General features: G+C 68.0%; 51 protein-coding genes (1 of these 51 running past the window's edge). 32 read left to right on the top strand and 19 right to left on the bottom strand.

All coding sequences use genetic code 11. The annotated features are described in order from the left end of the window. On the bottom strand, positions 1-134 hold the beginning of the coding sequence (rnd, locus tag CQ393_RS10330; protein WP_343199926.1) for a ribonuclease D. It extends 961 nt beyond the left edge of the window; only the first 134 of its 1,095 coding nucleotides appear in the window; its start codon is at positions 132-134; the stop codon falls past the left edge of the window. Positions 135-255: 121 nt separating this feature from the next. On the opposite strand from rnd, the gene CQ393_RS10325 reads away from it, so the two are divergent. Together CQ393_RS10325 and CQ393_RS10320 are read left to right on the top strand one after the other, a co-directional pair. Beyond that, positions 256-2,085 carry an SUMF1/EgtB/PvdO family nonheme iron enzyme gene (locus CQ393_RS10325; RefSeq protein WP_343199925.1) on the top strand — a complete coding sequence of 610 codons (1,830 nt, stop codon included), beginning with the start codon at positions 256-258 and terminating at the stop codon, positions 2,083-2,085. A gap of 43 nt (positions 2,086-2,128) precedes the next feature. After that, on the top strand, positions 2,129-3,028 hold the full coding sequence (locus CQ393_RS10320; protein ID WP_153191475.1) for a M48 family metallopeptidase: 900 nt from the start codon (positions 2,129-2,131) through the stop codon (positions 3,026-3,028). 81 nt (positions 3,029-3,109) lie between these two features. Here CQ393_RS10320 and xseA read toward each other — a convergent pair whose 3' ends face one another. Both xseA and queG read right to left on the bottom strand, forming a co-directional pair. Further along, positions 3,110-4,459: an exodeoxyribonuclease VII large subunit gene (xseA, locus tag CQ393_RS10315; RefSeq protein WP_228114446.1), complete on the bottom strand. Its 1,350-nt coding sequence runs from the start codon at positions 4,457-4,459 to the stop codon at positions 3,110-3,112. Between the two features lie 181 nt (positions 4,460-4,640). Continuing rightward, positions 4,641-5,723, bottom strand: coding sequence for a tRNA epoxyqueuosine(34) reductase QueG (queG, locus tag CQ393_RS10310; RefSeq protein WP_153191473.1), 1,083 nt, complete (start codon positions 5,721-5,723; stop codon positions 4,641-4,643). 23 nt (positions 5,724-5,746) lie between these two features. On the opposite strand from queG, the gene CQ393_RS10305 reads away from it, so the two are divergent. The 7 genes from CQ393_RS10305 to CQ393_RS10275 all read left to right on the top strand — a co-directional run bounded on the left by CQ393_RS10305 (position 5,747) and on the right by CQ393_RS10275 (position 13,926). Further along, on the top strand, positions 5,747-7,219 hold the full coding sequence (locus CQ393_RS10305) for an NAD(P)H-hydrate dehydratase (RefSeq protein WP_153191472.1): 1,473 nt from the start codon (positions 5,747-5,749) through the stop codon (positions 7,217-7,219). 8 nt (positions 7,220-7,227) lie between these two features. Next, the gene (tsaE, locus tag CQ393_RS10300) at positions 7,228-7,707 is read left to right on the top strand and encodes a tRNA (adenosine(37)-N6)-threonylcarbamoyltransferase complex ATPase subunit type 1 TsaE (RefSeq protein WP_153191471.1); all 480 of its coding nucleotides are present in this window, start codon (positions 7,228-7,230) and stop codon (positions 7,705-7,707) included. 81 nt (positions 7,708-7,788) lie between these two features. Further along, complete coding sequence (locus tag CQ393_RS10295; RefSeq protein ID WP_153191470.1) at positions 7,789-9,342, top strand: N-acetylmuramoyl-L-alanine amidase; 1,554 nt, start codon at positions 7,789-7,791, stop codon at positions 9,340-9,342. A gap of 261 nt (positions 9,343-9,603) precedes the next feature. Beyond that, positions 9,604-11,454, top strand: a complete 1,851-nt coding sequence (mutL, locus tag CQ393_RS10290; RefSeq protein WP_153191469.1) for a DNA mismatch repair endonuclease MutL — start codon at positions 9,604-9,606, stop codon at positions 11,452-11,454. Between the two features lie 47 nt (positions 11,455-11,501). Next, a complete protein-coding gene (locus tag CQ393_RS10285) occupies positions 11,502-12,404 on the top strand; it encodes a DUF1684 domain-containing protein (RefSeq protein WP_228114456.1) in 903 nt (300 codons plus the stop codon). A 5-nt stretch (positions 12,405-12,409) separates the two neighbouring features. Then, complete coding sequence (locus tag CQ393_RS10280) at positions 12,410-13,375, top strand: TraB/GumN family protein (RefSeq protein WP_228114454.1); 966 nt, start codon at positions 12,410-12,412, stop codon at positions 13,373-13,375. A gap of 8 nt (positions 13,376-13,383) precedes the next feature. Beyond that, positions 13,384-13,926 (top strand): demethoxyubiquinone hydroxylase family protein, encoded by a 543-nt coding sequence (locus CQ393_RS10275; protein ID WP_153191466.1) that lies wholly within the window; start codon positions 13,384-13,386, stop codon positions 13,924-13,926. Between the two features lie 92 nt (positions 13,927-14,018). On the opposite strand, the gene phaR is transcribed toward CQ393_RS10275, so the two are convergent. The 3 genes from phaR to gluQRS form a co-directional block, all read right to left on the bottom strand. Further along, on the bottom strand, positions 14,019-14,540 hold the full coding sequence (gene phaR / locus CQ393_RS10270) for a polyhydroxyalkanoate synthesis repressor PhaR (protein WP_153191465.1): 522 nt from the start codon (positions 14,538-14,540) through the stop codon (positions 14,019-14,021). 191 nt (positions 14,541-14,731) lie between these two features. Further along, a complete protein-coding gene (locus CQ393_RS10265; RefSeq protein ID WP_153191464.1) occupies positions 14,732-15,475 on the bottom strand; it encodes a beta-ketoacyl-ACP reductase in 744 nt (247 codons plus the stop codon). A gap of 59 nt (positions 15,476-15,534) precedes the next feature. Beyond that, positions 15,535-16,419, bottom strand: coding sequence for a tRNA glutamyl-Q(34) synthetase GluQRS (gene gluQRS, locus CQ393_RS10260; RefSeq protein WP_153191463.1), 885 nt, complete (start codon positions 16,417-16,419; stop codon positions 15,535-15,537). Between the two features lie 93 nt (positions 16,420-16,512). On the opposite strand from gluQRS, the gene htpX reads away from it, so the two are divergent. Beyond that, positions 16,513-17,376, top strand: a complete 864-nt coding sequence (htpX, locus tag CQ393_RS10255; protein ID WP_153191462.1) for a protease HtpX — start codon at positions 16,513-16,515, stop codon at positions 17,374-17,376. Positions 17,377-18,263: 887 nt separating this feature from the next. Here htpX and CQ393_RS10250 read toward each other — a convergent pair. After that, on the bottom strand, positions 18,264-19,091 hold the full coding sequence (locus CQ393_RS10250; RefSeq protein ID WP_153191461.1) for an inositol monophosphatase family protein: 828 nt from the start codon (positions 19,089-19,091) through the stop codon (positions 18,264-18,266). Between the two features lie 120 nt (positions 19,092-19,211). Between CQ393_RS10250 and CQ393_RS10245 the strand changes: the two genes are divergently transcribed. The 3 genes from CQ393_RS10245 to CQ393_RS10235 all read left to right on the top strand — a co-directional run bounded on the left by CQ393_RS10245 (position 19,212) and on the right by CQ393_RS10235 (position 23,087). Next, complete coding sequence (locus CQ393_RS10245) at positions 19,212-19,967, top strand: RNA methyltransferase (RefSeq protein ID WP_153191460.1); 756 nt, start codon at positions 19,212-19,214, stop codon at positions 19,965-19,967. A gap of 118 nt (positions 19,968-20,085) precedes the next feature. Then, the gene (locus CQ393_RS10240) at positions 20,086-20,946 is read left to right on the top strand and encodes a phosphate/phosphite/phosphonate ABC transporter substrate-binding protein (protein ID WP_153191459.1); all 861 of its coding nucleotides are present in this window, start codon (positions 20,086-20,088) and stop codon (positions 20,944-20,946) included. Continuing rightward, a complete protein-coding gene (locus tag CQ393_RS10235; RefSeq protein ID WP_153191458.1) occupies positions 20,943-23,087 on the top strand; it encodes an EAL domain-containing protein in 2,145 nt (714 codons plus the stop codon). The genes CQ393_RS10240 and CQ393_RS10235 overlap by 4 nt, the downstream gene beginning before the upstream one ends. Before the next feature lie 31 nt (positions 23,088-23,118). Here CQ393_RS10235 and epmB read toward each other — a convergent pair whose 3' ends face one another. After that, complete coding sequence (epmB, locus tag CQ393_RS10230; protein WP_153191457.1) at positions 23,119-24,147, bottom strand: EF-P beta-lysylation protein EpmB; 1,029 nt, start codon at positions 24,145-24,147, stop codon at positions 23,119-23,121. A gap of 101 nt (positions 24,148-24,248) precedes the next feature. Here epmB and efp point away from each other — a divergent pair, with 101 nt between their 5' ends. The 5 genes from efp to CQ393_RS10205 are packed head-to-tail and all read left to right on the top strand — an operon-like array spanning position 24,249 to position 28,268. Continuing rightward, a complete protein-coding gene (efp, locus tag CQ393_RS10225; protein WP_054665025.1) occupies positions 24,249-24,815 on the top strand; it encodes an elongation factor P in 567 nt (188 codons plus the stop codon). 4 nt (positions 24,816-24,819) lie between these two features. Beyond that, entirely contained in the window at positions 24,820-25,458 is a 639-nt protein-coding gene (locus tag CQ393_RS10220; protein ID WP_153191456.1) for a TMEM175 family protein, read from the top strand. Between the two features lie 39 nt (positions 25,459-25,497). Then, positions 25,498-26,841 (top strand): TRZ/ATZ family hydrolase, encoded by a 1,344-nt coding sequence (locus tag CQ393_RS10215; protein ID WP_153191455.1) that lies wholly within the window; start codon positions 25,498-25,500, stop codon positions 26,839-26,841. Positions 26,842-26,868: 27 nt separating this feature from the next. Continuing rightward, positions 26,869-27,591: a bifunctional 2-polyprenyl-6-hydroxyphenol methylase/3-demethylubiquinol 3-O-methyltransferase UbiG gene (gene ubiG / locus CQ393_RS10210; protein ID WP_153191454.1), complete on the top strand. Its 723-nt coding sequence runs from the start codon at positions 26,869-26,871 to the stop codon at positions 27,589-27,591. Next, positions 27,588-28,268 (top strand): phosphoglycolate phosphatase, encoded by a 681-nt coding sequence (locus CQ393_RS10205; protein WP_343199924.1) that lies wholly within the window; start codon positions 27,588-27,590, stop codon positions 28,266-28,268. The genes ubiG and CQ393_RS10205 overlap by 4 nt, the downstream gene beginning before the upstream one ends. A 396-nt stretch (positions 28,269-28,664) precedes the next feature. On the opposite strand, the gene CQ393_RS10200 is transcribed toward CQ393_RS10205, so the two are convergent. Then, the gene (locus tag CQ393_RS10200; RefSeq protein WP_153191453.1) at positions 28,665-29,123 is read right to left on the bottom strand and encodes a DUF6265 family protein; all 459 of its coding nucleotides are present in this window, start codon (positions 29,121-29,123) and stop codon (positions 28,665-28,667) included. An 87-nt stretch (positions 29,124-29,210) separates the two neighbouring features. Between CQ393_RS10200 and CQ393_RS10195 the strand changes: the two genes are divergently transcribed. Together CQ393_RS10195 and CQ393_RS10190 are read left to right on the top strand one after the other, a co-directional pair. Further along, complete coding sequence (locus CQ393_RS10195; RefSeq protein ID WP_153191452.1) at positions 29,211-30,101, top strand: helix-turn-helix domain-containing protein; 891 nt, start codon at positions 29,211-29,213, stop codon at positions 30,099-30,101. Between the two features lie 69 nt (positions 30,102-30,170). Then, positions 30,171-30,860 (top strand): phytoene/squalene synthase family protein, encoded by a 690-nt coding sequence (locus tag CQ393_RS10190; RefSeq protein WP_153191451.1) that lies wholly within the window; start codon positions 30,171-30,173, stop codon positions 30,858-30,860. A gap of 500 nt (positions 30,861-31,360) precedes the next feature. Here the strand turns inward: CQ393_RS10190 and CQ393_RS10185 are convergent, their stop codons facing one another. The 3 genes from CQ393_RS10185 to yidD are packed head-to-tail and all read right to left on the bottom strand — an operon-like array spanning position 31,361 to position 33,832. Beyond that, on the bottom strand, positions 31,361-32,212 hold the full coding sequence (locus CQ393_RS10185; RefSeq protein ID WP_153191450.1) for a M23 family metallopeptidase: 852 nt from the start codon (positions 32,210-32,212) through the stop codon (positions 31,361-31,363). Further along, on the bottom strand, positions 32,212-33,558 hold the full coding sequence (locus CQ393_RS10180) for a dihydroorotase (RefSeq protein WP_153191449.1): 1,347 nt from the start codon (positions 33,556-33,558) through the stop codon (positions 32,212-32,214). Before CQ393_RS10180 ends, CQ393_RS10185 begins: the two co-directional genes overlap by 1 nt. 1 nt (position 33,559) lies before the next feature. After that, positions 33,560-33,832 carry a membrane protein insertion efficiency factor YidD gene (yidD, locus tag CQ393_RS10175; protein WP_153191511.1) on the bottom strand — a complete coding sequence of 91 codons (273 nt, stop codon included), beginning with the start codon at positions 33,830-33,832 and terminating at the stop codon, positions 33,560-33,562. Positions 33,833-34,093: 261 nt separating this feature from the next. Here yidD and dksA point away from each other — a divergent pair, with 261 nt between their 5' ends. The 7 genes from dksA to CQ393_RS10140 all read left to right on the top strand — a co-directional run bounded on the left by dksA (position 34,094) and on the right by CQ393_RS10140 (position 44,258). Further along, positions 34,094-35,191, top strand: a complete 1,098-nt coding sequence (gene dksA, locus CQ393_RS10170) for an RNA polymerase-binding protein DksA (RefSeq protein ID WP_343199923.1) — start codon at positions 34,094-34,096, stop codon at positions 35,189-35,191. 184 nt (positions 35,192-35,375) lie between these two features. Continuing rightward, positions 35,376-36,644, top strand: coding sequence for an integrase arm-type DNA-binding domain-containing protein (locus tag CQ393_RS10165; RefSeq protein ID WP_153191448.1), 1,269 nt, complete (start codon positions 35,376-35,378; stop codon positions 36,642-36,644). A 172-nt stretch (positions 36,645-36,816) separates the two neighbouring features. After that, on the top strand, positions 36,817-38,370 hold the full coding sequence (locus tag CQ393_RS10160; protein WP_153191447.1) for a Fic family protein: 1,554 nt from the start codon (positions 36,817-36,819) through the stop codon (positions 38,368-38,370). Positions 38,371-38,735: 365 nt separating this feature from the next. Then, positions 38,736-38,888 carry a hypothetical protein gene (locus CQ393_RS10155; protein WP_153191446.1) on the top strand — a complete coding sequence of 51 codons (153 nt, stop codon included), beginning with the start codon at positions 38,736-38,738 and terminating at the stop codon, positions 38,886-38,888. Then, positions 38,885-41,941: a RelA/SpoT domain-containing protein gene (locus CQ393_RS10150; RefSeq protein ID WP_153191445.1), complete on the top strand. Its 3,057-nt coding sequence runs from the start codon at positions 38,885-38,887 to the stop codon at positions 41,939-41,941. Before CQ393_RS10155 ends, CQ393_RS10150 begins: the two co-directional genes overlap by 4 nt. A gap of 100 nt (positions 41,942-42,041) precedes the next feature. Then, positions 42,042-43,430 (top strand): RES domain-containing protein, encoded by a 1,389-nt coding sequence (locus tag CQ393_RS10145; protein WP_153191444.1) that lies wholly within the window; start codon positions 42,042-42,044, stop codon positions 43,428-43,430. A gap of 48 nt (positions 43,431-43,478) precedes the next feature. After that, positions 43,479-44,258, top strand: a complete 780-nt coding sequence (locus CQ393_RS10140; RefSeq protein WP_153191443.1) for a hypothetical protein — start codon at positions 43,479-43,481, stop codon at positions 44,256-44,258. A gap of 11 nt (positions 44,259-44,269) precedes the next feature. Here CQ393_RS10140 and CQ393_RS10135 read toward each other — a convergent pair whose 3' ends face one another. Both CQ393_RS10135 and CQ393_RS10130 read right to left on the bottom strand, forming a co-directional pair. Further along, the gene (locus tag CQ393_RS10135; protein ID WP_153191442.1) at positions 44,270-44,740 is read right to left on the bottom strand and encodes a hypothetical protein; all 471 of its coding nucleotides are present in this window, start codon (positions 44,738-44,740) and stop codon (positions 44,270-44,272) included. A gap of 32 nt (positions 44,741-44,772) precedes the next feature. Then, complete coding sequence (locus CQ393_RS10130; protein ID WP_153191441.1) at positions 44,773-45,279, bottom strand: hypothetical protein; 507 nt, start codon at positions 45,277-45,279, stop codon at positions 44,773-44,775. A 456-nt stretch (positions 45,280-45,735) separates the two neighbouring features. On the opposite strand from CQ393_RS10130, the gene CQ393_RS10125 reads away from it, so the two are divergent. Together CQ393_RS10125 and CQ393_RS10120 are read left to right on the top strand one after the other, a co-directional pair. Then, a complete protein-coding gene (locus CQ393_RS10125) occupies positions 45,736-46,419 on the top strand; it encodes a hypothetical protein (protein WP_153191440.1) in 684 nt (227 codons plus the stop codon). Positions 46,420-46,631: 212 nt separating this feature from the next. Continuing rightward, positions 46,632-46,964: a hypothetical protein gene (locus CQ393_RS10120; RefSeq protein ID WP_153191439.1), complete on the top strand. Its 333-nt coding sequence runs from the start codon at positions 46,632-46,634 to the stop codon at positions 46,962-46,964. 125 nt (positions 46,965-47,089) lie between these two features. Here CQ393_RS10120 and CQ393_RS10115 read toward each other — a convergent pair whose 3' ends face one another. Beyond that, entirely contained in the window at positions 47,090-48,295 is a 1,206-nt protein-coding gene (locus tag CQ393_RS10115; protein ID WP_153191438.1) for a toll/interleukin-1 receptor domain-containing protein, read from the bottom strand. Between the two features lie 958 nt (positions 48,296-49,253). Here CQ393_RS10115 and CQ393_RS10110 point away from each other — a divergent pair. Beyond that, positions 49,254-49,940 (top strand): type 1 glutamine amidotransferase domain-containing protein, encoded by a 687-nt coding sequence (locus CQ393_RS10110; protein WP_153191437.1) that lies wholly within the window; start codon positions 49,254-49,256, stop codon positions 49,938-49,940. Positions 49,941-49,946: 6 nt separating this feature from the next. Here CQ393_RS10110 and CQ393_RS10105 read toward each other — a convergent pair whose 3' ends face one another. Continuing rightward, complete coding sequence (locus tag CQ393_RS10105) at positions 49,947-50,420, bottom strand: MerR family transcriptional regulator (protein ID WP_153191436.1); 474 nt, start codon at positions 50,418-50,420, stop codon at positions 49,947-49,949. A gap of 92 nt (positions 50,421-50,512) precedes the next feature. Here CQ393_RS10105 and CQ393_RS10100 point away from each other — a divergent pair, with 92 nt between their 5' ends. Beyond that, on the top strand, positions 50,513-51,445 hold the full coding sequence (locus CQ393_RS10100) for an NAD-dependent epimerase/dehydratase family protein (RefSeq protein WP_153191435.1): 933 nt from the start codon (positions 50,513-50,515) through the stop codon (positions 51,443-51,445). 157 nt (positions 51,446-51,602) lie between these two features. Then, the gene (locus CQ393_RS10095; RefSeq protein ID WP_153191510.1) at positions 51,603-52,466 is read left to right on the top strand and encodes a DUF72 domain-containing protein; all 864 of its coding nucleotides are present in this window, start codon (positions 51,603-51,605) and stop codon (positions 52,464-52,466) included. 1 nt (position 52,467) lies between these two features. On the opposite strand, the gene CQ393_RS10090 is transcribed toward CQ393_RS10095, so the two are convergent. The 3 genes from CQ393_RS10090 to cysS form a co-directional block, all read right to left on the bottom strand. Continuing rightward, entirely contained in the window at positions 52,468-53,685 is a 1,218-nt protein-coding gene (locus CQ393_RS10090) for an MFS transporter (protein ID WP_153191509.1), read from the bottom strand. A gap of 23 nt (positions 53,686-53,708) precedes the next feature. Continuing rightward, positions 53,709-54,149 (bottom strand): SufE family protein, encoded by a 441-nt coding sequence (locus tag CQ393_RS10085; RefSeq protein WP_153191434.1) that lies wholly within the window; start codon positions 54,147-54,149, stop codon positions 53,709-53,711. A gap of 220 nt (positions 54,150-54,369) precedes the next feature. Then, complete coding sequence (gene cysS / locus CQ393_RS10080; protein WP_153191433.1) at positions 54,370-55,737, bottom strand: cysteine--tRNA ligase; 1,368 nt, start codon at positions 55,735-55,737, stop codon at positions 54,370-54,372. Between the last annotated feature and the right edge of the window lie 35 nt (positions 55,738-55,772).

Raw genomic sequence — 55,772 nt, 5'->3', positions numbered from 1 at the left:
ACCGCCATCTGCACCAGCGCCAGCTGCGGCCAGTAGGTGCGTTCGCGGATGAACTCGGTGTCCAGCCCGATGCGGTCCGGGCGCTGGCGGTAGCGCTCTTCCAGTTCCGCCGGGTGTTTGATCCAGTGAGCCACGTCTATTCCATCAACTGCAGGGTTTGCCCAGGCAGGCGAGAATAGCCTAACGTCGCAGCGCACCCGAACGCGCAGCGCCTGTAACGGAGGAAGTTTGCGTACAACCGGCCCCTTGGCATGCGTGGTCCTGTCCGTCGCGCTGGCGTGCGCCGCCTGCCGGCAGGAAGCGCCGCCGGCGTCCGCGCCGCAGCCCGTCGTGGCCGAGGCGGTGCCGGCCGTCGCCGCGCAGGCGCCGCACGCGGCGGTGGCGCCTGAAACCGGCATCGTGGCGCTTCCTTCCTGGACGCCGCCGGCGGTCGAGCTGCAGGACGACGAGGTACGCGCCGCGCTGCGCCGCGCCGAAGCGGCGATGGCCGAAGGGCGGCTGTACCGGACGGCGGACGATGCCGTGCCCCTGTACCTGGCCGTGCTGTCGCTGCGGCCACAGGAGCGCGAAGCCAGGCGCGGGCTGGAAAAGGCGCGCGTGCGCCTGCTGGCGTCGGCGCGCGCGCTGCTGGAGCGGCCGGACGAACAGCGCAGGGCCTTGGCCGAGGCCGCTGAGCAGGTGGCCGTGCTCGTCCACCTGGCGCCGGAAGGGCGCGCGGAACGGGAACTGCAGCAGCGCGTGGAGGCGGCGCGGCGGCTGCTGGCGCTGAACCTTTCGGGCGAGGAGGCGCTGCGCGGCGGCGACCTGGACGGCGCGGCAGATGCCTTCGCGCGGGTGCTGGAACTGGATCCGGACAACAGCCGCGCCCGGCAGGGCCGCGCGGCGCTGGAAAGCGCGCTGATCCGGCAGGCGGAAAGCGCGGCCGGCCACGCCGATTTCCATGCGGCGCTGGACGGGGTGCGCCGGGCCGCACGCATTCGCGGGGACACACCCACGGTGGCCGATGCGCGGATACGCATCGAGGCCATGCGCGAGGCGCAGCTCGCCGCGCTGCGCGATGGCGGGCTGCGCGACCTGACCTCGCCCAAGGGACTCAAGGACGCGCGAGAGAAACTCGAGCAGGCGCTGCGCATCGCCGTGCCCGGCGACGCGGCGGTGGCGGTGCTGCGGCAGCGCATCGACCTGGTCGCGCACTACGGCAGCTTCCGCCCCGGCCAGGTGTTCACCGACGCCCTGCAGGACGGTGGGCGCGGGCCGCAGATGGTCGTCGTCCCGCACGGCGGTTTCCAGATGGGCGCCGGCAACGGCGAGCCCGGCGCCGGCGACGCCGAGCGCCCGCAGCATTACGTGCGCTTCGACCGCGGTTTCGCCATGTCGATCACCGAGGTCACCGTGGCCGAGTTCGGCCGCTTCGTGGCGGCCACCAATGCGCGTCCGCGCGCGACCCGGCGCGGGCACTCCATCGTCTACGACGAACGCAGCGGCAACTTCGTGCGCCGCAACGGCGCCGACTGGCGGGCCGGCTACAACGGCGCCAAGGCGCCGCCGGACAACCCGGTCATGCATGTGAGCGTGCGCGACGCCGAGGCGTACGCGGCCTGGCTGTCCGCGCAGACCGGCCGCTACTACCGGCTGCCCAGCGAGGCGGAGTTCGAGTACGCGCTGCGCGCCGGCACGGTCGGCCGCTACCCGTGGGGCAACGCGGGCGTGCCGCCGGAAGGCAGCGGCAACTTCACCGGCGGCAAGGATGTCTCGCCCAGCGGCCGGCACTGGAAGAACGCGTTCATCGGCTACGGCGACGGCTACTGGGGCGCCGCGCCGGTGGCCCGTTTCCGCGCCAACGCCTGGGGCCTGCACGACATGGCCGGCAACCTCAGCGAATGGGTGGCCGACTGCTGGCATGCCAGCTACCGCCGCGCGCCCGCCGACGGCGCGGCCTGGTACAACCCGGGCTGCCGGCAACGGGTGGTCCGCGGCGGCAACTGGGCCAACGCCCCCGAGCAGACCCGCGCCGCCTGGCGGCTGTCGCAGGACTCGGACGTGACCAGCGCGCGCATCGGCTTCCGGCTGGTGCGCGGTATCTGAGCCGGCACGCTACCATCGGTCCGTCCAACCGGCGGAGCCCACCATGCGACAAGATCCTCTCGGCAACCCACGCGGTACCCGGCGCCGCGGCGTGGGCGGCGGCCTGCGCTGGCTGATCCTGATCGGCTTCGCGATCTATGGCGGCTGCTATTACTTCGGCAACCGCACCGTTGACCCGTATACCGGCGAGAAGGTGCTGATCGACAAGACGCTCGATGCCGACGGCGAAAAGGCGCTGGGCCTGCAGGCCTACCAGCAGATCATGGCGCAGGAGCGCCCGGTCGATCCCAACACGCAGGTGGCGCGGCAGATCCGCGAGATCGCCCAGCGCCTGATCGCCAAGGTCGATGTGGTGGAGACCGCGCTGGCAACCGAACATGGCCAGCCGCCTAACCATTTCTCGCGCACCTTCGACTGGGAAGTGAACGTGCTGCAGTCCGACCAGGCCAATGCGTTCTGCCTGCCGGGCGGCAAGATGGCGGTCTATACCGGGCTGGTGCCGGTGGCGCGCAACGCCGATGCGATGGCGGTGGTGATGGGCCACGAGATCGCCCACGCGCTGCTGCGCCATGGCGCGCAGCGCATGGCCCAGCAGAAGCTGACCGAGATCGGGCAGATGGCCGGTGCCGCCGGCGGCATGGATGCGCAGCAGCAACAGATGCTGATGTCGGCCTTCGGCTACGGCTACCTGCTGCCGTACGCGCGCAGCCATGAAACCCAGGCCGACGAGGTGGGGCTGATGCTGGCCGCCGCGGCCTGCTTCAACCCGGAGGAGGCGGTGCCGCTGTGGGAGCGCATGGGCGCGGCCAGTGGCGGCCAGGCACCGCCGGAGTTCGCCTCGACCCATCCCAATCCCGGTACCCGCATCCAGAACCTGCAGGCGCTGATGCCCAAGGCCATGGAATACCGGCAGCGGTACTGCGAGACCGCAAAGGCGAACTGAGGGGTGTCGATGCGGCCGTAGGAGCGGCTTCAGCCGCGATGGGGCTTTCCCGGTAATGCCCCATCGCGGTTGAAGCCGCTCCTACGGTTGTTCCTGTGGTGTGGTTTCCGAGGCGAGGACCTGCACCTCCACCACGCCGTCGCCCACCCGCGCCTGCAGCGCGTCGCCGGGCCGGACCTGCGTGGTGGAGCGGACCAGCGCGCCGTCGTCGCTGCGGGTGAGGATCGCGTAGCCGCGCGCCACGGTGGCCAGCGGGCTTACCGCTTCCAGCGAACGGGCGATGCCGCGCAAGCGCAGGGCATCGCGCTGCAGCTGGCGCGCCATGGCCGCCTGCACGCGTGGCGCCAGCGTGCGCAGGCGCCCGCGCAGCAGTTCCAGCCGGCGTGCCGGCTGCACCGAGCGCAATACCGAATGGCCGTGGGCCAGCCGCGCGCGGCGCTGTTCCAGCTGCCGCTGCCAGCTGGAGCGCAGGCGCGCGAACGCCGCTTCCTGGCGCTGCCGCAGCAGCGCCAGCCGCGCCTGCGGCCCCTGCGCCTGCAGGCGCAGCGCGGCGCGGTCGGCGCGCTGCATCGCCTGGCCCAGCGCATGCGCCTGCAGCTGCGCCAGCCGCTGGTGCAGGCGGCGTACGCGCGCGTCGAGGTCGCGCCGGTCCGGCACCAGCAGCTCGGCCGCCACCGAGGGCGTGGGCGCGCGCAGGTCGGCGGCGAAATCGGACAGGCTAAAGTCGGTCTCGTGGCCGACCGCCGAGACGACCGGCGTGGCGCTGGCGGCGATGGCGCGCGCCAGCTGCTCGTCGTTGAACGCCCACAGGTCTTCCAGCGAACCGCCGCCGCGGGTGAGCAGGATGGCGTCGTAGCGGCCGCTGGCGTCGGCGCGGCGCAGCAGCGCGGTGATCTGCGCGGCCGCGGTGTCGCCCTGCACCAGGGTCGGCAGCAGTTCCACGTCCAGCAGCGGGAAGCGCCGCGCCAGCACGCTGAGCACGTCGCGCACCGCCGCGCCGCCGGGCGAGGTGATCACCGCCAGCCGGCGCACGTGGGCCGGCAGCGGGCGCTTGCGTTCCGGGTCGAACAGGCCCTCGGCCTGCAGCCGCGCCTTGAGTTCCTCGAAGGCGCGGCGCAGCGCGCCTTCGCCGGCTTCCTCCATGTGGTCCAGCACCAGCTGGTACTCGCCGCGCGCCTCGTACAGGGTCAGGCGGCCGCGCGCCAGCACGCGCACGCCTTCGCGCGGGACGAACTTCAGCCACTGGCTCTTGGGCCGGAACATCGCCGCGCGCACCTGCGCGCGCGCGTCCTTGAGGGTGAAGTACAGATGCCCCGACGACGGGCGGCTGACATTGCCCAGTTCGCCTTCCACCCACACCAGCGGGAACGCGCCTTCGATCAGGTCGCGGGCGAGCGTGTTGAGCTGGCTGGGGGTGAGGACGTGGTCCATGGAACGCGAAGGGAAAACGGGAGGGCTATTGTTCCCGCGTACGGGCGTTAATGCCATGGCCGCACATGAATCGCCGTAGGAGCGGCTTCAGCCGCGATAGGGCCTTGCACGTTGGATTTCCGGGGCGAAGGGACGGATATGCGGGCAATGCGGGAGAGCCACATCGCGGCTGAAGCCGCTCCTACGTGGGGTCGCGCTTCTGGTCGTGGCGCTGCAGCGCCCATGCCACGTGCTCGCGCACCAGTTCGGAGGGGTGGTCCAGACGGCTTTCCAGCGCCTGCCGCGCGCTGGGCGAGGGCGCCGCGTTGCCCAGCGCCACGGCGATGTTGCGCAGCCAGCGCTCGTGGCCGCTGCGGCGGATCGGGCTGCCCTCTGTGCGGCGCAGGAATTCGTCCTCCTCCCAGGCGAACAGCTGCGGCAGCGTGGCCGTGTCCAGGTCGTTGCGCGCGCGGAAATCCGGCTCGTCGGTGCGGCGCGCGAACTTGTTCCAGGGGCACACCAGCTGGCAGTCGTCGCAGCCGTAGATGCGGTTGCCCATCAGCGGGCGCATCTCCAGCGGGATGGCGCCCTCGTGCTCGATGGTCAGGTAGGAAATGCAGCGGCGCGCGTCGAGCCGGTGCGGAGCGATGATCGCCGCGGTCGGGCAGACGTCGATGCAGCGCGTGCAGGTGCCGCAGTGCGCGCTGGCCGGTGCGTCCACCGGCAACGGCAGGTCCACATAGATCTCGCCGAGGAAGAACCACGAACCGCCGTCCCTGTCGATCAGGCAGGTGTGCTTGCCGATCCAGCCCAGGCCCGCGTTGCGTGCCAGCGCGCGTTCGAGCACCGGCGCCGAATCGACGAACACGCGGTGCCCGAACGGACCGACTTCGGCGGCGACGCGCTCGGCCAGCTTCTGCAGGCGGTTGCGCATCAGCTTGTGGTAATCGCGGCCCAGCGCGTACCGCGCGACGTAGGCGCGTTCGGCATCGTTCAAGGTGGCCCATGCGCCGGCATCGTCCTTGTGGCCGTAGTCCAGCCCCACCGAGATCACCCGCACCGTACCCGGCAGCAGTTCCTGCGGCCGCGCGCGCATCGCGCCGTGGCGCGCCATCCATTCCATCGTCCCGTACAGGCCTTTGCCCAGCCAGTCGGCCAGGTGCGCCTCGTCCTTGTGCAGTTCGATGCCGCTGATGCCGCAGCGCTGGAAGCCGGCTTCGCGCGCGAGCTGGCGGATGCGCAGCGACAGCTGCGCCATGTCGGCGGTGGGAGCGGTTCCGGGCATGGCGCAAGTATAGAATCGCAGGCATGAACCAGCCTGCCGGACTGTTCGATACCGCCGCCGCGCGCCGCATCGACGCGCAGGCCACCGCCACGCTGGGCGGCGATGGTTACGTGCTGATGCAGCGTGCCGGGCACGCCGCGTGGCAGTGCGCCCTGCAGTACTGGCCGCAGGCGTGGCGCGTCGTCGTGGTCTGCGGGCCGGGCAACAACGGCGGCGACGGTTATGTGCTGGCGCGGCTGGCGCGCCAGTCGGGACGCCAGGTATGGGTGCTGCACCTGCCCGGGCACGCACCGCGCACGCCGCTGGCGCAGCGCGCCTGCACCGACTACCTGGCCATCGGCGGGCAGGTCGAGCTTTCGCGCGAGTGCCTGCGCGAAGCCGACCTGGTTGTCGATGCCCTGTTCGGCATCGGCCTGGAGCGCGCGCCGGATGCCGCGGCGGCAGACCTGATCGCGGCGGTAGACGCCGCCGGCGCGCCGGTGCTGGCGCTGGACGTGCCCAGCGGCGTGGACGCGGCGAGCGGCGCGGTGCCGGGCGCGGCGGTCCATGCCGCGCGCGTGCTGCAGTTCATCGTGCCGCACCGCGGGCTGCATACCGGCGCCGCGCTGGAACATGCCGGGCAGCGCCTGCTGGCCGGGCTCGACGTTCCCGCCGCGGCCTTCGACGGCGTCGGACCTGCCGCATCGCGCTGGAGCGATGCGCTGCTGCCGGCCCAGCTGCCGCCGCGGCGCATCGATACGCACAAGGGCGAGTCCGGGCACGTGCTGTGCGTGGGCGGCAACCATGGCAGCGGCGGCGCCGCGATGCTGTGCGCGGAAGCGGCGCTGCGCAGCGGCGCGGGGCTGGCCAGCGTGGCCACGCGTGCGGCGCACGTGTCGCCGCTGCTGGCGCGATGCCCCGAGGCGATGGTGCATGCGGTCGAGGATGCCTTCGACCTGGCGCCGCTGCTGGCGCGCGCCAGCGTCGTCGCATTGGGCCCGGGGCTGGGCCAGGACGACTGGGCGCGACGGCTGTGGGCGGCCGCGCTGGAATGCGGCAAGCCGCTGGTGGTCGATGCCGATGCGCTGAACCTGCTGGCCCAGCAGCCGCGTCCGCTGGCGCAGGCGGTGCTCACGCCGCATCCGGGCGAGGCGGCGCGCCTGCTCGATGTCGACACCGCAACAATCCAGCGCGACCGCTTCGCCGCGGCGCAGGCGATGGCCGAGCGTTTTTCCGCCGTGGTCGTGCTCAAGGGCGCGGGCACGGTGGTCGCCGCGCCCGGGCAGCTGCCTCGTGTCATCGCCGCGGGCAATCCGGGCATGGCGGTGGGCGGCATGGGCGACCTGCTGACCGGCGTGATCGCCGCGCTGCTGGCGCAGGGGCTGGCGCCGTTCGATGCGGCCGCCACCGGCGCGCTGCTGCACGGGCTGGCCGGCGACGCCGCCGCCGCCGCGGGCCAGCGCGGCCTGCTTCCGCGCGACCTGCTGCCGCACCTGCGTGCGCTGGCCAATCCATAATGGCGGCCATGATCGAACTGTTCCTTCCCGACGCCGCGGCCACCGACCAGTTGGGGCGGGCGCTGGCTGCGACCCGGCCGACGCCGGCCATGATCCACCTGCAGGGCGACCTGGGCGCCGGCAAGTCCACCCTGGCGCGGGCGCTGCTGCGCGCGCTGGGCGTGCAGGGCGCGATCCGCAGCCCCACCTACACCCTGGTCGAGCGCTATCCGTTGCCGGTTGGCGAGGCCTGGCACTTGGACCTGTACCGCATCGGCGATGCCGGCGAGCTGGATTTCCTGGGGCTGGACGAGGCTACGGCCGACCTGTGGCTGGTCGAATGGCCCGAGCGCGGCAGCGGCGCGTTGCCGCCGGTGGACCTGCAGGTGGCGCTGGACATGCAAGGGCAGGGCCGCCGTGCCCGCCTGCAGGCGGGCTCCCCGACGGGGCAGGAATGGCTGGCGCATCTGGCGCAATCGGGCCACTTGCAGGGGCTTCCTGCTGCCTGATGGAAGGAAAGCGTGGCAGGTTGCGGATTATTAAGGGAAAAGGTGTTGCAATTACGCAATTCCGGTGATTGAATCCGCCCCATGCCCACGGGAAGCCGCCTGACCGCCCTGTCTGCCCTCGTCGCCGGACTCTGTCTGGCCAGCGCCTCGGCGTGGGCGGGCGAAATCCGCAGCGTCGCCCTGCAGACCGGCGCCACCGGTACGCGCGCCGAGATCCAGCTGGCCGGTGGCGGCAGCTACAAGACCCTCTCGCTGGCCGGGCCGAACCGCCTGGTCGTGGATTTCCCCGATTCGACCGCCGTGCGCGGGCTCAAACTGCCCGCCGCCGCCGGTGTCGTCACCGCGGTGCGCACCGGCACGCCGTCCCCGGGCACCTTCCGCGTCGTGTTCGACCTGGCCGAATCGGTGGCGGCGTTCCGGCCGCAGCTGCAGGGGCAGGGCGCCGAATCGCGGCTGCTGATCGAGTGGCCCGGCGAGGCAAAGGTGGCGGGTACGTCGCCGGCCGCGCCTGCGGCGACCGCACCAGCCCCACAGCCCCAGGCCACCAGCGCCGAGGCGCGGCAGGAAGCGGCCCGTGCCACGGCGGCGTTGACCGCGGCCGTGGTCCAGCAGGCGACGGCCACGCCGCCGCCTTCCACTGTTTCCCCGGCGCCGGTCGCGGTGGTCGCGACCGGCAATGCGCCGTCGCCGGCCGCCATCCTCAATGGCCAGCCCGCGACCCCGGTGGTCCCGGCCAGCGTGCCCGCGAACTCGCCGGCCAGCGCCGTGGCGGCGACGCCGTCGCCGGTCGCGCAGGCACCGGCCGTCGAGCAGCCTGCGCCGCGTCCGGCCATGCCCAGCGATGCGTCGCGCATCCGCATGCAGCCGGGCATGCGCCCGCTGGTGGTGGCGATCGACGCCGGCCATGGCGGCCAGGATCCGGGCGCCATCGGCCCGACCGGCAAGCGCGAGAAGGACGTCACCCTGGCGGTGGCGCGTGAACTGGCGCGACAGGTCAACGCCACGCCCGGCCTGCGCGCCTACCTGACCCGCGACACCGACGTGTTCATCCCGCTGCCGATGCGCGCCCAGCGCGCGCGCGCGGCCAAGGCCGACATCTTCATCTCGATCCATGCCGACGCCGCCGAGAACCGCGCGGCCACCGGCTCGTCGGTGTACGTGCTGTCCACCAAGGGCGCGTCCTCGCAGCGCGCGCGCTGGCTGGCGGACAAGGAAAACGCGGCCGACCTGATCGGCGGCGTCAGCCTGGGCAAGACCGAAGGCACCCTGGCCAACGTGCTGCTGGACCTGGCCCAGAGCGGCAACATGAAAGCCTCCGAGGACGCGGCCAGCCACGTGCTGGGCGGGCTGAAGCGGATCGGCAACAACCACAAGCCGAACCTGGAACGCGCCAACTTCGCGGTGCTGCGCACCTCGGACATGCCGGCGATGCTGGTGGAAACGGCCTTCATCTCCAATCCGGACGAAGAGCGCCGCCTGACCGATCCGGGCTACCAGCGCCGCATTGCCGGTGCGGTGCTCGATGGCGTGCACACCTATTTCAGCCGGCAGCCGCCGCCGGGCACGCTGTTCGCCGCCCGCGCGCAGGCCGAGATGGAAGCGGCCGCGGGCACCGTGGCCGGCGGCAGCAAGTAAGTCTCGCAGTGCCCGGCTGCCGGCCGGCATCTCGCGTTACCCGTCTTTTTTTCCGATGCCGGCCAGTGGCCGGCATGGCTGGATGCGTCTGCGCAAAGCCCCCGACGTCAGGGCGCCGACGCCGCGGCGGCGCGGCGGACGTGGGGCGACGGCGCGTAGCGATGGCGCGTCCAGCGGCTATCATCTGCCGATGCCAGATTTCCGCCTGATTTCCCTGCGTTCCCCCGCCTGTTTCCCGCATTCCGCCACGGGCGGTGCGGCATGAGCGCCATCCGCCCGCTGCCGGAGATCCTGATCAACCAGATCGCCGCCGGCGAGGTGGTCGAACGCCCCGCGTCGGTGGTCAAGGAACTGGTCGAGAACGCGCTCGACGCCGGCGCCACCCGTGTCGACATCGACCTGGAAGAGGGCGGCGTGCGCCTGATCCGCATCCGCGACAACGGCGGCGGCATCGCCGCCGAGCAGCTGCCGCTGGCGGTGTCGCGCCATGCCACCAGCAAGATCGCCTCGCTCGACGACCTGGAATCGGTCGCCACGCTCGGCTTCCGCGGCGAGGCGCTGCCGTCGATCGCCTCGGTCAGCCGCTTCACCCTGGCCTCGCGCCAGCCGCAGGACGAGCACGGCGCCGCGCTGCAGATCGAGGGCGGCAAGATCGGCGACGTGGCGCCGCGCGCGCATGCGCCGGGCACCACCGTGGAAGTGCGCGAGCTGTTCTACAACGTGCCGGCGCGGCGCAAGTTCCTGCGCGCCGAGCGCACCGAGCTGGGCCACATCGAGGAGTGGCTGCGTTCGCTGGCCTTGGCGCGCCCGGACGTGGAGCTGCGCGTATCGCACAACGGCAAGCCGTCGCGCCGCTACAAGCCCGGCGACCTGTATTCGGACGCGCGCCTGGGCGAGACCCTGGGCGAGGATTTCGCGCGGCAGTCGCTGCGCGTGGACCACAGCGCGGCCGGGCTGCGCCTGCACGGCTGGATCGCGCAGCCGCAGTACTCGCGCGCCAGCGCCGACCAGCAGTACCTGTACGTCAACGGCCGCCCGGTGCGCGACCGCAGCGTGGCGCACGCGGTGAAGATGGCCTACGGCGACGTGCTCTACCACGGCCGCCAGCCGGCCTACGTGCTGTTCCTGGAGCTGGACCCGGCGCGCGTGGACGTCAACGTGCACCCGGCCAAGCACGAAGTGCGCTTCCGCGACGCGCGGCTGATACACGATTTCGTCTACCGCACGCTCAAGGACGCGTTGGCCGAGACCCGCGCCGGCATGGAGCCGACCGGCGGCATGCCGCCGGCGGCCGCCGGTGCGCTGCCGCCGCCGGCTGGCGGCCAGACAGGCAGTTACCTGCTGTCGCGGCCGGCGGGCAGCGCCGGCGCCGGCAACTGGCAGGCGCGGCAGTCGCCGCTCGGGCTGCAGGTGGCCGAAGCGCCCTCGGCCTATGCGGCGCTGTACGCGGCGCCCGCGGATACGGGCACGCCGCTGTCCGCGAGCAACAGCGGTCCCGGCCTGCCGCCCACCGCCGCCGACAGCGGCGTGCCGCCGCTGGGCTATGCCATCGCCCAGCTGCACGGCATCTACATCCTGGCCGAGAACGCCGACGGCCTGATCGTGGTGGACATGCATGCCGCGCACGAACGCATCGGCTACGAGCGACTGAAGACCGCGCACGACGGCATCGGCCTGCACGCGCAGCCGCTGCTGGTGCCGATCACCCTGGCGGTGGGCGAGCGCGATGCCGACACCGCCGAACGCGAGGCGGCGACCTTGTCCGAACTTGGCTTCGAGGTGACCCGTTCCGGCCCCGGCTCGCTGCATGTGCGCAGCATTCCCGCGCTGCTGGCCAACGCCGAGCCCGAAGGCCTGCTGCGCGACGTGCTCACCGACCTGCGCGAGCACGGCCAGAGCCGGCGCGTGGCCAGCGCCCGCGACGAACTGCTCTCGACCATGGCCTGCCACGGCGCGGTGCGCGCCAACCGGCGCCTGACGGTTCCGGAAATGAACGCCCTGCTGCGCGACATGGAAGCCACCGAGCGTTCCGGCCAATGCAACCATGGCCGCCCGACCTGGGCGCGCTTTTCGCTGGCGGAGATCGACCGCTGGTTCCTGCGGGGACGTTGACGATGACACGATGGGGACGCACGGCGCTGCTGCTGGCGGTGGGGGCGATGACCGGTTGCGGCGGCGGGGAGCGGCCGGCGGCGAACGCGGAGGCGCCGCGTTTCGACCCCACGTTCCTGATGAACAACGACATCTGGCGCGAGCAGCGCCAGGCCGAGCTGCTCGCGGCCGACGGCTGGACCAGCCTGGTCGGCCTGCACTGGCTTGAGCTGAAGGCGCACTACGTCGGCAGCGGCAGCACCAGCGGCATCCGCCTGGCGGTGGGGCCGCCGCGCCTGGGCCTGGTGACGCGCGACGGCGGCGGATACTGGTTCGCGCCCGAACCCGGCGTCGCGGTGCAGGTCGACGGACAACCGGTGAAGGGGCGCATCCGGTTCCATGCCGACGACACGCCCGCGCCCACGGTCATCGCGTTCGACGATGGCAGGGGCGCGCTGAGCCTGATCCATCGCGGGCCGCGCCATGCGCTGCGGGTGAAGCATGCCGACGCGCCGGCGCGTCTCCAGTTCGGCCATCTGGACTACTGGCCGGCGGATACCTCCTGGCGCATCACCGCGCGCTTCGTGCCGCATGATGTCGGCAAGACGATGCCGGTGGTGGACATCACCGGCCTGGCCACCGAGCAGGCCAACGCCGGCGCCATCGAGTTCGAACGCGATGGCCGCACCTGGCGGCTGGAAGCGCTGGGCGAACCGGGCCGGCCGCTGCTGGTGATCTTCGCCGACCGTACCAGCGGCCGCGGCAGCTATGCCGCCGGCCGCTACATCGACCTGGAGGTGCCGGATGGCAGGAGCCAGGTGGTGATCGACTTCAACCGCGCCTACAACCCGCCGTGCGCGTTCACGCCGTTCGCGACCTGCCCGTTGCCGCCGCCGGAAAACCGCCTGGACCTGCCGGTCGAGGTGGGCGAAAAAACCTATGCGAAACCGGACAAGGGAGAACCGGCATGAAATGGATGACGCGGGCCGCGGCCCTGCTGCTGGGATCGGCGATGCTGCTGGGCGTGCCGGCTCCAGTATTGGCGCGACAGGCCGAACCGGCCGCCAGGCCGGCCCACGTGCCGCCGGTGCCGCTGTTGTGGAAGGCCAGCGGGCCCAAGGGCGCCGAACTCTACCTGCTCGGCTCGTTCCACCTGCTCCGGGCCGACGACTATCCGCTGTCGACGGACGTGGACAAGGCCTTCGACGCCTCGGACAGGCTGCTGTTCGAACTGGCGCCGGAGGAAATGAACTCGCCCGCCCTGGCCACGCAGATGGCGCAGGCCGCGCTGCGCCGCGATGGCCGCCTGCTCAAGGACGAACTGGATGCGGACACCTGGCGGCGGCTGCAGGAATACGCGGCCGCCAACGGATTGCCGATCGAGCGCCTGGCCGGGCTCAAGCCGTGGTTCGTCGGGCTGACCATCAGCCTGGGGCAGATGGCGCGGCAAGGGCTCGACGCGCAGGCCGGGCTGGACCGGCACCTGATGACGCGCGCCGCCACCGCCGGCAAGCCGACGCAGGGGCTGGAGAGCGCGGCCGCGCAGATCGCCATGCTCGACGGCATGAACGCCGACGAGCAGCGGCAACTGCTGCGCGAGGCGCTGGACCAGGTGGACAAGGGCGACGAGCAGGGACGGCGCCTGCACGATGCCTGGCGCCGCGGCGACGAGGTGACGCTGTGGCGCGACATGGCCGCGCAGATGAAACGCGACTATCCGGCGCTGTACCGGCGCATCAACACCGAGCGCAACGATGCCTGGCTGGCGCCGCTGCAGCAGCGCCTGCAGGCCGGGCCGGGGGCGACGCTGGTGGTGGTCGGCGCACTGCACCTGCTCGGCAGCGACGGCGTGGTCGAGAAGCTGCGCGCGCGCGGCTACAGGGTCGAGCGGATCTGCTCGGCGTGCGCGCCGGCGGCGAAGGGGCGAGGCGGAAAGCCATAGGCCTGCCCATGCAACCGGTCGCGGAGTCTCCCGCTGCAAACGATCACGGCGATCGCATCCTCAAGGTCGATCACGCCGGCGAACATGGCGCGGTCAACCTGTACAGCGGCCAGATATTCATGGCGCGGTTCACTGCGCCCGGCATGGTGGACGAGCTGAAGGAATTCCGCGCGCATGAGCAACGGCATCGGGCCCTCTTCGGCGCGGAACTGGCCCGCCGGGGGCGAGCGCGTTGCCGGAGCTATCGGCTATGCGGCATCGGCGGCCGCGTTCTCGGGCTCGTCACCGGGCTGCTGGGCGCGGGCGCCATTTCAGCCACGACGGTCGCGGTCGAAAGCGTGGTTCTTCGGCACCTGGAAAGCCAGCTCTCGGCATTGCAGGGCAACGATCCCGCCGCCGTTGCCGCGATCTCCGCCATCGTCGCGGAGGAACGGCAGCACCACGATCGCTCGGCAAGCCATATCCAGGGCGAGACGTTCTGGTCCCGGCTGCTGTCGCCGGTGGTGTCCGGCTCCACCGAGGCCGTCATCTGGCTGGGCATGCGGCTGTGAGCCGCCGGTTTTCCCGGCGGGAAGTGCGCCGACCCTTGAAATGAAGAAGGCCGACGCATGCGTCGGCCTTCCTGCATTCCGGCCGCTGCCGCTCAGCGGCTGCCGCGGCGCTTGTCGCTCGGCGATGGTGACGGCGGCGGTTCCGGCGGCTTGGTGCCGCCCGGCTGCGGGCGGCCGAAGCCGGCGCCCATGCTGCGCTGGAATTCCTGCCACAGCTCCAGGTTGCGTTCGGTGAGCTGGTTCATCATCGCCCACGGCGTCTGCCCGAGCAGGTTGCCCATCTGCTGGCGGAACTGCTGCTGCTGGTCGAGGAACACCTGCATGCTGCGCTCCAGGTAGTTGCCCATGAAGCCCTGCAGCGAATCGCCGTAGAAACGGATCAACTGGCTCAACAGCTGCGTGGACAGCATCGGCTCGCCGTCCTGTTCCTTGTCGGCGATGATCTGCAGCAGCACCGAGCGGGTCAGATCCTCGCCGCTCTTGGCGTCGCGGACCTCGAAGTCCTCGCCGTCCAGGATCAGCTGGCGGACGTCCTCGATGGTGATGTAGCTGGAGATCTCGGTGTCGTAGAGCCGCCGGTTGGGATACTTCTTGATGATGCGGGTCGCAGCCATTAAGCAGTCACTCTTCCTTCACGGTAGGCGCGCAGCATGGCGCAGTGCAGCAGGCCTTGCAACCGCCATAAGTACAGGGTGCGGGCTGCGCCGGCCGCTTCCCTTGAGGCCATGCAGCATGAATGCATGGTGCGCAGCATGGTCCGGCCGCGGCCCCGTCCGGCATGGCGCGGGCGCGGCCGGAGCGGGCGTCACCAGCCCATGTGGTGGCCGCCGTTGATGTCCAGGTTGGAGCCGGTGATCCAGGCCGCTTCCTCGGCCACCAGGAAGGCCACCGCGTAGGCGATTTCCTCCGGCTTGCCGAGGCGGCCGGTGGGGATGTCGGCGATGATCTTGGCGCGCACTTCCTCCGGCACCGCCATCACCATGTCGGTGGCCACGTAGCCGGGCGAGATGGTGTTGACGGTGATGCCGAAGCCGGCGTTCTCGCGCGCCAGGGAGATGGTGAAACCGTGCATGCCGGCCTTGGCCGCGGCGTAGTTGGCCTGGCCGTACTGGCCCTTGAGGCCATTGATCGAGCTGATCTGGATCACCCGGCCCCAGCCGCGCCGGCGCATGCCCTCGATGACCGGGCGGGTGACGTTGAACACCGAGTTGAGGTTGGTGTTGATCACCTCGTGCCACTGCTCGGGGCTCATGCGGTGGAAGGTGGTGTCGCGGGTGATGCCGGCGTTGTTGACCAGGATCTCCACCGGTCCCATCCCGGCTTCCACCGCCTGCACCAGCTCGCGGCCGCCGTCGGGCGTGGACACGTCGCCCGGGAACAGGGCGATGTCGCAGCCCCTGGCGCGCATCTGCTGCTGCCAGAGCGCGGCCTTGTCGGCGTTGCGGAAATTGGTGGCGACACGATGGCCCTGGTCGGCCAGGCGCTGGCAGATTGCGGTACCGATACCGCCGGTGCCGCCGGTGACCAGTGCAATACGGGATGTCGTCATGGGATGCGCTCCAGGCGCAGGCGCTGGGGAACGTCCGATTCTATGTGAACTGGGCGCCGTCACGGCAATGGCCCGGTGGCGGCGATCGAACCGCGGCGCAGGCGGCCGGGCTGGAAGGCGGCTGCCGCGCGTTCCAGCAGCGCCGGCAGCGTGCCGATGCCCTCCAGTTCCGCCGCCTGCTGGCCGAGCGCGGTCCACAGCCAGCGCAGCGTCGGCAACGGATCGCCGGGATCGACCGGCCGCGCGGCCAGCGACTTGGACAGCTTGGCGCCGTGCGCGTCGAGCAGCAGTGGCAGGTGCAGGTAGCGCGGTGTCGGCAGGCCCAGCGCGCGCTGCAGCAGGATCTGGCGTGGCGTGGAGTCGATCAGGTCGGCACCGCGCACGACATCGGTGATGCCCTGGTCGGCGTCGTCGACCACCACCGCCAGCTGGTAGGCCCAGCAGCCATCGGCGCGCAGCAGCACGACATCGCCGACCTCGCGGTCCACCCACTGCTCGAAACGCCCCTGCAGGCCGTCGTCGAAGGCGACATGGCTGCCGTCGGCTACGCGCAGGCGGATCGCCGGATGCGGGCGTTCGCGGCCGGCGACGCAGTGGCGGTGGATGCCGTGCTGGCCGGCCAGGTCGGTGCGGCTGCAATGGCAGGCGAAGGCCTTGCCGTCGGCCAGCAGGCGCTCGATGGCCGCACGGTAGAGTGCATGGCGGCGGCTCTGGTACTGCACCGGCGCGTCCGGCTGCAGGCCGAACGCGGCCAGCGTCGCCAGCTGCGACGCGGCCGCGCCGGCCACCTCGCGCGGCGGGTCCACGTCCTCGATGCGCACCAGCCATTGCCCGCGGGCATGCCGCGCCAGCAGCCAGCTGCCGAAGGCGGCCAGCATCGACCCCAGGTGCAGGGGGCCGGTGGGCGAGGGGGCGAAGCGGCCGCGGTAGGGAGTGGGAGACATCGAAGCTGAATCGTCGGTCAGAATCGCGCTTGAATTCAACCTGTGCGCACCGCAGATTTAGCGCGTTCATCCACCTCTATCGGACCCTTCCGCATGTTCACCCGTATCGGCCTGTTCCTGTTGACCAACTTTGCCGTGCTGATCCTGGCGGGCATCGTGATGTCGCTGCTGGGTGTCAATCCTGCGCAGATGAGCGGCCTGCTGGTCATGGCCGCGATCTTCGGCTTCGGCGGCTCCATCATCTCGCTGCTGCTGTCCAAGTTCATGGCCAAGCGCGGCACCGGCGCGGTGGTGATCACCCAGCCGCGCAACCAGACCGAGCGCTGGCTGCTGGACACCGTGGCGCGCCAGGCCAAGGCCGCCGGCATCGGCATGCCGGAAGTGGCGGTGTACGACGGCCCGGAGATCAACGCCTTCGCCACCGGCGCCAACCGCAACAACGCGCTGGTGGCCGTGTCCACCGGCCTGCTGCACAACATGAGCGAGGACGAGGCCGAGGCGGTACTGGGCCACGAGATCTCGCACGTCGCCAACGGCGACATGATCACCATGGCGCTGCTGCAGGGCGTGCTGAACACCTTCGTGATCGTGCTGGCGCGCGTGGTCGGTGGCGTCATCGACAGCGCGCTGTCGGGCAACCGCGACAGCGGCCGCGGCTTCGCCTACTACATCATCGTATTCGTGCTGGAGATGGTGTTCGGCCTGTTCGCGACGATGATCGCGATGTGGTTCTCGCGTCGCCGCGAGTTCCGCGCCGACGCCGGCGGCGCCAACCTGGCCGGCCGCCAGAAGATGATCGCCGCGCTGGAGCGGCTGAAGCTCAACCACGGCCAGAGCACGCTGCCGACCCAGATTGCGGCGTTCGGCATCGCCGGGGCGACGGCGAAGAAGCTGTTTCTGAGCCATCCGCCGCTGGAGGAGCGCATCGCGGCGCTGCGCTCTTCGACGGTGGTGTGATCGGTTCGACAACCCGCAATATCAGGAAAACGCCCGGCCAAGTGCCGGGCGTTTTCATTGGGCGGGGCTTATCGCCGTTGCCGTTGCCACTGCTTGTGCTTTTGACTTCAGACCCCCTTCCGCAGCGACGGAGCCAGCGGGAAAAACCCGAAGGGCGACGTGCATGGATGCACGTCGTTTTTCTACGCGACAGGGATGTCGCGTAGAAAAATCCCGCTGGCGGAGTGGACCCGGCGCGCGTAGCGCGTCGGGCGCGGAGGCAGGGGCGTGTTTCTTTGGGCCACGTTTCTTTGCACGAGCAAAGAAAGGTGGCTCGCGCCCCGAAGGGGAGCGAAAGCCTTTGATCCTGTTTCTGCCCTTGCTCTGGCTTCCCTTGGACGTCTGTGCCAAAGCGATAGGCAAAAGGGCCAAGGCAGAGGCCCAAGGCAGAGGCCAAGCATGAAAGCGGAAGCTTGAAAGCAGAGCTTTCGCCCCTGCTTCGCAGGAGCGAGTTACTTCTCTTTGCTCGTGCAAAGAGAAGTAACCAAGAGAAACACGCCCCTGCCTACGCGCCCACGGCACTGCGTGCCGCGGGTCCACTCCGCCGGCGGGATTTTTCTACGCGACATCCCTGTCGCGTAGAAAAACGGCGTGCGTCCCTGCACGTCGCCCCTGCGGGGTCTTGTCCGCCGGCTCCGTCGCTGCGGAAGGGGACCCGGAAGTCAAAAGCAAAAGCACCAGCAACAGCCAAAACCAAAGCCAAAGCCAAAGCCCAAAGCCTTCAACCGGTGATATTGCATGGCTGCAGCGGCGCGAGCCGCCGGCTCACGGCTGTAGTGGCGGACGTCATGCCGGAAACAGAAACGGCGCCCTCGCAGGCGCCGTCCAGGATCGCGGGTAAGGCCGGATCAGAACTTCGGGTCGAACTCGGCGGCGTGGCCGGTGTTGACGATCACCTTCTGCAGCGCCTCGCACACCTTCAGGTTGCCGGCCACCACCTGCTGGGTTTCCGGACCCTTGTCGTCCATGCGCGCCAGCGTGGCGCCGCGGTAGTTGCAGACCTTGCCGCCGGCCTCGCGCACCAGCAGCACGCCGGCGGCGATGTCCCAGGCCTTCACCCCGGCCTCGAAGTAGGCGTCGGCGCGGCCGCAGGCCACGTAGGCCAGGTCCAGCGCGGCCGAGCCGGTGCGGCGGATGTCCTCGGCCTGCACCAGCAGGGTGTCGATGGTCTTGAGCTGGCTGCCGGCGCGGGCGCGTTCGCGCGGGGCGAAGCCAGTGTGGATCATCGTGCCTTCCAGGTCCTTGCGCTCGGCCACGCGGATGCGGCGGTCGTTGAGCACTGCGCCGGCGCCCTTGGAGGCGGTGAACAGTTCGTTGCGCAGCGGGTCGAAGATCACCGCGTCGGTGGGTTCGCCGTTCTCGACCAGGGCGATGGACACGCAGTAGTGCGGGAAGCCGCGCAGGTAGTTGCTGGTGCCGTCCAGCGGGTCGATCACCCACATCTGGCGGCCGTTGCCCTGCAGGCCGCCTTCCTCGCCGTAGATGCCGTAGCCCGGGTACGCGCGCTTGAGTTCCTTGACGATGACCTTCTCGGCATCGCCGTCGACTTCGCTGGCGTAGTCCATCCTGCCCTTCTGCACCACGTTCAGCGCTTCGAGCTTGTTGATGTTGCGCAACAGGACGTTGCCGGCGAGGCGTGCGGCCTTGACCATGACGGTGACGGCGGGTTTCTGCATGGCGAAGGGCTCCCGTGAAGGCGAATGGGTCGGACTGGCGGAGGAAAAGAGCGGTTCCGGCGCAGAGGCCGGCCACGCAGTTTACCATCTGCGGCTGTCCCGCTCCTGACTTTTTTCGCCATGTCCGCTTCCGCCCGCATCCGTTTCGTCCTCGTCGGCACCCAGCACCCCGGCAACATCGGCGCGGCGGCGCGGGCGATGAAGACCATGGGGCTGGCGCGGCTGGTGCTGGTGGCGCCGGAGCAGCCGCTGGACGAGACGGCCTACCGGCGCTCGGCCGGCGCCGAGGACGTGCTCGGCGATGCGCCGGTGTTCGCCACCCTGGCCGAGGCCGTGGCCGACTGCCGTCTCGTGCTGGGCTGCACCGCGCGTTCGCGTCGCGTCCAGCTGGAGGAGCTGCTGCCGGAAACTGCCGGTCAGCGCGCCGTGTCCCGGGCCGCCGAACCGGCGGAGGTGGCCTTCGTGTTCGGGCGCGAGCGCACCGGCCTGACCAACGACGAACTGCAGCTGTGCCACGTTGCCGTGCATATCCCGTCCGATCCGGAGTTCAGCTCCTTGAACCTGGCCGCGGCGGTGCAGGTGCTGGCCTACGAGGTGCGCATGGCGCAGCTGGAGGGCCAGGCCGCGCCGGCGGCCGAGCCGGGGTACGGCGAGGCGCCGGCCAGCCACGCGCAGCTGGAGGGTCTGTTCGGACAGTTCGGCGACACCCTGGACCAGATCGACTTCCACAAGGGCCGCGCCCCGGAATCGGCGATGCGCAAGCTGCGCCGGCTGTTCATGAAGGCCGATCTGTCCGAGCAGGAAGTCCGCCTGCTGCGCGGGATACTGTCCGACGCCCAGCGCATGGCGCGCCTGGCCGGCGAGCGGCAAAACTGAGACATCCGTCAACCGGGGTTTTTCGGATAGTCTGTGCGCACACTCTTGGGGGAGCGCCGGTTTGCGTGTTTCACGATGGCTTTGGGGAGCCGTGTTGGTCTTGTCCGGATTGGCGCCGATGGTGGGAGCGGCGGCCGAGCGTTCGGTCCTGGTGCTGGGGCGCCTGAGCGACGATCCGAAGTCCCACTACGAACAGCTCAAACCGCTGCTGGACTACGTGGTTCCAAGGATGCGCGACGTGGGGATCGTCGAAGGCCGCATCCTGATGGCCAAGGACATGCAGCAGATGGCCAGCTACCTGCGCCGGGGGCGCGTGGACTGGGTGACGGAGACGTCCGGCACCGCCATGGCGCTGCGCCAGCGCAGCGGCGCAGAGCCGCTGCTGCTGACCGAGCGGGGCGGCGTGGCGGCCTACCATAGTGTGTTCTTCGTCCGCCGCGACAGCCCGATCAACACGCTGGAGGAACTGAAGGGACGCACGCTGGCGATGCAGAGCGCGTGGTCCACCAGTTCCTACCTGGTGCCGGCGATGGAGCTGCTGGCCCACGGGGTGCGCCCGGAAATCCTGCTCACGCCGCAGGACACGCCCACCGCCGACACGGTGGGTTATGTGTTCGCGCGTTCTGAGCTGAACATCTCCACCTTCGTGCACAAGCGCGTGGTCGATGCCGGGGTGGTCAGCAGCGTCGACTGGCTCGACGAGCGGCGGGTGCCGGCGGTGTTCCGGCGCGACATGCGGGTGCTGTACGAAAGCGAGGACGTGCCGCGCGCGGTGGAAATGGTGCGGCCGGGGCTGGACCCGGCGGTGCGGGCGCGCCTGCAGGAAGTGCTGCTGGAAGCCAGCAGCGACCCGGCGGCCGGCCCTGCGCTGCGCAAGTTCTTCGGGACGTCGGCGTTCCACCGCCTGGATCCGTCCAGCCAGCGGGCGCTTGACCGCCTGCGCACCGGCCTGGCCCGCGTGCGCATGGAGGTGGAATGAAACGGCCGCGGTTCGGGTTGCAGGCCCGGTTCCTGTGCGTGGCCGGTGGCGCCGTGCTGGTCGTGGTCGCCATCGTGGCGATCCTGCTGGCGCGGCAGGCCGCCGCCCAGCGCGAACTGTTGCAGGCCAGCAGCGGCGTGGTCAGCCAGGTGTTCGACCGCAGCGTGCGCGAGCAGGGCACCTCGCTGGCGACCTCGCTGGCCGAGGCGCTGGTCAATCCGCTGTATTTCTCCGACCTGGACGCGATCGGCGCGCTGGCGCGCAGCACCATCAGCCAGAAATCGGTCAGCTACGTGCTCGTGCACGATGCCGAGGGCCGGCTGATCCACGACGGTTCCATCGAGGTCGCCGGCTACGGCCGGCAGATGCAGGATCCGCTGGCGCAGGGCGCGATCGGCGCGGAGAAGCTGCGGATGCAGGAATCGCCGATGGTGCTGGAGGTGGATCTTCCGCTGCGCATCGGCGAGCAGCGCATCGGCGGGCTGCGGCTGGGCATGGACCTGGCGCCGGTCCGCGCGCAGGAGGCCGAGGCCCGGGCCGCGCTGGAGCAGCGCATGGGGCTGGCCAACCGCCGCCAGCTGGCCTGGGTGGTGCTGATGATGGTGGCCCTGGTCGGCCTGGCCTGCCTCATGGCGCTGTACGTGCAGCGCACGCTGGTGCAGCCGGTGCGCTGGCTCGGCGCGGCCGCGCGCCGCATCGAGGCCGGCGACTACGAGGTCGAGCAGCAGGACACGCGCCGCGGCGACGAGATCGGCGAACTGCTGCGCACCTTCGGGCGCATGGGCCAGAGCATCGCCCGCCACGACCGTGAGGTGCGGCAGATGGCCTATACCGATTCGCTGACCGGCCTGACCAACCGCCTGGCGTTCCGCGAGGCGCTGGACCATCGCCTGCTCGGCGCGCGCGCCTCGGGGCAGGGGCTGGCGCTGCTGTTCATCGACATCGACGAGTTCAAGCGGGTCAACGACACCCTCGGCCACGAGGCCGGCGACGAGGCGCTGCTGCAGTTCGCCCAGCGCATCGCCGCGGCGGTGGAACAGGATGGCGGCGACGACGCGCTGCTGGCGCGCTTCGGCGGCGACGAGTTCGTGATCCTGATCGGCCGCGAGGCCGGCAAGGTGGAGAACATGGCCACCGCCCTGGCCAAGCGGCTGGTGGCTGACCTGGGCCATCCGCTGCAGGTGCAGGGGCGCGAGATCTTCCTCGGCAGCTCGATCGGCATCACCCTGTTCCCGGAGGACGCGACCGACGCCACCGGCCTGCTCAAGAACGGCGACATCGCCATGTACCAGGCCAAGCTGGCCGGCAAGAGCTGCTTCCGCTACTACAGCCGCGCGCTGGACCATGCGGTCGAGCGTCGCCTGCACCTGGAGCAGGAACTGCGCGGGGCGTGGGAGCGCGGCGAGCTGCGCCTGGTCTACCAGCCGATCTTCCGCTCCCTGGACCGCATGCTGATCGGCGTGGAGGCGCTGCTGCGCTGGCAGCACCCGGTGCTGGGCGCCATCCCGCCTTCGATGTTCATCGACATCGCCGAACAGAGCGGCCTGATCCAGGCGCTGGGGCCGAAGGTGCTGCGCACCGCCTGCCAGCAGGCCCGGCAATGGCCGTGCAACGCCGCCGGCGAGGAACTGTTCGTCTCGGTCAACGTGTCCCCGCGCCAGTTGCGCGGTGGCGACCTGATCGCCGCCGTGGAGCAGGGCCTGCATGCCTCCGGGCTGGCCGCCTCGCGCCTGCACCTGGAGCTGACCGAGACCGCGGTGATCGGCGACGAGATGCTGGCCGCCTCGCTGCTGGAGAAACTGCACCGCACCGGGGTGAAGGTGTGGCTGGACGACTTCGGCACCGGCTTCTCGGGGCTGAGCCACTTGCGGCAGGTGCCGGTGGACGGGGTCAAGATCGACAGGAGCTTCGTCGCCGACCTGCAACGCGACCCGGACGACCTGGCCCTGACCACCGCGATCATCGCGATGGCGCATGCGCTGGGCATCACCGTGGTCGCCGAGGGCATCGAGCACCAGGCCCAGTTCGACCTGCTCAACGAGCGTGGCTGCGACCTGGTGCAGGGCTACTGGCTGGCGCGTCCGCTGGATTCGGACGACCTGGTGCGCCTGCTGGACGCCGCGCCAGGCCCGGCGGCCTGAGGTGGCGCGGCGGGCGGCCGCCCCGCCGGATTCAGAGCGGTCGCTTGCCGCTGTCGCCGGCGATCTCGCGCACCAGCTTCGGCACCAGGTAGCCGGACAGGCGCGCGCGCAGCGCCGCGTGCAGTTCCAGCGCACGCGCGTCGTCGACCTCGAAATGGGCCACGCCCTGCACCCGGTCCAGCTGGTGCAGGTAGTAGGGCAGCACGCCGGCGGCGAAGCTGCGTTCGCTCAGCGCGGCCAGGGCCTGGACGTCGTCGTTGACGCCGCGCAGCAGCACCGCCTGGTTGAGCAGCTGCGCGCCGCTGCCGCGCAGGCGGGCGAGGGCGGCATCGACACCGGCGTCGAATTCGTTGGCGTGGTTGGCGTGGATCACGAAGGCCAGCGGCCATGGCAGGCCGGCCAGCCAGCGCACGAGGGCCGCGTCCACGCGTTCGGGCAGCACCACCGGCAGCCGGCTGTGGATGCGCAGGCGCCGGACATGCGCGACGGCGGACAGGGCGTCGGTGAGTTCGGCCAGCTTGGCCGTGGCCAGCGACAGCGGATCGCCCCCGGACAGGATCACCTCGTCGATCGACGGATCGGCGGCGATGGCCGCCACCGCCTCCTGCCAGCCGCCTTTGGCGGCGTTCTCGCCGGCGTAGTCGAAATGGCGGCGGAAGCAGTAGCGGCAGTTGATCGCGCAGCTGCCGGTGGCCACCAGCAGGGCGCGCCCGCGGTATTTCTGGATCACGCCGGTGGCCTTCTTCGCCGGGCCGTCGCCGACCGCGTCGAAAGCGAAGCCCGGCACGACCCGCATCTCGGCATCGACCGGCAGGACCTGCCGCAGCAGCGGGTCGGCCGGGTCGCCGCGGCGCATGCGCGCGGCGAAGCCGCGCGGCACCCGCAGCGGGAACTGCGCCAGCGCCTGCGCCGAGACTCCCAGGTCGGCGGCCTCCAGCCCCAGCCCGGCCAGCAGTTCGGCCGGGTCGCGGATCGCCTGGCGCCAGTGCGCCTGCCAGCGCTCGGCGGGCAGGGGGACGGGAGCTTCCTGTGGAGCGGGGGCGAGGGCTGCGGTTATCATGGGCGACCAGAAAAACAGATGTCCGCCTTAGATGGCGGGCGTTCCATTCTAATCCGGCCGCCGCGCGCGCGCCGGTTTTGCCACTTATCAGGAGTTCCAGCATGGCCAGCTACGGCATGAACGACGTGAAGAACGGGATGAAGATCCTGGTCAACAACCAACCGGCGGTCATCATCGACACCGAGTACGTCAAGCCGGGCAAGGGCCAGGCGTTCACCCGCGTGAAGTACCGCCTGATCAAGGACGGCCGCACGCAGGAAATCACCATGAAGTCGACCGACTCGCTGGACGCGGCCGACGTCGTGGATACCGACATGAACTACATGTACAGCGACGGCGAGTACTGGCACTTCATGGACCCGGAGACCTTCGAGCAGGTGCAGGCGACCAAGGCCGGCATGGGCGGCGCCGAGAAGTGGCTCAAGGGCGAGGAATCCTGCGTGGTCACCTTGTGGAACGGCGAGCCGATCGCCGTGCAGCCGCCGAATTTCGTCGAGCTGAAGATCACCGAGACCGACCCGGGCGTGCGCGGCGACACCTCGGGCGGCGGCGGCAAGCCGGCCACCCTGGAAACCGGCGCCGTGGTGCGCGTGCCGCTGTTCGTCGGCCAGGACGAAGTGATCCGCGTCGACACCCGCTCCGGCGAATACTCCGCACGCGTCAAGTAAGCCCATGCGCGAACCCGCCGGCGTCGAGCAGGCTGTCGAGGAACCGGTCCGCGAGGACCGGTTTCCGCATGAGCGGGTGGTGAACTTCTGCGATGCGGTGTTCGCCATCGTCATCACCCTGCTGGCGATCGAGCTGCGCCTGCCCGGCAGCGAACTGATCGAACGGGTCGGCGCGGACCAGGCCTGGGGCGAGACGTTCGGCCTGCTGCTGTCCTACGTCATCAGCTTCTTCGTGACCGGGCTGTTCTGGGTGGGCCACATGCTCACCTGGAAGCACGTGCGGCGGGTCAACGGCAAGGTGGTGTGGCTGGCCCTGCTGCAGCTGTTCTTCGTGGTGCTGATGCCGTTCGCCACGCGCCAGGTATCGGAACATTTCGTGTTCTACGCGCTGGTGCTCACCGGCATCTCGCTGTTCTCCTGGCTGGTCCGGCGCACGGTGGTGGCGCAGGAGGACCTGCGGGCCCGGCTCGGCCCGGCCCAGGCCCGGCTGCTGCTGGCGCGCGGGCTGATCCCGCTGCTGGTCTTCTCCTCCGCCGTCCCGCTGGGCCTGTTCGTCCCCGGGAAATGGGCGGTATTGGTTTTCGCGCTGATCTTCCCGCTGTCCCTCATCGCCAGGCGGCGCATCCTCGCCCGCGGCAGTTGAGCGCATGGCGGAAGCCCGGCCCTGCTAGGAAGCTATGCAATGACGATCCATCAAACCGCGGCGACCGCCTGCGACCTCCTGATCGAAGCCGGCTACGTGGTGCCGGTCGAGCCGCACGCGGTGGTGCTGGAAGACCACGCGGTGGCGATCCACGGCGGCCAGATCGTGGCGGTGCTGCCGCGCGCCGAGGCGCGCGCGCGTTTCCAGGCCCGGGAAGTGGTTTCCCGCCCGGAATCGGCGCTGATCCCCGGTCTGGTCAACGCCCACACCCACAACCCGATGACCCTGCTGCGCGGCATCGCCGACGACCTGCCGCTGATGACCTGGCTGCGCGAGCACATCTGGCCGGTGGAAGCGGCGGTGATCGGCCCGGAGTTCGTCGCCGACGGCACCACCCTGGCCATCGCCGAGATGCTGCGCGGCGGCACCACCTGTGCCAACGAGAACTACTTCTTCGCCGACGTGCAGGCCGCCGTGTACAAGAAGCACGGCTTCCGCGCGCTGGTCGGCTCGGTGATCATCGATTTTCCCAGCGCCTGGGCCAGGAGCGACGACGAGTACTTCGCGCGCGCCACCGAACTGCACGACCAGTGGCGCGGCGATGCGCTGATCGGCACCGCGTTCGCGCCGCATGCGCCGTACACGGTCAACGACGCCAATTTCGAGCGGGTGCGCATGCTGTCCGACCAGCTCGACATCCCGGTACACCTGCATACCCACGAGACCGCGCAGGAAATCAGCGACTCGATCAGGCTGCACGGCCAGCGCCCGCTGGCGCGGCTGGACCGCCTGGGCCTGGTCAACGACCGCCTGATCGCGGTGCACATGACCCAGCTCACCGACGCCGAGATCCACCTGTGCGCCGAGCGCGGGGTGCACGTGGTGCATTGCCCCGAGTCGAACCTGAAGCTGGCCTCGGGCTTCTGCCCGGCCTGCGCGCTGGTGCGCGCGGGCGTGAACCTGGCCATCGGCACCGACGGCTGCGCCAGCAACAACGACCTGGACATGTTCAGCGAGAACCGCACCGCGGCGATCCTGGCCAAGGCCGTGGCCAACGACGCCACCGCGCTGGACGCGGCCACCACGCTGCGCGCGGCCACGCTGGGCGGCGCGCGCGCGCTGGGCTTCGGCGAGAAGATCGGTTCGATCGAGGTCGGCAAGCAGGCCGACCTGGCCTGCGTGGACCTGTCGGCGCTGGAGACCCAGCCGCTGCACCACGTGCTGTCGCAGCTGGTCTACGCCGCCGGCCGCCACCAGGTCAGCGACGTGTGGATCGCCGGCCAGCCCAAGCTGGTGCGGCGCGAACTGGTCGGCATGGACGTGGCGGCGATCGCCGCCAATGCCCGCCAGTGGCGCGACCGCATCCGTTCCAGCCGCGCCTGAGCGCGGTGGCATCACGAGGACCCTGAAATGACCGCAGCCCCCACCTCCCACAATTTCGATCAGGCCGAACTGGACAAGTTCGCCGCGCTGGCCAACCGCTGGTGGGATGCCGACGGCCCGCAGAAGCCGCTGCACGCGCTCAATCCCGTGCGGCTGCACTACGTGGCCGAACGCGCCGCGCTGCGCGGCGCGAAGGTGCTGGACATCGGCTGCGGCGGCGGCCTGCTGAGCGAGGCGCTGGCCAAGGAGGGCGCGCAGGTCACCGCCATCGACCTGGCGCCGGAGCTGGTCAAGGTCGCGCGCCTGCACGGGCTGGAGTCCGGGGTGCAGGTCGATTACCGGGTGCAGGCGGCCGAGGACCTGGCCGCCGAGCAGGCCGGCACGTTCGACGTGGTGACCTGCATGGAGATGCTGGAGCACGTGCCGGACCCGGGCGCGATCATCGCCGCCTGCCAGCGCCTGCTGCGCCCCGGCGGCAAGCTGTTCCTGTCCACGATCAACCGCACCCCGGCCGCGTTCGCGGTGGCCGTGGTCGGCGCCGAGTACATCGCCCGGCTGCTGCCCAGGGGCACGCACCACTACCAGGAATTCATCAGGCCGGCCGAGCTGGGCGCTTGGCTGCGCCAGTCGGGGCTGCAGCTGCAAGACGTCAGCGGCATGGCCTACGAGCCCTGGCGCAACCGTGCGCGCCTGAGCCGCCGCACCGACATCAATTACCTGGCCTTCGCGGTCAAGCCGGACCAGGCGTGACCGCGGCGACGTTCCCGCCGGCGGCGCTGTTCGACCTGGACGGCACCCTGCTCGACACCGCACTGGATTTCGTCGTCACCGCCAACGCCATGCGCCAGGCGCGCGGCATGGACGCGCTGAACGAACAGCGGCTGCGCCCGGTGGTGTCCAAGGGCTCGCGGGCGATGCTGGCGGTGGCCTTCCCGCACATGGCCGAGAGCGAGCGCCATGCGCTGGTGCCCGAGTTCCTCGATGTCTACCAGTCGCTGATCGGCCGCCATGCGCGGCTGTTCGACGGCGTCACCGACATGCTGCAGGCGCTGGAGCGGGCGGGCAGCCGCTGGGGCATCGTCACCAACAAGCCCGAATACCTGGCGCGGCTGATCCTGCCGCAGCTGGGTTGGGAACAGCGCTGCGCGGTGCTTATCGGCGGCGACACCCTGGCCGAGCGCAAGCCGCATCCGCTGCCGCTGCAGGTGGCCGCGCAGCGGATCGGCGTGGCCGCGCAGCGCTGCGTCTACGTCGGCGACGACGAGCGCGACATCCAGGCCGCGCGCGCGGCCGCCATGCCGTCGATCGCGGCGCTGTGGGGCTACCGCCCGGAGGGCGACGATCCGCTGCTGTGGCAGGCCGACACGATGGCGGCCACGCCGGCCGTGCTACTGGAGCCGGCCGCCTGGCCGGCCGCCGCAGGATAGCGCGCCGCCGCCGCGCCGCGCTTTGCGCCGCGCGGTAGCCGAAGTTGGCGCTCCGACGGATTCCATGCCTGTGTGCGGCCACGATGTCCCCGGGCGATCGCGGGATGCCGGCAGGCGCCGGCCCCGTTGGATCGGGCTCTGCCGCTCACTCGCCGCAGCGGCGGTAATCGAGCGGAATCTCCATCGTCTTTCCGTCTTATCCCAGCCCGGAGATAGATGCGCGCGGCCGCCTAGCCGGTCGCCGGAAGATAGTGCACCGCTGCCGCACCGCGCTTTGCGCCGCGCGGTAGCCGAAATTGGCGGTCCGGCGGATTCCATGCCTGTATGCGGCCACGATGTCCCCAGGCGATCGCGGGATGCCGGCAGGCGCCGGCCCCATTGGATCGGCCCCGCCGCTCACTCGCCGCAGCGGCGGTAATCGAACGGAATCTCCAGCGTCTTTCCGTCTTCGCCCGGCCCGGAGATGGACGCGCGCAGCCCCGCGCCGTCGCGCCGGTACTCGATGCGGTTGGGGAAATCGTGCGCGGTGTTCTCCAGCACCATCCAGCCCTCGCCGCGCCCGGTGATGGCGAACACGGTGGGCGGGGCGCCGTTGGGCTGGACGTGGAAACCGGCCTCCTTGCCCGCCGGTACCAGCCGCATGAACTCGAACGATTCGGTACGCTCGCCGCGGAGCGTGCGCGACATGCCCAGCAGCGCGCCGCCGGCCTGGGGCAGCCAGATCTCCTCGATCCTGCGTTCCTCGCTGCCGCCGCACCAGTGGCCGGCCAGCCAGTCGAACTCCATCCCGGCGGCCGTGGCCGCGCCGCTTGCCAATGCCAGGCCGACGCCCAGCCCGATTGCCGCATTCGCCATGTCCCATCTCCCTGTTGGATGGCCGCAGGCTAGACGGGACCCGGCGGCGGCGCTTGTAAAAACGCGCAACGCGCGGTTCGATGGCGCATGGATTACCTGGAGCTTCCGCCGCCGCCCGACCTGCAGCGCCACGTGCGCTGCCTCTGGGTGCTGCGCGACGACACGCCCGGCGACGAAATGCAGGTCATCTACCCGGACGGCTGCTGCGAACTGCTGGCCGAACTGGGCGTACCGCTGCGCTTCCACGGCGCGGACGGCCAGGTCCGCGCCGACCAGCCGTTCTGCTTCGCCGCCCAGCAGCTGGGTCCGGTCCGCCTGCAGGCCGCCGGCGCGGTGTTCTGCATCGGCGTGCGCCTGCAGCCGGCCAGCAGCGCGCTGGTCGCCGGCCGGCGGCTGCCCGGGCTGCGCGACCACGCGCCGGACCTGCACACGCTGGATGCGCCGTTCGCGGTCGGCTTCGGCGACGCGGCGCGCGCATATGCCGCCACGCAGTCGCCGGAACCGCTGTGGGCGCTGCTGCGGGAGCATTGCGCCGGCTTCGCGCCCGATGCGCTCGTCGAGCGTGCCGTGCTCATGCTCGACGCGGTGGATGGCGACCTGCGCATCGCCGGGCTGGCGCGGCAACTGGGCGTCGCGCTGCGCACCCTGCAATCGCGCTTCCTCGCCGCGGTGGGCATGACCCCGAAGGAGTACGCGCGCGTGCGCCGCCTGCAGGCGCTGCTGCGCACGCTGGACGCCGAGGACGCGGACATCGCCGATGCGGCCGCGCGCCATGGCTACAGCGACCAGGCGCACGCCACCCACGATCTGCTCAGCTGGACCGGCACCACGCCGGCCCGGCTGGTCCAGGCGCTGCGCGGCGACCGCGGCGGCGCTGACGCGTTGCGCCTGGCCGCGGCCTTCGTGCGCGGGACCAGCGCCGGAACGGTCCCGGCGCCGCGCGGCGTGGGTTCGGCGCGGAGCTTGGCCGGCGGCTGACGCGCGGTAAGCACTGTCCCGACTGGCGGGGCGGCAGACGGGGCGCGGGCGGGTTCTTACAATGTGCGCATGACTGGATCTGATTCGCTGGACGGCTTCCTGGACAAATGGCGCGAGCGCTGGCCCGAGTGGCCGCTGGTCGACCGTTTCGTCGCGCCGGAGCTGCATCGCCGCACGTTGGCGTGGTTCGCCCTGCTGCAGGAATTCGACGACATGCTCAATACCGCCGGCGATCCGTTGCCGGCCAATGCCAAGCTCGGCTGGTGGGGCGAGGAACTGCGCAGCTGGGCAGGGCAGCGTTCGCGGCATCCGCTGGGGCGGGTGCTGGAGCCGATGCCGGCGCCCTGGGCGCGGCTGGCCGAAGCGCTGCCGGACCTGGCCGAGGCCCGCGACACCGCCGCGGATCCGGCGCAGGCGCGCCGTTCCCTGCAACGCTTCGCCGACGCGGTGGCGGCGGTGGAAGCGGCGCTGTTCGACGCGCCGCTGCAGCCCAAGGCCGGCGAGGCGGTGCTGACCCAGATGCTGGCGCAGCGGGTACAGGACCTGGGCGCCGCCGCGGTGCCCGGCGGCGCCGGCGGCGAACGGCAATGGCAGCAGAGCCTGCTGGCGCGCTGGCCCGCGCGGGTGGCGGGGCCGCGGCCACGCCGGCTCTACGCCGTGCTGGCCCGCGGCCGCCTGCAGGCCCGCCTGCGGGGCGGCGACTACCAGCCGAGCCCGGCGGGATTGCTGTGGCGGAGCTGGTGGGCGGCGCGCGGCTGATTCCGACGTAGAGCGATCGCGTAGGAGCGGGTTCACCCGCGATCGCTTTTGGGGCACAGGCGCAGGAGCTTTCGCGGGTGAACCCGCTCCTACAAGAGCCGGGTTGGTTGTTGCAGAGGCCCGTCGCGGTGTTCAGCGCGTGCGAACCGCCGGTGCTGGTGAAGACGTGCGGCCACGATGGCCGCCGTAGGAGCGCGATGAAGGTTTACTGGTGAAGCGCCGTCACGCACCAAGATGCGCTCCTGCGGAAGCATCGCGAGGGCAAGGCATCAAACCGCGCTGGACGCAGGCAGGCAACGCGCCGCCTTGCATCTGCGTGTTGTCATTTCCCGTACCCAGCAGCGCGCCATGCGGGAGGCTATGACAAGACGCGACACCGCGTATCCGTGGAGCGAACAACGGACTGTTACTTCCCGCGCTCCAGCACCGCGCCAGACGGTAAGGGGGTGCAGCGGCTGAAGGAAGCGCCGCCGCGCGTCCGTAGGGCGGACAACGGGTTCCTACTTCCCGCGCTCAAGCACCAGAAGCGGATCGATGCGGGTGTCGAACCAGTTCATTCCCCAGTGCAGGTGCGGTCCGGTCGCGCGTCCGGTGGCGCCGACTGCGGCGATCACCTGCCCCTGTTCGATGCGGTCGCCGACCTTCACGTCGATGCGCGACAGGTGCAGGAAGTTGGAACTGATGCCGAAACCGTGGTCGAGCACCAGGGTGCCGCCGGTCAGGTAGAGGTCCGGGCTGGCGAAGCTGACGACGCCGGCGGCCGGCGCCTTGACCGGCGTGCCGGTCGGGACGGCGATGTCTATGCCCGAATGGCCGGCGCCGGGCTGGCCGTTGTAGACGCGGGCGTTGCCGAAACGGCCGCTGATGCGGCCCTGCACCGGCCAGAGGAAGGTCTGGGCGAAGTCGGTGCGGTTGTCGTCGCGCCTGCGCGATTCGGTGACCTGCGCCTGCTCGCGGGCGATGCGCGCGGCGATGGCCGGCGGCGGGTTCACCGTCTTGGGCGGCACGCCATTGACGCGTTCCACGGGCCAGTCGCGCGCGGTCACCGCGATCACCGCGGTCTCGCTGCTGCCATCCGGACGGCGCACCTGCACCTGCAGCGGGCCCTTCTCGTCGCGGCCGATGCCGAACACCACGCTGCCGTAGCCGCTGACCCGCAGGTCGCGGTCGGCGTAGCGCACGCGGCTGCCGGCCGGCACCTTGCCGATCACCATCGCGCCCTGCGAGGCGCTGGCCGGGAACACCACGCGGTTGTCGACCAGTTCGTCGATGCCGTCCTGCGCCAGTGCCGACGGAATGGGGTACAGGGGCGCGGCGAGCAGCAGCGCCGCCAATACGAACGCCGGACGCATCAGCGGTCGTAGGTCATGCGCTGGCCGGCCGGGCTGCCCACCAGCTTGCTGCCGTCCCACACCAGCTGGCCGTTGACCCAGGTGGCGGCCACGCGCGAGCGGAAGGTGGTGCCTTCGAACGGCGACCAGCCACACTTGGACAGCACGTCCTCGCGCCTGACCGTGAACGGCACGTCCTCGACCAGCACCAGGTCGGCGAAATAGCCCTCGCGCAGGAAGCCGCGCTCCTCCACGTCGAACAGCTGCGCCGGGGCGTGCGCGAACTTCTGCACCACCTGCTCGCGGGTCAGCTTGCCTTCGTGCACGCGTTCCAGCGCGGCGACCAGCGCGTACTGCACCAGCGGCAGGCCGGACGGCGCCTGCGCGTAGGGCTTCTGCTTCTCTTCCCAGGTGTGCGGGGCGTGGTCGGTGGCCAGCACGTCGAGCACGTCGTCGGCCAGCGCGGCGGTGATCGCCTCGCGGTCGGACACTTCCTTGATCGCCGGGTTGCACTTGATCAGGTTGCCCTTGGTCGCATAGTCCGGCCGGGCGAAGTGCAGGAAGTGCACGCAGGTCTCGGCGGTGATCTGCTTGCGGCTGCCGTCGGCGCGGATCAGCGGCCCCTTCTCGAACAGCGCCAGCTCGTCGGCAGTGGAGATGTGCAGCACGTGCAGGCGGGTGCCGTGCTTGCGCGCCAGCGACATCGCCAGCCGGGTCGACTTGATGCAGGCCTCGCGCGAGCGGATGTCCGGGTGCATGTCCGCGGTCAGCGCATCGCCGTACTTCTCCTGGAACGCCTTCATGTTGGCGTCGATCATCGGCGTGTCTTCGCAGTGCGTGATGATCGGGGTCGGGCATTCGCGGAAGATCGCGTCCAGGGTTTCCGGGTTGTCGACCAGCATGTTGCCGGTGGAGGCGCCCATGAACACCTTCACGCCCGGCGCCTTCTTCGGGTCGAGCACGCGGATCGCGTCCAGGTTGTCGTTGCTGGCGCCGTGGTAGAAGCCGTAGTTGGCCCAGGCGCGGCCCTTGGCCAGTTCGTACTTGGCTTCCAGGATGGTCGAGTCCAGGGTCGGCGGGTTGGTGTTGGGCATGTCCATGAAGCTGGTCAGGCCACCGGCCACCGCCGCGGCCGATTCGCTGGCGATGTCGCCCTTGTGGGTCAGGCCCGGTTCGCGGAAATGCACCTGGTCGTCGATCATGCCGGGCAGCAGCCAGCGGCCGGCGGCATCGACCATCTCCTCGCCGGCGCGCGGGGCCAGGCCACTGCCGATCTGCGCGATGCGGCCGTCCTCGATGCGCAGGTCGCCGTCGAAGGTGCGGCCTTCGTTGACCATGCGGGCGTTGGTGATGAGCGTGGAGGACATGTCAGTGTTTTCCTGTGCAGCGGCAAGAGGGGGAGTCGGCCTTTCCGGGAACGGGGTCGAAGCCGCCGGGGTGGAACGGATGGCAGCGGCCCAGCCGGCGCAGCGTAAGCCAGCAGCCCCGCAACGGGCCGTGTACGCGGATGGCATCCATCGAATATTCCGAGCAGCTGGGGACGAAGCGGCAGCGCGGCCCCAGCAGGGGGCTGATGAAGCGCTTGTAGAAGCGCAACAGGGCGATGAGAAGTCGGCCGATCACCTGCCGATGATAAGCCAGCTGGCATTGCCCAAGGATTTGTCGCACGATGCCGGACAGGCGGCAGGCGGGCTCCAAACGCCTTTGCGCCCGCCGGGTACGCCGGTCGTGCCTGGTCACGTTCCGAACTGCGCGGGACGATCCGGCGATGCCGCCGGAACGCCCCGGAGCCGATCGGGCATCCGTTCATGTCGGGGCGGTCGGCGCGGTTGCCGCTGCTGGTCGGGTAGGCTATAAAGGCCCGCTTTCCCGGGCCCCGGGGGAAACAAGGAAGAGCGTTTCGTGGCTGCTAAAAAACCTGCAAAAAAGGCCGTCAAGGCCGCCAAGAAAACCGCCAAACCTGCAGTCAAGAAGGCGGCGCCCAAGCCGGTGGTCAAGAAACCGGTAGCCAAGGCCGCCAAGCCGGCTGCGAAGAAGGCGCCCGCGAAGAAGGTGGCGGCCAAGAAGGCCCCGGCCAGGCAGGCGACGCCCGCCAAGAAGGCCGCGGTCAAGAAAGCTCCCGTCAAGAAGGTGGCCGCCAGCAAGGCCCCGGCAAAGAAGGTGGCCGCTCCGGTGGCCAAGGTGGCCAAGGCCGCCAAACCTGCCAAGCCGGTGGTCAAGAAGGCAGCCGAGAAAACCGCCGCCAAGGCTTCCAAGTCCCCGGTCAGCAAACCCGTCGTCAAGTCCGTACCGAAACCGGCCACCAAGCCGGTTCCGGCCAAGCCTGTCCCGGCCGTAGTCGCCAAGACGGTTCCAGCCCCGGCCCCCGCGCCGGCGGCCAAGGCACCGGCACCGGCGGCCAAGGCCCCGCAATCCAAGAATCCCGTGCCTGTTTCGAAAAACCCCGCAAAGACCGCCGTCAAGTCCGCTGCACCCGCCGCCGTCCGTCCGGTCGGCAAGGTCGCCGTTGCCGTAACCGCACGCTCGGCCGCCCCGGCCCCGCGCAGCAAGCACAAGGTGGTCGAGTACAAGACCGACGAGGCGACCGGCCGCCCGATCCTGCCCGCCGGCTACAAGCCGACGTCGGACGAGGAGTACATGAGCCCGCTGCAGCAGGAGTACTTCCGCCAGCGCCTGCAGGACTGGCGCGCCGACCTGGTAGAGGAATCCAAGCAGACCATCGAGAACCTGCGCGAGGAAGTGCGCGACATCGGCGACGAAGCCGAACGTGCGACCCGCGAGACCGAGAACTCGCTGGAACTGCGTACCCGCGACCGCTACCGCAAGCTGATCGGCAAGATCGACAGCACGCTCAAGCGCCTGGAATCCGGCGACTACGGCTACTGCGTGGACACCGGCGAGGAGATCGGCCTGGAGCGCCTGGAGGCGCGCCTCACCGCCGAGCGCACCATCGACGCGCAGGAGCGCTGGGAGCACCTGCAGAAGCAACAGGGTGATTAAAGTTTCATACGAAACCATATGGGTTCACAAGGATGTGAATCCCCATGGAATCAACGAGTTGTAGTCTCACCAAGTCCCAGGCCTAATCAGAAAATCCCTCGCTTCGGAGGGTGCTTTTCGGGGTTGATTTTGCCTTCCCGCCACTAAGATCGAACGTCGTTGAGGACGTCCGAGGTGTGGTGAAGTGGCAATCGACAAGCTGAACGCAAACCAGATTCGCAACGCCAGGTGCGGCAAGCACTTCGACGGTGCTGGTCTGTTCCTTCAGGTCCTGGCTAGCGGCAACCGCTACTGGCGGATGAAGTACTACTACGGCGGGCGCGAGAAGCTGATTGCGTTCGGTGTCTATCCCGAAGTGTCTCTGGCGGAGGCGCGTCAACGTCGTGATGAAGCGCGGACCTTGCTGCGCCAAGGTCGGGATCCGGTGATGGCGCGACGTGCGGAACGACGCGAAGCCGTTGCACGAGCCTCCAACAATTTTGAAACCGTCTGCCTGGAGTGGGTCAGGGTCAAGGGCTATCGCTGGTCGGAAGGACACCGGCTCGGTGTCATCTCCCAGATGGAGAACGGTGTCTTTCCTCGGTTGGGCTGTACGTCGGTTGCCGAGCTGACGCCGGCAGACATCCTTTTCACGGTACGTCAGGTGGAGCGGCGAGGTGCTTTCGATTCCGCCGGACGCCTGCTGCAACGGATACGCAGCGTACTGAATTACGCGGTTGCCACCGGTCGTCTCATGTCGAATCCGGCACGGGATTTGCGGAATGTCCTGATCCCGCCGCAGCGTGGTCAACATGCCGCGATGGCGTTTGGGGAGGTGGGCGCCTTCCTGGCGACATTGGATCGTTATCCCGGCAATCCCGAGACCCGGATCGCGTTGGAGATGCTCGTGCATACCTTCGTACGCAGTCAGGAGGTGCGCCTGGCGCGATGGAGTGAGTTCGATCCAGAAGCATGGGATCCGAAAGCGGATGGGCGGAAGTATTGGCGGATACCTGCCGAACGCATGAAAAAGCGACGGGAACACGTGGTGCCGCTCTCGCCTCAGGTCCGCGAGCTGTTGGCCCAGTTGCGCCGGTTCACCGGAAACGGTGAGCTGCTTTTCCCGCATCGCAGTGGCGGTGGGCAGGCGATGACGAAGTCCGGTTTGCGCAAGGCCATGGCCTACGCGGGTTTCCAGGGGGAAGCGACAATCCACGGGTTTCGTGCGCTGGCTTCGACGGAACTCAATGAGCGGGGATTCCATGCCGATGCCATCGAGCGGCAACTGGCCCATGAGGAGGCGAACAAGAGTCGTCGAGCCTACAACCGGGCCTCGTACCTGGAGGAGCGCTGCAAGATGATGGACGCTTGGTCGGATCTGCTGGCCAGTGAGAAACGGACGGCAGCGATGCTGCTTCGCTTGAAGGAGGGGGCCATGTCATCCGGGGCCGGGGATGAACTGCCGGGCAACTGATTGGCAAAGCTCTTCTCCGGACTCTAGGTAACGCTGATTTAATCGTTTTTGGCTAATTTGTTGAATTTTTAATCATTTTTGTGTATCTCTAAGCGCCTGTGATGGCATTTCTCCCAAGTTTCGACGTTTTTGTGCGGGCTGAATTGCCTTCCTTCCTATCAGGAGCGCGCCGATGAGTGATCTCCCCGCTGACCCCATAGGGGCTGCATGGCTGGCCCGATCCTACGGGGTGGAGCCGATGGGGCGATTGCCCGTCCTCAGCCAAGTGGGCGGGCGACGCGCGTCGGAGATCAATGAGGGTTTCCGGCTGGAAACGTATCTGGAGATCATGCGGCCTGCGGCTACGCCGGCTGCGCATCTGCAATTCCACTTACGCCATGAAGTCCCGCATCTGGAATTCCTATCCCGCCTGTTTGCGCAGACTGGCCCTGATTTCGTCCAGGCGTGGATTGCGGCCGAACCGACGGGGCAGTACGCCCGTCGGGCAGCTTTCCTGTACGAGTGGCTGACCGGCGACCTGTTGCAGGTGCCGGAGCGGTTGGGGGGCAACTACGTCGATGCGATCGACGCCGCGAAGATGGTGGCAGCTTCGCTTGATCGCGCGACCAAAGTGCAGCGTTGGCGGGTGAACGACAACTTGCCGGGCACACGGGACTTCTGCCCGATGGTGGTGAAGAACGAGGCCGTCGTACGGGCGGCCGAATTGGACGTAACGGCCCTGTTCGGTGAGTTGACCGACGAGTTTGGCGAAGATCTGCTGATGCGGGCCGCGGCGTGGATGACGCTGCGGGAAAGCCGGGCCAGTTTTGCCATTGAAGGGGAGGCTGATCAGGCAACCCGTGTCCAGCGTTTTGCGGACGTGATGGCACGACGTACCGGCCAGGGCGAATGGCCGCTGACCGATACGGCGCTGACCGAATTGCAACGCGAGATCCTTGGTGAGCGGACCACGCTTGTGCGTTTCGGGATACGGCAATCGCCGGTATTCGTGGGTGAGGTGGTGCGCTACCAAGAGGTGGTGCATTACGTGGCCCCGGTTGCCGAGGATGTTCCTGCGATGTTGGAGGGATTGCGTGTCTTTCTTGAAAGAACGCAGGGACAATCGCCGGTGATGCGTAGTGCAGTGGCTTCGTTCGGCTTTGTCTACATCCATCCCTTGGCCGATGGCAATGGACGCGTGCATCGGTTCCTGATCAACGACGTATTGCGACGTGATGGGGTAATCCCTGAGCCGGTGATCCTGCCGGTATCTGCGGTCATCACCGACGATGTCGGCGAGCGGCGCGGTTACGAGCGCGTACTGGATCAAATGTCCAAACCCTTGATGCAAGGAATACGGGAGTACGTGACGTTCGAGCCTGTGCAGACCACCTACCCGGATGGCGTGGTATCGAACTTCACTTTCGGTGGCGCCGAGCAGGCCAGGCCGCTATGGCGTTACCCGGACCTCGGCCCGCATGTGGCGTTCTTGTCCAACATCCTGGCGCGCACGCTGACCGAGCAGATGCGCGAGGAATCGCGCTACCTGCGCCGTCATGCGCGGGCACGTGCAGCACTGAAAGAGATCGTCGAGATGCCGGATCAACAGGCCGACCGGGTGTTGCGTTCGATCGAGCAGAATCGGGGTGAACTGAGCAACGTGCTGGCCAAGGAAATGCCGGTTTTGCGAGAATCCGGGGCGTGGTCCGATATTGTCGAGGCGGTTGAGCGGGCCTTCCGTGACTAGTTGCCTGCCAATGTGCGAGCGATACTGCTCAGAGGGGTCCGCTGGTAGAGGATAGACAGGGCCGGCAGGCGGCAGGAGAGAACCATGCTGAGCTGGGTAGAAACAGCACCACTTCCTGACAAGTGGTGCTGTTTCTACCCAGATGGATCGTTGGATCGAAGATTATGGAGTGGTTGGGGAGGGCGTTGGTAGGAGTGGATAGCGTGTAGCAAGCAATCCACAAGCAGGCGGCTGCTAGCGACCCAAAACGGACATCGGCAGCGAGTGGGCGACTCTCGGAAAACTGTCCCTGACACCTTTCGGATTTCCCTGAACGCGTCGGTCCAGCTCTACACTTGGGGGTGATTGTGGAGGGGATTGCATTGATGCTGAGCGTGATCGGACATGACCTCAAGCAGGACGAACCGCTGGCATTCGACTGGGACCAGCCACGGTGGGATCCCGATCCAGACCAAGCCATCGCGCCGGGGCCAGGTATTGTTCGCCGTGGCATCGCGGCTTGGATCGAAACTGTATGAACATCGACGAGTACGCAGGTAGGTACTTTGCGCTCTACGAGTCTTTCGCCGAGACGGTGCAGTTCGTGCTGAAGAAGGCGCTGCTCTCCGCCGAAGGGCTCCCCCATCCGCAGTCAATCCAGTATCGCGCCAAGTCGGTCGAAAGCGTGCGTAACCGACTGAGCGAGGAGGGGAAGCTGGAGTCGCAAACGCTTGAGCAGGACAGGCGGGATCTGGCGGGCGTTCGGGTCATCTTCTACACCAATAACGACGTCGAAAAGTTCCTTGGCTCGCCGTTGATCCGCGAGAACTTCGAGATCGACGAAGGCTCGACGAAGATCCACCATCCGATCCCGGAAAACGAAGGCGCGCGCTATCGGGGTATCCACTACACGGTGCGACTACGCGAAGACAGGATTCGCTTGCCCGAGTATGCCCGGTTCGCTGGGCTGCGTTGCGAAATACAGGTGCAGACGATCCTGAATCATGCTTGGTCGGAAACCTCACATGACATCGTCTACAAGCAGAAGCTAGGCGACGGCTACGGCAAGCGGGCGATGGAAGGCATCACGCGCCGCTTCGAGCGGATCATGGACGAGTACTTGATTCCGGCCGGATACGAGATACAGAAGGCACAACAGGAGTACGAGCGCCTGCTGCGCGGAAAGCTGTTGTTCGACAATGACGTGGTCACCCTGCTGGACAATGCGCAGAACAACAACGAGCGCTACGAAATCCTGTCCAGCCTGCAGAACCATGCGATCCCGTACTACGACGATCTTCCCGCCGCATACGACCGACTCAAAGCGCCCTTCCTGAGGGTGGTTCAGGCGGCGCGCGAGGCCGAGCAGGTGGCAATCGAAACGGCGTTCGGAGGCATGAAGGGGTTCAAAGCCGAGGCGGTAACGAAGCTGGTGGTGGAGATCGTCGAGGGGCTGCGCTACGCGGATGCGGTCGGCACGCTGCAACTGCTGATCGATATCTACCGCGACGAGCCGAACGAGCAGGCCAGGGAGCAGGTCGTGAGCGCCGTCAAGCACCTGGCGGCGTACAACATCGACGCCTACCAGCAGATCGGCCCAATGTTGCAGATGGCGCTGTTGGAGCAATTGAACGGCATGGATGCTGCGGAGGTGGACCGCATTCGTCCCATCGCACTTGCGGTCTGGTCGGAAGCCCTGCAACTGGACATTACCGGACAGACGTGGAAAACGGATTCCGTGATCCTTCGTTCTGGAGCCGTGCCGGCGTCGGATCAACTGATGGAAGTGCGGGACAAGGCGATCGTGGCGCTGTTCGCCGCCTACGACCGGTCGGTCGACGACTCACAGCGGCGCAGGGTGCTTTCCGCACTCGATGATGGCACCCGTGCCCCAAGTCAGGTCGCGTGCCCGGACGAACTGCTGACGGCTACGCTTAGGGATGCTGCCCGCATCCTCGAGTTCATGACCGAGCGCGCCCCGCAGACTAGCTACGAACTGCTGCAGCATCTGGAGCATCAATACCTCTACGACTACTACCGGGTCAGCGGGCTTGCCGACGGCGAGGGCGGCAAGCCCGCCCACCAGGCGGACGCGGCGGCACTCGTCAGGGCGATTTTCCGGTTCCGCGATGCGATCAATGCCGACGAGTCGTTCGTCCGATACAAGGTGTTGGTCGGGTATGAATCCGTCTTCCCGGCCCATTGGATCGACCGGGACTTCGACTACAAAGAATCGGACGCGTATCGACAACAAGAGGTGGATCGCTACGTCAACGCGGTCGACGCGGAAAACGAGAACGATTGGTTCGAGTTGGCGACGCGCTGCGCGCAGACGAAGTCGAATGATCTCGCTACGTTCCCGGTTTTCGGGGATTTCATCGCCAAGCTGTCCCAACGCAAGTCAGAGGTCGCCGAGGGGTTCCTGGACAGGGCGGGCGACGATCTGCACGGATTCCTGGCCGCGTTCCTGAATGGCTTGGTGGCAAGCGATCGGCAGTACATCTACGAGCGGGCGCTGGCCAGCGAGCTGGATTCGGCGAGGAACCTGCCTGGTGTCGTCCACCACCTGCGCTACTCCGAGGCCAGACAGCCACATGTTGCGCGACGCCTGTTGGATCGCGCGATGGAAACCGACGATACAGTGGCCGTGACAAAATGCCTGGCGTTCGCGATGGAAGCGTACGGAACGGAGAAGCTGGACGATGCCGACACCATCGTCCACGACGCACTGGCGTATCTGACCCAACGCAAGGATCCGCGCTGGGTATGGGGCGTTTGGTTCGCCGCAGGCCGCGCTGTAAGGTTCTATCAGGAGGCGTCGCCGGAGCGGGTCGGGCAGATCCTGAAGAACTTGGCGTTCCTTCCCAAGGTGGATCACCACGTGGAACGTGTCCTGCGTCGTCTGGCCGAGCGGTATCCGGAGGCCGTGTGGGACTATTTCGGTGATCGGCTTGCACGTGCGGAGCAGGCGATCGACGAGAACGGGGGCGAGTTCGAGGCGGTGCCCTACCGCCTGCACGACCTGCAGAAAGCATTGTCCAAGGACGCAGAGCTTGCCGTCGCGAAAGGAATGGCGTGGTTTGTGCGCGATGCCACGTTGTTTCAGTTTCGCGGCGGGCGCCTACTCTGCGCCGTCTTCCCGCGCGATGCGGATGCGTTAATGGCCGCGCTCGCCGGCTTGGTAAAGGAGGGCGGAGAGACCCAAGCCGATTTTGCCCTCGCCGTTCTCAGGAACTACCACGGCGAGACCTTCACCCATGTCGTCTTGAAGGAGATTGTGTCCCGCTTCCCCGAGGACGACCGGAGACATGGCGGTGTCCGGTCGTGCCTGGAGAACACGGGAGTTGTCCACGGAGAGCTGGGATTCGCGAATGCCTGGCGAGCCAAGAAGGAAACCCTTTCGGAGTGGCTGGACGATCCGCGTCAGGAAATCAGAATGTTCGCCGAGAAGGAAAGGGCCAGTCTCGACTTGATGATTGCTGCGGAGGAACGGCGTGCGGAAGCATCGACTAGGATGCGGAGAATGGATTACGACGACCTTGCCGACCATGAAGAGGGCGAGCCGGATCCCGAGGCCGGTGACGAGCGTTGACCGATACAGTACATCGATCAGCGTGCTCCGATGCGCCGTGAACGGCCTCGGCGAGAAGCTGCATCCGTCTACGAAGTGATCAAGAAAAGGCCGCTTAAGCATGGACCAACGCATCTGTTCCGACCATGTCTCGGAGCCGAAATTGAAGGCGATTATCGAGGCCAGCACCACGATGGATCGGCCATGCGACTACTGCGATCGAACGGCGCCGACCATATCCGCCTGGGAGTTGGCCGAGCACTTCGACACGATGTTCGAACGGTTTTTCGTGTCCACCACCGGCTACGACGATGAAGGCTGGGGTTCGCAATGGGATGAAGATCCGGAAGGGGAATCCGTTCTCGACGTCCTAGAACGGGTTGCCGGATTGACCGGCGAAGTGGCAGAGAATGTCGTGGAGCTACTGGGAGACATGTGGTTCGATCGGGACACGATGGCGCACCAGTACGGTGCGGACCCTCATTTCGTCGAGAACGAGAAGTTCGACGAGCCGCTTAGCCAAGCATGGCAGGACATGGAGCAAAGCCTCAAATACGAGGTGCGGTACAACAATCCCAAGGTTCTCACTCTGCTGGAACAGGTGTTTGGCCCGATCCTGGACGACCGTATCGAGGGCAGGGAGGGCGTGATCGTGGAGATCGCGCCGGGCCGGGCGCTCGGCACGCTGTACAGGGCACGGGTGTTTCCATCACTCAAGCCGATGGAAAAGGCGTTGAAGTCCCCAGAGCGTGAACTTGGGCCGCCACCTCCCGGCGTCGGTCGGGCCGGCAGAATGAATGCCAAGGGGGTTCCCGTATTTTACGGCGCGGTCGATCCGGAGATCGCGATCGCCGAGGTGCGGCCGCCGGTTGGCAGCCATGTCGTGGTCGGGGTGTTCGAGGTCGCTCGGCCGCTCAGACTCCTGGACATCGAGAAGCTGATCCTGATCGATGGCGACGGTAGCCTGTTCGACCCTGCCACCTACAACCGCAGAAACCGGCGCGACTTCCTGAAGAAGCTGGTTAGGAAGCTCATTCGTCCCGTCATCCCTGAACGCGAGGACGAGAGTTATCTCATCACCCAGGCCGTGGCTGACTTCCTGGCGACCCACGGGGAGTTGGATTTGGACGGCATCTTGTTCCCCTCCGCCCAGGTGGACGCGAAAACCAGGTTGCGAACGGATGCTAGGAACGTGGTGCTGTTCAATAAATCTTCCGACGTGGCCTCGCCCTACGGAGAGGGCAGTCCGTTCCTGGATCAGGAAACGCACTTCCAGATGTGGGATTACGACGAAGACAGACTGATCTTCGATCCGGAACTAACCACGAGAGCCGTCAATCCGAAGGTACGCCTACCGTCAGCCATCGCCTGGGGAAACGAGACGCTCGGTCCCGCCCTTCGGCTGGATCGCGACCAGATCAAGATTCACCAGGTCCTGGGTGTGCGCTACACCTACGACACCACGCCCGTCAGGCACGTGCGGGTCGAGCCCAAGAACGAGACGAAATAGGCATCATCCTGTCCTCGAACAGCAACCGACGAAAGGTTCGAATCATCCATGTCGAATCGAATCATCAAGACGATATCCGAGATCGGGTTAGAGCGCCTGGACAAGTGTTCCAAGCAGATGGGGCAAAGGTTCTTCGGAGCAGTAAGACCGTGCTTCGCATTGGACGATGCCAACTTGCCGGTCGCACTTGGGAGCTGCTTTCTTATGCGGCTGGACGGCGTGCCATTCCTGGTGACGGCTGCGCACGTTGTGGATCAATCTGCGAGGACGACGCTGTTTGTTGGTAGCGGTGACAGGCCGATTCCCTTGGAGGGGATTTTTTCGGTGACCAGCAAGCCGAATGGGCTAAGGAATGACGATCCGTTCGATTTTGCCTTCGCGGAGTTGTCGCCTGAACAATGTGAGGCTCTGCGAGCCGATTTCTTCATCACGGAAGACATGGTGTCCCAGAATCGCGCCAACAAGGAGAACCGGGGCTACATGGCCCTCGGATACCCGGTCATGATGCAACTGTTCAACTATGGAATTAGCAAGGCTTTTACCGAGGCATGGACATTCGTTGGTTTCCATCGCCCCAGTTCTGGTCTTTACGAAGCCTTGGGCGTGACTGGCACTCATCATTTTGCGATCCGCTTTGAGGATCGGGTCAAGACCTTTGCCGGGAGGGAAAAGGATGCGCCCGACCCTGAAGGGGCCAGCGGCAGAATCCTGATAGATCTAGGCAATTTCGATCCCGCAAAGCTGGCGCCGGATGCGGCATGCGTCGGCTTGTTGTCCGGCATCCTGATCGAATACCGTTCGAGAACATCGGGCGATCGTTGCCACTGATATCCAAGTCGTTATTGAGCAGTTGCGGCGCTACTTGATGTTGCCTGCCGGTCGCCGGCGACAGAATCAGAATCCGGTGCCAACAGTGAATGACCCGCTGGGGCAGGAAGGCTGAACCAGATCTCTGGGTGGTCTCGCCTGATCGCATCGAACACGCCGACATCACTCGCATACTCGAAAAAGGCAAGCCGGCGGAGCCGTTCTTCATCGACGGTCGGGTCGACCAAGCGACCACTTGCTTCTCGGACGACGGCATGCGCCCGGACGATGGCCAAGGAAGAACTGTCTGGATGTTCGATCAGGAATCCATTCTCCGCCTGGCCGCCGTGGCTGGCAGCATAGGCCGCTGCATTCGCATGGCATTGGGCATGTTTTGCATCGGCGAACCGCACTGATTGCAGCGGCGTGCCAATGGAATTGGCCAGCCATCGCGCAACCACCTCGGCGATGGCGTCGGATTGCTCCGGCGACAATGGTTTCATTTGAGTGCGAAGAAATGCGGGAGGAACAGGAGTCACTGCTGTGCTGGGTTACGGCTGACCAAATCGCTCCAGCAGCCGGTTTCGTCGACGCAGCTCAAGGACCAGCGGTCGAATCCGAAAGTCGGCTTGTCGATGTAATCAGGTTCCCAAGTGGAAAGATTCAGCAGGTTCGGCACGTCATGCGCCGGTTTGTGCCATTCCGCAAAGATGCACGGACCTTGGCCGGACAGGACGATCAGGCGCCCGGGAGAGATTTCGTGAGGGTCAGCGACATGCGAAGCCGGATCCACGCGCAGCCGCAGGTCGGCTGTCGAGATTGGGAGCGGCAAGACCGGGACTCGCTGACCCTGGCGAGCATCAAAGCTCTCGAACTGAAAGGCCGTCTCACCGGTGAGCTTGCAGATCAGTTGCCCGGCGGGATCAGCCGCAACCATGACCGCGATCGCGTACTCCGACGTCGTCTTGTACAGGAACAGTTGCTTGAGGACGACGGCCGGCAGCCTGCGCTGGATCATTTCTGAAAGGTTGAACGTCAGCATCATCGGCTCCTGTGGCTTGCCCAGACGAGGCTACAGGCGGCACGTCGCACTGGCTGAGACCGTTTCGGGGCAGGACTGTTCATGTTCTCACCATTGGATTTCACCTGAAATGGTGAAAGTGTGCCGGCGTGAGTTTGAGCCTGACCCGCCGCCAATCCGCCATCCTGATCAATGTGGTGATCTGGCGGCAGAGTAACAGCGGCGGCCATTCCGCGTAGATGCACGGACCTTGGCCGGACAGGACGATCAGGCACCCGGCAGAGAATGTCAGCCGGCATTCGAAGCGGGCACAGGTGCCACGTGTACCTTCCCACTGATCTGGTAGCGGCCGGGGTATGCTTGGGAGGAATAGCGGTGGGGGCCGTTACCTGCGTGCCTGGGCACGGACTCTGACGATTTCATCCAAGCCAAGCCGCCTAGCGGCTTGGCCTTTCATGCGTTAGGTCTCCAATGGACATGCCATCCAAACACGTTTTCGAAGCGCTGTCGGACAAGGGGGTTACTGAGCTGCACCACGCAAACAGCGTCGCCACCGCATGCCAATTTTTGAGAAGCAGGGCATTGATGTCGCGCGGTACAGTGGAGCGCTCTGGCTTGACTCAGACCCCGCAAAGCTCTGATGACGCGGATCGGCGATACAGCATCTGGTTCGACGTATTCCTGGACTCGGTGGATATCCACGCCAGGGCGAGCCGAGCCAATGCTTATGGCCCCGTCCTGTTCGTTTTTGATTTGGCGCTCATCGACCGAAACAAGACGGGCCGCATTTGGGTCACCAAGCTGAATCCAACAAAGTGGGTCGGCGAGCCGGATGAGGAGAGGTGGTTTCAAGGAAAGGAAGACCTGGAAGGAAACTTCGTCAAGGGCCAGTTCGATCAGATGATCGTGCTAAGGCATTGCGGCGGTTCGATTCCGTTCGGTCGTCATTTGAAGAAGATTGTCGTGGATGATCCAGATCTTCAGACGGAAGACGATGTCGACATCTACAGCATGGGCATCGGTGCACTCAGGCTCGCGATGCAGGATGTGAAACTTGATGTGCCGATCGAGAGGCGGCGTTGTAGAACTGGATGCGCCTGCAAGAATCACTGGCGTGGTGACGATGAACGTCTATTCCGGATGTTCGATCCCATGCCCTAGCTGCTACTTGACCAGCTATACCAGCCTCTCCGCGTATCCGGCTGGCCATGGGCGTTCCCCTCCTTCCATACATGGCACAACTCTACGTCCAGTAGCGGAAATCTCCGTCCAACCCGTTCCTATTCCTGATTGCGTTATGCCTTCTGTAGGTGAAGTGCACCTGGATGCGGCGCTTGGCATTTCGCGATGGCGCCCAGGAATCGGATTGACGGATGGACGATCGGCGGTTGTCGAAGAGACTGGAGCAGCAGATTCGTATTCTGACGGCAGAATTCGACCGCGACGCTGCGCGGACCAGATTCGCGCCGTCGGAATGGCGCGCGCTATCGGTGCTCAACGACACCGACGGCCTCTCGCTGAAAGGGCTGGCCGTGCGCGGGCGGACCGTGCTATACGGCGGCAGGGTGATCGCGGTGCAGGTGTATCCGAAGCGGGACGAGGCCACCGGCGCGGCGGTGATGGGCGCGGTGGTGCGCCACAGTGGTCGCTGGTACGTCGCCGGTGTGGACGGCAGCCGGATGCCGCTTGCGGCCGGGCCTCCCTGACGGCGTCGCTGGCGGGTCGCCCGGCGGCGAGCCGTCGCTATCGATCGCGCTCTTCTGTCGGGTTCACGAGGTCGCCGCGAAGCTCCAGGGAGAAGAACCCCTGACGGCGTGCACGTCCGCGCGCCTCAGGCGCGGCTGCGGACGAACCGCCTGGTCGCGTCGGTGCGCCGAATCTCGAAGCCGATGTAAGGGTTGGTCGCAAGGGCTTTCGACAACTTCACCGTGTCGCGTTCTTCCAGATAGGCCATGGCAGGGTTCAGGCGCCGCGGCTCCCAGCCATACCGTTGGGCGATCTGCTCCGGGGCGCTGGGGAAGTCGGCATCGTTGACGAGGTCCGCGGCGAGCCTGAGTGCGTCATCGGCGGGGATCCAGGGCTTCCAATAGCGGTCGAACTCGGCATAGAACGTTTCGCGGACCAACACCGAGCCATAGCCGATCTTGAGCCAGCGCCTGAGCTCGTGGAGTGCGTCGATGACGTCTTCGCGGGACAACGAGGTGCGCTCCGCGATGCGTTCCTCGTCGCTGGTGACGTCGCCGAACTCCCCGTTGCGGCTTTGGTTGACGAAGTGTTCGGCGATCGCCATCGCCGCCGCCGTGTACCGGGTCTTCGGCAGCGAGTTCAGGGAAGGGGCTGGCCCCAGTTCGGGCTTGCGGGAGACGCCGTGGATGTCGTTGATCAACTGCTGGATCTGGGTCAGGTCCTGGTCGATCTCGGGCGAAAGCGAACCAGCCAGCAGCGGCGGCAGCCGGGACGCCTCCAGCCCATGGCGCAAGCCGATGAACGTCGCTCCCCGGCCGACCTTCTGGACGAAGCCGGCGTCCATCTCCTCCTGTACCCAGGGCCGATTGATCGACGTAGGTGTGAGCAGGGCGATGAAATGTGTGCAACCGCCGATGCCCTGATCGATCTTGCGGCGCAGGCTCTCTCCCGCCTTGATCTCCCATTCCGACCACCACGTCGATATGCCATGCCTTTGCAAGGCGTCGGCAATTCGTCCCGCTAGGTCGCGATCCTCCCAGCCGAAGCTCAGGAAGACCTTCGGCGGAACCTCTGCGCTAGCCTGCTCGAGCTCTCGATCTTCCACGTCGGTCTCCACACCAAGGTCTTGGCGTACTTGATCTAGGACGGCGGGTGTCCCTTCGATACGCAGGCTCATGTCGTCCAGACCTTCGCCATCGACGATGACGGTCGCAAACCCTCCCGTTTCCGGATCGCGAACGGAAGACACCCGTTCGCGCAGATGGTCGCCCACGAGCTTTGCGGTTGCCTTATGCAACGCCTTCTGGAAATCGCCGGCCTTGAACGGCTTTCCGTTGAACTTCATGACCATGGCCGTCCTCCGTAGTCAAGATCGTGCCCTAAACCCGTTGGCCAATCCAGACCCGAAATATCCCTGTTCCAAGGGGTGATGTCAGAGGCGTCCCAGCGTGCCGCCATCGGGCTCGCTGGCTGCACCTCGCGCCTCGAGTAGATATGGGGGACGGAGGAGATTAATCGCCCGCAATGTCCGCTTCTGGCCGGTAGTTGCCTCAAAAATGCATCACTTACGAGTGAGCCAGTCCCGCGATCCCAATCGGACTTTTATCCGTAGCCCAGCAGGCTTTGGACCTCATTTGGCGCCGAATGGCAGTCAACACAGGGACAGCATATTTCGCTGCTGGCCGCAGTACGCAGATTCCCGCATGACCAATGATCGTTCTGCTGACAGCAATGGAGTGGGTGACGCGGGGAAATATGGGGGCTTCTAGAGGAAGTACCCCTTATAGCCAGACGAACTGGAACGGGGTTTCGATCTGTTCGGCGGCCTATTTACGTAATCTGTCAGTAGCCTGCATTCGGTGCTGATCTTTTCCAAGTTATATGCAGAAACCTGCGTTTCTTGGCGGTTTTTGCATATGGCTGGGGAAGGGAAGTAGGGGGGGACGTCACCGATCCTATGTCGTGTCAGCAGGGCGACTGAGTCCCGGCCGCCTCGCTGCCCACATCAGCCCCGCGCCCTGCGCGGGGTTTTTCTTTGTGCGGCCCGCGCCCTTTCCCGCGCGCGCAAGGACGACAGGGAGAGGTCGGGGCGCATTCGGGAAAGATGTTTCATTCCGCGTGCGTTCTTGGCGGTTTCATGCGGACGATCCGGCGTGCCGTTTCGCACACCCGACGCTGCGCCCGAAGCGCCGCGATGCAGCCGATCCAGGCGGATTTTCCGGGGCCGCGTCGCCGCGGCTTCCGCCGGCGGCCGCTTGACCTTCAATGCCGCTTCAAGGTTAGGGTTCGCTTTCAAGGAGGGTCCGCGCATGCCCCGACGCATCCTGCACGTAGTCAGCAACGTCGCCCGCTATGGCGACGGCATCCATCCGACCGGCCTGTGGCTGTCGGAGCTGACCCATGCCTGGCAGGTGTTCGCCGCGCGGGGCTATGAGCAGCAGTTGGTGAGCCCGGCCGGCGGCGTCTCGCCACTGGAGCCGCGGTCGCTGAAATGGCCGAACCTGGATGCCACCGCGAAGGCTTGGCTGGCCGACGCGACGCGCATGGCGCTGCTGTCGGCGACGGCCCCGCCGGACGGGATCGATGCGGCGGATTTCGACGCGATCTACTTCACCGGCGGGCACGCGGTCATGTGGGACTTCCCGGACGCGCAGGAACTGCAGCGCATCACGCGCGACATCCATGAACGGGGCGGCGTCGTTTCGGCGGTGTGCCATGGCTATTGCGGCCTGCTGAACACGCGGCTGTCCGACGGCTCCCTGCTGGTGGCCGGGCGCCGGCTTACCGGCTTTTCCTGGCGGGAGGAGGTGCTGGCCGGCGTCGCCCGCAAGGTGCCGTACAACGCCGAGGAGGAAATGAAGGGGCGCGGCGCGCTTTACCAGAAGGCGTGGCTGCCGTTCGTTCCCAAGGTGGTGGTCGACGGCCGCCTGGTGACCGGCCAGAACCCGCAGTCGGCCAGGGCGACCGCCGGACGGGTAGCGGCGCTGCTTGGCTGAGGGAGGCTAGCGGCGGGCCGGCCCGCGGCCGGTTCCGGATCGGCGGGCGGCCGTGGGGGCGGGCGCGCCGCCGGTTTCCGCCAGGCGCATGCCCGACAGCACCCGCCGCGCGTTGGCCTCACAGCTCATGTCCTGCGGTTTCGCCTCGATCTGGCCGATCAGTTCGACCAGCTGCGTCCTGCTCTGCGCCAGTTGCGCCTGCAGCGCCTCGATGTCGGCCACCTTGCGGCGCAGCGCGTCGAGCACGGTGCCGTGCTCCCATCGCGCCGGGTCGCCTGGCAGCAGCGTGCGCAGTTCGTCCAGGCTGAAGCCCGCCCGCTGCGCGGTCGCGATCAACTGCAACGCCAGCACCGCCCCCTCGGGATAGCGGCGGTAGCCGTTGGCCTGGCGTTCGACCGCCTTCAGCAGGCCGATGCGCTCATAGAAGCGGATGCGCGAAGGTGCCAGGCCGGTGCGCTCGGCAAGTTCCCCGATCTTCATGCCGGCGGTGCTCCAGGGCAGGGATTTGACCTTGAACTTTACTTCAAGGTTAGCCTCGTGCCGCTATTCCAACCCCGCTCATCGGAGGATCAATGCAGACGATATTGGGCGCGAACGGCCAGATCGCCGTGGAACTGGCGCGCGAGCTGCGGCGCGGCTTCACCGACGAACTGCGGCTGGTGAGCCGCCATCCGCGCAAGGTGAACGACGACGACACGACGGTGGCCGCCGATCTCCTCGACGCGGCGCAGACCGCCGCCGCGGTCAAGGGCAGCAGCGTCGTCTACTTCACGGCGGGCCTGCCGCCGGACACGTCGCTGTGGGAACGGCAGTTTCCGGCGATGCTGAGGAATGCCCTGGATGCGAGCCGGGCGGCGGGCGCCGGTTTCGCCTATTTCGACAACACCTACATGTACCCGCAGGACGATCGGCCGCAGACCGAGGCGACGGCGTTCGCGCCGGTCGGACGCAAGGGCAGGGTGCGCGCGACGATGGCGTCGATGGTGCTCGAGGAGATGGCGTGCGCGGACATGCCCGTGCTGATCGGCCGGGCGCCTGAGTTCTATGGTCCCGGCAGGACGCAGAGCTTCACCAACGCGCTGGTCATCGACAGGCTCAAGGCCGGAAAGACGCCGCGCGTGCCGGTGCGCGAGGACAGGCTGCGCACCCTGATCTGGACGCCCGATGCGAGCCGTGCGCTGGCCGCGCTCGGCAATGCGCCCGATGCCTGGGGACAGACCTGGCACCTGCCCTGCTGCGACGACCGGCCGACTTACAGGCAGTTCGCCGGCATGGCCTGCGAGGTCTTCGGCCAGGCGCCGTCCTGCACCGTCGTTGGCAAGTGGACGCTGATCGCCGCCGGCCTCTTCTCCCGGCAGCTGCGCGAGCTGCGGGAACTGCTGCCGCGCTACGCGCACGACAACCTCTTCGATTCCACGAAGTTCAAGCGCCGCTTCCCGGAATTTGCGGTGACGTCCTACCACGAGGGGCTGGAGTTGATCCGGCGCGACTCCATGGGCCGGTAGCCTGCCGCCCATGGCGGCGGCTTGCAGCGCCGCATGCCGGAGCTGGCCTGCATTCGCCGGACCCGGCCCGGCTCGGGCGTGAGGTGCAGGAAATGTCGCAGCCGCTGCGAGTCGGGCGGCCTAGACTTGGCATCCCTCGATGCCCGCCGCCGTGAACATGCCCCAACGCCTGCCCTATCGCCTCGGTTGCCCCTCGTGGAACGAGCCGGCATGGCGCGGCGGTTTCTACCCGGCCGATCTGCGGCAGGGCGAGAGCCTGGGCCACTACGTGCGCGCCTTCAACGCGGTGGAGGGCAACACCACCTTCCATGCCCGGCCCGCGGTCGCGACGGTACAGCGCTGGGCGGAGGCGATGCCGGAGGACTTCCGCTTCTGCGCCAAGCTGCCGCGCGACATCAGCCACGAGGGCGACCTGCGCGAGCGCCTGCAGGCCACGCAGGATTTCCTTGCGCTGCTGGCGCCGCTGGGCGCCCGTGTCGCGCCGCTGTGGCTGCAACTGCCGGCCGGCTTCGGTCCGGAACGGTTGGACGAGCTGGAAGCGTGGCTGGAACACGTCGCCGCGCGCGAGGTGGCCGTGGAAGTGCGCCACCCGGCGTTCTTCGCGCGCGGCACGGAAGAACGCGCGCTCAACCGGCTGCTGCATGCGCGCGGCGTGGAGCGCATCTGCCTGGATTCGCGTGCGCTGTTCGCCTGCGCCGCCGACGATCCGGCCGTGCGGCACGCGCAGTCGAAGAAGCCGCGGTTGCCGGTACGGGCGACGGCCTTCAGCAGCAGCCCCCAGGTCCGTTTCATCGGCGGGCCGGACCTGGAGGCGAACCAGGGCTGGCTGCTGCCGTGGGTCGAGCGCGTCGCCGGCTGGATCGAGCGGGGACTGGCGCCGTACGTGTTCCTGCATACCCCGGACAACCGCCTCGCTGCCGGGCAGGCGCTGCGCTTCCATGCGCTGCTGCGCGAGCGCCTGCCGGACTTGCCGGAACTGCGCACGCCGGTCGCCGACGCGCCGCAGCCGGGGTTGTTCTGAGCTACTGCAGGTCGCGCAGGTTCAACCGCCGCAGCGTCGGGTTCTTCCACGCGGTGACGCCGGCCACGCCCAGCACCGCGCAGCCGCCGATCACCACCGCCGGCACCAGCCCCAGCAGCCGCGCCATGGTGCCGGCGTAGAACGCGCCCAGCTCGTTGGACGAGCTGATGAAGATGCCGTTGATGGAGGACACCCGGCCGCGCATCTCGTCGGGCGTGGCCAACTGCAGGATGGTCGAGCGCACCACCACTGACACGCCGTCGAAGGCGCCGTAGAACAGCAGGATCGCCGCCGACAGCCAGAAGCCGCGCGACAGGCCGAAGCCGATCACGCACAGGCCGAAGCCGGCCACCGCATACAGCAGCACGCGGCCGGCGTTGCGGTGCAGGGGATGGCGCGCCAGCCACAGGCCCACGCAGACTGATCCCAGCGCCGGCGCCGCGCGCAGGATGCCCAGGCCTTCCGGGCCGTAGTGCAGGATTTCATGGATGAAGGCCGGCAGCATCGCCACCACGCCGCCGAGCAGCACCGAGAACATGTCCAGCGCCATCGCGCCGAGCATCACCGGGGTGGACAGCACGAAGCGCGCGCCCTCGGCGATGCTGGCGAAGATCGGTGCGCGGGTCTGCGGCGGCGGCGCTTCCTGCACCCGCAGCATGGCCAGCGCGATCACGGCCAGCAGCGCCATCGATGCGGCCACGCCATAGGCCAGCCCCTTGCCGCCCCAGCCGACCAGCACGCCGCCCAGCGCCGGGCCGAGCACCATGCCGGCCTGGAACACCACGCTGCCGAACCCGGCGCCGCGCGCGTACTGTCCGCGGGCCAGCACGCGTGCGAACAGCGCGTTGTAGATGGGCGACAGGAACGCGCGGACCATGCCGGTCAGCGCGATGGCCAGGTAGATCGGCCACACGCCCTGGAACGGCAATCCGCCCAGCGCCACCGCGCACAGGATGGCGGCGGTGGCGACCAGCCCGAGGCTGGCGGCCATGCCCAGCCGGCGGCGCGGCAGGTGGTCCACCAGGTAGCCGGCGAACGGCGCCACGCAGAAATAGGGCAGTACTTCGGCCAGGCCGATCAGGCCCAGCGAGAACGGATTGCGGGTGATCTCGTAGATGTGCCAGCCGACCGTGACCGCGACGATCTGGTAGGACAGCATCGCGGTGATGCGGTAGGCCAGCAGCTGCACGAAGCCGGCCTGGCGCAGCAGCGCACCCATGCCGGCATCGGCGGCGCCGGCGGTCACGACTGCTGCGACCGCGCGGTGTCGCGGATGAAGGACAGCATCGCCGCCAGCCCGTTGCTGCGGGTCGGCGAGAGGTGCCGGGCCAGGCCGATGGCGGCGACGTAGTCAGGCTCGGTGGCCAGGATCTCGGCGGCGGAGCGGCCCGAATAGACGCGCAGGGCCAGGTAGATCAGCCCGGAGACGATGGCCGAGTCGCTGATGGCATGGAACGCCAGCCGCTCGGCATTGCCCTCGGGCACGATCCAGACCATCGACTGGCAGCCGTGCAGGCGGTGTTCCTCGGTCTTCCACGCCTCCGGGAAGGCCGGCAGCTTGCGGCCGAGGTCGATCAGGTACTGGTAGCGCTCGGACCAGTCGCCAAAGAAGGAGAACTCGTCGGCGATCGCGGCCTGCGCTTCGGCGGCGGTGGCTTCGAGGGGGAAGGGGGAGTCGGTCATCTGGGTTCTGTGTTGAGCCCCTCTCCCGTCGGGAGAGGGGTTGGGGTGAGGGGCGAGCGAAGTCATTGAGGGTTCGGATAGGGAGGAGCCAACCGAACCCTCATCCGACACTGCGCGCCACCAGCATTCGGCACATCCTTACTCATGCTTCTCCTTCGGGCAGCTTCGCCATGCGCATTGACAATCCTGGCAATGCGACTCCCTATGGGAGACGGGGGCATCAGCCGCGCTTCCAGCGCACGCCCTGCGGCGTGTCCTCCAGCACGATGTTCTCGGCGGCCAGCTGGTCGCGGATGGCATCGGCGCGGGCGAAGTCGCGCGCCTGCTTGGCGGCGATGCGCTCATCGATCAGGGCCTGGATGCGGGCGTCGTCGCCGGCGTCCGCACCGCGGCCGAACCACGCCGCCGGCGCCTGCTGCAGCAGGCCCAGCGCCAGGCCGGCGCCGAGCAGCTCGCTCTTCAGGCGCGCCTTGTCGTGCGCGCTTTCGGCCTTGCGCGCCTCGCCGGCGATGCGCGCCACCTCGGCCAGCGCCAGCGGGGTGTTGAGGTCGTCCTCCAGCGCGGCTTCCACCGCGGCCGGAATGGTCGCCTCGACCGGGTCCTCGCCCAGGTCGCGCAGGGTGCCGTAGAGCCGGTCCAGGGTGCGCACCGACTGCTCGATCAGCGCGTCGGACCAGTCCAGCGGCTGCCGGTAGTGGGCCGACAGCAGCGCATGGCGCAGCGCCTCGGGCGGGTGCTGGCGCACCAGGTCGTGCACACGCTCGATGTTGCCCAGCGACTTGCTCATCTTGGCGCCGCCGAAGTTGAGCATGCCGTTGTGCAGCCAGAAGCGGGCGAAGGTGCGCCCGCCGTGGGCGCATTCGCTCTGCGCGATCTCGTTCTCGTGGTGCGGGAACTGCAGGTCCACGCCGCCGGCGTGGATGTCGATGGTGTCGCCCAGGTGGGCGGCGGCCATCGCCGAGCATTCGATGTGCCAGCCCGGGCGGCCGCGGCCCCATGGCGACTCCCAGCCGGGCAGGTCGTCGCTGGAAGGCTTCCACAGCACGAAGTCGCCGGCGTCGCGCTTGTAGGGCGCGACCTCGACGCGGGCGCCGGCCAGCATCTCCTCCGGATCGCGCCGCGACAGCCGGCCGTAGTCCTTGAAGCTGCCGACCGAGAACAGCACGTGGCCTTCGGCCGCGTAGGCGTGGCCGCCGGCGATCAGGTCCTCGATCATGGCGACGATGTGCGGGATGTGGGCGGTGGCCTCCGGCTCGATGTCCGGCGGCGCCACGCCCAGCGCGGCCATGTCCTCCCGGTAGGCGGCGGCGAAGCGGTCGGTGATGGCCGAGATCGGCACCCCCTGTTCGCGGGCGGCGGCGTTGATCTTGTCGTCCACGTCGGTGATGTTGCGCGCGTAGCGCAGCGTGCCGAAGCGCCGCCGCAGCAGGCCGGCCAGCACGCCGAACACCACCGGGCCGCGGGCGTTGCCGATATGCACGTAGTTGTAGACGGTGGGCCCGCACACGTACATGGTCGGAGCGGCCGGGTCCAGCGGGGCGAACGGCTCCAGCTGCCGCGTCAGGGTGTTGTACAGGTGCAGGGCCATGGGTGCCGTGGGTGGGGGCGGAAGCGGAACGGGCA

It is taken from the genome of Stenotrophomonas sp. MYb238 (assembly GCF_009496535.1).
Taxonomy (GTDB): Bacteria; Pseudomonadota; Gammaproteobacteria; order Xanthomonadales; family Xanthomonadaceae; genus Stenotrophomonas.
The sequence above is the reverse complement of the archived record's forward strand: the minus strand, read 5'-3'. Positions and strand labels throughout refer to the sequence as shown.

What these genes read in the sequence shown, in the direction of transcription:
- CQ393_RS10320 (WP_153191475.1), top strand. Translation starts at nt 2,129, where the DNA reads ATGCGACAAGATCCTCTCGGCAACCCACGCGGTACCCGGCGCCGCGGC.
- xseA (WP_228114446.1), bottom strand. Translation starts at nt 4,459, where the DNA reads ATGGACCACGTCCTCACCCCCAGCCAGCTCAACACGCTCGCCCGCGAC.
- queG (WP_153191473.1), bottom strand. Translation starts at nt 5,723, where the DNA reads ATGCCCGGAACCGCTCCCACCGCCGACATGGCGCAGCTGTCGCTGCGC.
- CQ393_RS10305 (WP_153191472.1), top strand. Translation starts at nt 5,747, where the DNA reads ATGAACCAGCCTGCCGGACTGTTCGATACCGCCGCCGCGCGCCGCATC.
- tsaE (WP_153191471.1), top strand. Translation starts at nt 7,228, where the DNA reads ATGATCGAACTGTTCCTTCCCGACGCCGCGGCCACCGACCAGTTGGGG.
- CQ393_RS10295 (WP_153191470.1), top strand. Translation starts at nt 7,789, where the DNA reads ATGCCCACGGGAAGCCGCCTGACCGCCCTGTCTGCCCTCGTCGCCGGA.
- mutL (WP_153191469.1), top strand. Translation starts at nt 9,604, where the DNA reads ATGAGCGCCATCCGCCCGCTGCCGGAGATCCTGATCAACCAGATCGCC.
- CQ393_RS10285 (WP_228114456.1), top strand. Translation starts at nt 11,502, where the DNA reads ATGACCGGTTGCGGCGGCGGGGAGCGGCCGGCGGCGAACGCGGAGGCG.
- CQ393_RS10280 (WP_228114454.1), top strand. Translation starts at nt 12,410, where the DNA reads ATGACGCGGGCCGCGGCCCTGCTGCTGGGATCGGCGATGCTGCTGGGC.
- CQ393_RS10275 (WP_153191466.1), top strand. Translation starts at nt 13,384, where the DNA reads ATGCAACCGGTCGCGGAGTCTCCCGCTGCAAACGATCACGGCGATCGC.
- phaR (WP_153191465.1), bottom strand. Translation starts at nt 14,540, where the DNA reads ATGGCTGCGACCCGCATCATCAAGAAGTATCCCAACCGGCGGCTCTAC.
- CQ393_RS10265 (WP_153191464.1), bottom strand. Translation starts at nt 15,475, where the DNA reads ATGACGACATCCCGTATTGCACTGGTCACCGGCGGCACCGGCGGTATC.
- gluQRS (WP_153191463.1), bottom strand. Translation starts at nt 16,419, where the DNA reads ATGTCTCCCACTCCCTACCGCGGCCGCTTCGCCCCCTCGCCCACCGGC.
- htpX (WP_153191462.1), top strand. Translation starts at nt 16,513, where the DNA reads ATGTTCACCCGTATCGGCCTGTTCCTGTTGACCAACTTTGCCGTGCTG.
- CQ393_RS10250 (WP_153191461.1), bottom strand. Translation starts at nt 19,091, where the DNA reads ATGCAGAAACCCGCCGTCACCGTCATGGTCAAGGCCGCACGCCTCGCC.
- CQ393_RS10245 (WP_153191460.1), top strand. Translation starts at nt 19,212, where the DNA reads ATGTCCGCTTCCGCCCGCATCCGTTTCGTCCTCGTCGGCACCCAGCAC.
- CQ393_RS10240 (WP_153191459.1), top strand. Translation starts at nt 20,086, where the DNA reads ATGGTGGGAGCGGCGGCCGAGCGTTCGGTCCTGGTGCTGGGGCGCCTG.
- CQ393_RS10235 (WP_153191458.1), top strand. Translation starts at nt 20,943, where the DNA reads ATGAAACGGCCGCGGTTCGGGTTGCAGGCCCGGTTCCTGTGCGTGGCC.
- epmB (WP_153191457.1), bottom strand. Translation starts at nt 24,147, where the DNA reads ATGATAACCGCAGCCCTCGCCCCCGCTCCACAGGAAGCTCCCGTCCCC.
- efp (WP_054665025.1), top strand. Translation starts at nt 24,249, where the DNA reads ATGGCCAGCTACGGCATGAACGACGTGAAGAACGGGATGAAGATCCTG.
- CQ393_RS10220 (WP_153191456.1), top strand. Translation starts at nt 24,820, where the DNA reads ATGCGCGAACCCGCCGGCGTCGAGCAGGCTGTCGAGGAACCGGTCCGC.
- CQ393_RS10215 (WP_153191455.1), top strand. Translation starts at nt 25,498, where the DNA reads ATGACGATCCATCAAACCGCGGCGACCGCCTGCGACCTCCTGATCGAA.
- ubiG (WP_153191454.1), top strand. Translation starts at nt 26,869, where the DNA reads ATGACCGCAGCCCCCACCTCCCACAATTTCGATCAGGCCGAACTGGAC.
- CQ393_RS10200 (WP_153191453.1), bottom strand. Translation starts at nt 29,123, where the DNA reads ATGGCGAATGCGGCAATCGGGCTGGGCGTCGGCCTGGCATTGGCAAGC.
- CQ393_RS10195 (WP_153191452.1), top strand. Translation starts at nt 29,211, where the DNA reads ATGGATTACCTGGAGCTTCCGCCGCCGCCCGACCTGCAGCGCCACGTG.
- CQ393_RS10190 (WP_153191451.1), top strand. Translation starts at nt 30,171, where the DNA reads ATGACTGGATCTGATTCGCTGGACGGCTTCCTGGACAAATGGCGCGAG.
- CQ393_RS10185 (WP_153191450.1), bottom strand. Translation starts at nt 32,212, where the DNA reads ATGCGTCCGGCGTTCGTATTGGCGGCGCTGCTGCTCGCCGCGCCCCTG.
- CQ393_RS10180 (WP_153191449.1), bottom strand. Translation starts at nt 33,558, where the DNA reads ATGTCCTCCACGCTCATCACCAACGCCCGCATGGTCAACGAAGGCCGC.
- CQ393_RS10160 (WP_153191447.1), top strand. Translation starts at nt 36,817, where the DNA reads ATGAGTGATCTCCCCGCTGACCCCATAGGGGCTGCATGGCTGGCCCGA.
- CQ393_RS10155 (WP_153191446.1), top strand. Translation starts at nt 38,736, where the DNA reads ATGCTGAGCGTGATCGGACATGACCTCAAGCAGGACGAACCGCTGGCA.
- CQ393_RS10150 (WP_153191445.1), top strand. Translation starts at nt 38,885, where the DNA reads ATGAACATCGACGAGTACGCAGGTAGGTACTTTGCGCTCTACGAGTCT.
- CQ393_RS10145 (WP_153191444.1), top strand. Translation starts at nt 42,042, where the DNA reads ATGGACCAACGCATCTGTTCCGACCATGTCTCGGAGCCGAAATTGAAG.
- CQ393_RS10140 (WP_153191443.1), top strand. Translation starts at nt 43,479, where the DNA reads ATGTCGAATCGAATCATCAAGACGATATCCGAGATCGGGTTAGAGCGC.
- CQ393_RS10135 (WP_153191442.1), bottom strand. Translation starts at nt 44,740, where the DNA reads ATGAAACCATTGTCGCCGGAGCAATCCGACGCCATCGCCGAGGTGGTT.
- CQ393_RS10130 (WP_153191441.1), bottom strand. Translation starts at nt 45,279, where the DNA reads ATGCTGACGTTCAACCTTTCAGAAATGATCCAGCGCAGGCTGCCGGCC.
- CQ393_RS10125 (WP_153191440.1), top strand. Translation starts at nt 45,736, where the DNA reads ATGCCATCCAAACACGTTTTCGAAGCGCTGTCGGACAAGGGGGTTACT.
- CQ393_RS10120 (WP_153191439.1), top strand. Translation starts at nt 46,632, where the DNA reads ATGGACGATCGGCGGTTGTCGAAGAGACTGGAGCAGCAGATTCGTATT.
- CQ393_RS10115 (WP_153191438.1), bottom strand. Translation starts at nt 48,295, where the DNA reads ATGGTCATGAAGTTCAACGGAAAGCCGTTCAAGGCCGGCGATTTCCAG.
- CQ393_RS10110 (WP_153191437.1), top strand. Translation starts at nt 49,254, where the DNA reads ATGCCCCGACGCATCCTGCACGTAGTCAGCAACGTCGCCCGCTATGGC.
- CQ393_RS10105 (WP_153191436.1), bottom strand. Translation starts at nt 50,420, where the DNA reads ATGAAGATCGGGGAACTTGCCGAGCGCACCGGCCTGGCACCTTCGCGC.
- CQ393_RS10100 (WP_153191435.1), top strand. Translation starts at nt 50,513, where the DNA reads ATGCAGACGATATTGGGCGCGAACGGCCAGATCGCCGTGGAACTGGCG.
- CQ393_RS10095 (WP_153191510.1), top strand. Translation starts at nt 51,603, where the DNA reads ATGCCCCAACGCCTGCCCTATCGCCTCGGTTGCCCCTCGTGGAACGAG.
- CQ393_RS10090 (WP_153191509.1), bottom strand. Translation starts at nt 53,685, where the DNA reads ATGGGTGCGCTGCTGCGCCAGGCCGGCTTCGTGCAGCTGCTGGCCTAC.
- CQ393_RS10085 (WP_153191434.1), bottom strand. Translation starts at nt 54,149, where the DNA reads ATGACCGACTCCCCCTTCCCCCTCGAAGCCACCGCCGCCGAAGCGCAG.
- cysS (WP_153191433.1), bottom strand. Translation starts at nt 55,737, where the DNA reads ATGGCCCTGCACCTGTACAACACCCTGACGCGGCAGCTGGAGCCGTTC.